This is a genomic window from Microlunatus panaciterrae (assembly GCF_016907535.1).
GTDB lineage: Bacteria > Actinomycetota > Actinomycetes > Propionibacteriales > Propionibacteriaceae > Microlunatus > Microlunatus panaciterrae.
The window spans coordinates 2,117,112-2,173,259 of record NZ_JAFBCF010000001.1 but is presented as its reverse complement, the minus strand read 5'-3'; the positions used below and the strand labels follow the sequence as shown (position 1 = coordinate 2,173,259).

Genomic DNA, 56,148 nt, shown 5'->3' with positions numbered 1-56,148 from the left:
CCGGCCGACCCGACTGGACCAGCATCGTCTCGTCCGGCTCCAGTGTGGTCAATGTGCGCACCATGGCATCGAACGAACGCCAGTCCCGGGCGGCCCTGCCGGTGCCGCCGTAGACGACGAGGTCGTCGGGGCGCTCGGCGTTCTCCGGGTCCAGGTTGTTCATCAGCATCCGCAGCGGGGCCTCCGTGGTCCATGACTTGGCGGTCAGGCTGCTGCCGCGAGCCGCGCGGACGGGACGGGCACCTTCCATGATCTCCTCCTTCAGTTGAGAGGTCCGACGACCGACTCCGCCGCCTCGACGACCTGGCCGCTGGAGACCAGCCGCACGGCCGTTTCGATCTCGGGGGCGAGCCAGCGGTCGGCGCCAGGACCGCCGACGCCGCCCTGCCGGAGTGTGGTGATCACTGCGGCAGCGGCCGGTCCGGGCTGCAGCGGGGCCCGCTGCTCGAGGCCGCGGGCGGCGGTGATCAGCTCGATGGCCAGCACCCGGGTCAGCCCGTCGATGGCTCGCCGCAGCTTGCGGGCAGCCGACCACCCCATCGACACATGGTCCTCCTGCAGTGCCGAGCTGGGGATGGAGTCGACCGAGGCGGGTACGGCGAGGCGCTTGAGCTCGGACACGATCGCGGCCTGGGTGTACTGGGCGATCATGTGACCCGAGTCGACGCCGGGGTCCTCGGCCAGGAACGCTTTCAGGCCATGGTTGCGGGCGACGTCGAGGAAGCGGTCGGTGCGCCGTTCGGAGATGCTGGCCAGATCTGCTGTGACGATCGCGAGAAAGTCGAGCACATACGCCAGCGGTGCGCCGTGGAAGTTCCCGTTGGACTCCACCCGGCCGTCGTGGGTCACGACCGGGTTGTCGATCGCCGCGGCCAGCTCGTAGCCGGCGACCGTTGCGGCGTGTTCCACCGTGTCGCGGGCGCCGCCGGCCACCTGCGGCGAGCATCGCAACGAGTAGGCGTCCTGCACCCGCGGGCAGTCCTCCCGCTGGTGGCTTAGCCGGATAGCGCTGTCCCGCATCAGGGTGCGCAGGTTGGCCGCAGACAAGGCCTGCCCCGGCTGTGGCCGCAGCTGGTGCAGGTCCGCCGCGAACACGTTGTCGGTCCCCAACAGCCCTTCAACGCTCATCGCCGCGGCGATGTCGGCGACCTTGAGCAGCCGGCGCAGGTCGGTGATCGCCAGCACCAGCATCCCCAACATCCCGTCGGTGCCGTTGATCAGTGCCAGTCCTTCCTTCTCTGCCAGGGCTACCGGGGTGAGGCCCACGGCGGCGTACGCCTCAGCGGTCGGCTTCCGGGTGCCCGCGGCATCGCGTACCTCCCCCTCCCCCATCAGGGCCAGCGCGCAGTGGGCGAGCGGGGCGAGATCACCCGAGCAGCCGAGGCTGCCGTACTCGTACACCAGCGGAGTGAGGCCGGCGTTCAGCATGGCGACGTAGGCCTGCAGGGTCTCCTCCCGGATGCCGGTCCGTCCGGTCGCCAGAGTGGAGATGCGCAGCAGCATCAGCGCCCGGACCACCTCCCGCTCGACCTCCGGGCCGGAGCCGGCGGCATGCGAGCGGATCAGGCTGCGCTGCAGCTGCCGGCGGCGCTCGACAGGGATGTGCCGGGTGGCGAGGGCCCCGAAACCGGTGGACACGCCGTAGTGCGGCTCACTGTCGACGGCCAGACGCTCGACCACCTGGCGGGACCGTCGCACCTCCGCCAGCGATCCGGGCGAGATGATCACCGGGACGTCGTGTCGGGCCACGGCGACGACGTCCTCGAACGACAGCGGGCCGACCCCCACGGTGACAGTCGTGCTGCGGGTGCGCATAGATCCATTGCAGCCCCTCCGCGGCGCCCGGCGGATGACTCAGCCAGCCAATGCGTCTCGTATCTGAGACAATGGCGAGATGGCGAACGCCCCCGCTGCCGGGCAGGCGCTGGCAGTGCTGAGCCTGCTGGCGCGACAGACCGAGCCACTGCCGGCCGGGGCGATCAGTCGAGCCCTCGACCTGCCGCGTTCCAGCACCTACCACCTGCTGGCCGTCCTCCGTGAGCACGGTTTCGTCAGTCACCTGGCGGAGGAGCGGCGCTATGGCCTCGGTGTCGCCGCTTTCGAGCTGGGCTCGGCCTACCAACGGCAGGCGCCGTTGCAGCGGATCGCCCGGCCGATCCTGGATCGGCTGGTGTCCGTCACCACGCACAATGCCCACCTGGCGGTGCTGCACGGCCGGGACGTCTTCTACGTGATCGAGGAGCGGGCGCCCGGACGTCCACTGCTGGTGACCGATGTCGGGGTGCGGCTGCCGGCCACGGTGACCGCGAGCGGATTGGCCATGCTCGCCGAGCTGCCCGCTGCCCAGGTCCGCGCCCTCTTTCCCCACCGCGAGGCACTGGTGCAGCGCAGCGGCAAGGGTCCGGCCACAGTGGTGCAGCTGCGGCAGCTGCTGACCGACGTCCGCAACCGTGGCTACGCCCTCGAGGAGGGCACGGTCTCCGAGGGTCTGTCGTCGGTGGCGCAGGCGGCGACCGATCACGGCGGTCACCCGACAGCAGCAATCGCCTTGACGTTCGCCACTGCCGAGGTCGACGAGCCCGAACGGGATCGGCTGGTCGAGGCGCTCGGCCGGGCGACGGCGGCGCTCACCCGCAGGCTGGGCGGCTCCCCGCGCTGATCGACGAGCAGCAGACAATTCGGCGCGTCAACGACTCCACCCCTCGCAGGCTGAGCCTGCGCCGACCCGTCGCCGTTCAATGGCGCGCCGATTCGTCTGTGACCCGATCGCCGGGTTATTGCGTTGCCTCCACCGACTCATGTGTACGACACTCTGCCGGTGACCCAGCGCGACGGCGAGGAACGACCGACCATCGACGAGCACCTGGCCCGGCGGCTGGTGGACGAGCAGTTCCCGCACTGGCGGCACCTCCCGGTCACCCCGGTCGAGGTCAGCGGATGGGACAACCGGACCTTCCGCCTCGGTGACGAGCTGACCATCCGGCTGCCCAGTGCCGCCGGGTACTCACTACAGGTGGACAAGGAGCAGCAGTGGCTGCCCATTCTTGCCCCCCAGCTCCCGCTGCCCATTCCGACACCGGTGTCGCAGGGCAACCCGGGTCTGGGTTACCCCTTCTCCTGGTCGGTCTACCGCTGGCTGGACGGCGAGACCGCCGGTCCCGGCACGATCGCCGACCTGACCCAGTTCGCCACCTCCCTGGCCGAGTTCCTGGTCGCACTGCAGGGCATCGACGCCAACGGCGGGCCGGAAGCCGGCCCGCACAACTTCTTCCGTGGTGGCCCGTTGGCGACGTACGAGGAGGAGGCGCTGCGTTCGATCGACGTACTGGGAGACGAGATCCCCCGCGACGCAGCCCTTGCAGTCTGGGACGACGCGACCAGTTCCAGTTGGCAGGGTGAGCCGGTCTGGTTCCACGGCGATGTCGCGGTCGGCAACCTGTTGGTGCGGGACGGCCGGCTGAGCGCGGTGATCGACTTCGGGACCTCAGGTGTGGGTGACCCCGCCTGTGACGTCGTGATCGCCTGGACGCTGCTGGCAGGACGGAGCCGAGACGCCTTCCGCGGCTCCCTCGGAGTCGACGCCGCCACCTGGTCCCGCGGTCGAGGATGGGCGTTGTGGAAGGCCCTCATCACCCTGGTCGGTCTGCTCGAGAGTGACCCCGCCGCGGCGGCCGAACCGAGGCGCGTCATCGCCGAGGTCCTCGCCGACCATGCGCAGCAGCTCTGATCCTTGGCCGAATCGTGATCTTCCGTTGAAGCGAAAACCGCCCGGCGGACCGCCGGCGCTCTAGCATTCCTCTCACCGCCCGCCAGGTGATGCGCCGGGCGCGGAAGGGAACCCCGATGACCATGCCTGTAGGCCAGCCGGCCGGCTCTGTCCCGGCCACGCCGGCGCCGCGACGCCGGCAGCTGACCCAGACCTTCCATCTGGTCGGTTGCGGGCTGATGATCTTCGGTGCGGTCGGGCTGTTCATCCGAGCGGACAGTGCGTTCGCGGTCTGCGTAGCGGTCCTCGGGCTCGCGGCTGCGGCGCTGCTGACGACCCGCAGGATGACGTCACGGTGGTGGCTGCCGGCCGCCGGCGTAGCGACCGCCACCTCACTGATGACGTGGGGCGAGTCCTGGGCCGGGTTCGGTTTCATCGGCGCTGTGCTGTTCGTGATCGCCAATCTGCGCAAGTCCAGCTGGGCCCGAGTGGCAGGGGTACGCGCCTGGCTGGCGGTCCTCGTCCTCTTCTTCATCGCGGTGGCGGCAGGTCAGAGCTTCGCCACCTACGACGGCGGCTACCTGGGCTACAGCTACCCCGAAGATCACCCGTGGCAGCGCACGGGCGACGGCGCTTACCTTTCCGGCGACTCCCTCGACCCGAACGACCTGCTCGGCGTCTCCGTTGCGGTGATGACCGCGACCTGCTGTCTCTGGATCGTGCTGCGCCGCAGACCTGCCCCGGTGAAGGCCGTGCTCGGTGCGGCAGCCCTCGGAGTCGTCGGGCTGCTGTTCGACACCTTCCGACTGGCCGTTGCCCAGGGCGGCACGACGTACTCCTCCAGCGGCTCCGTCTCCGGCAGCTTGAGCTGGAGCTTCGACTCCTCGGTCGGACTGACCATGGCCGTCCTGCTCGCCTGGGGCCTCGCCCTGGCGGACACGCTGGTGCGTCGCCGGCGAACCACCGACGCCACGGCGTCAGCGCCCGCGCCGCACTGGCGGCCGCAGTGGCAGCAGCCGGTTCCTCCGCAGCAGTGGCAGCCTCAACCCCCGCCGCAGTGGCAGCCCCAACCCCCACCGCAGTGGCAGCCACCACCCCCAACGCAGTGGCAGCAACCCCCGCCTCAGCGGTGACGGGCCGGCGGAACCGTCGGCCGGGGCGTGTCCTAATCCGGAAGTGACCGGAACAGGACACCGCTGAGCCTGGCTATAGGGACCATCTGTCCCGTAACGTTCTCGGTGAAGCGCTTATGGCAACCCCCGAGGTCATAAGCGCTTCACCATTTCCCGGCAAGGTCGGGTCACCGCCGGCCGAGACGCTCCATCTCTCTGCGGATCGCCTCTTCCGTCACCGGCCGGCTCGCCGGGCCGTACGTGGCCGCTGCGTGGAAGCCGAGGCCGATGCCCCAGCCCATCATCGGGATCAGCGGCCACGGAAACCACGCCCCGGAGGGGATGGCTGTGATCAGCCAGATGGTGACCAGCAGGGCGTTCACCAGCACATAAGCCAACAGGTGGCTGATGAACTCGCGCTTCTTCTTCAGGCTGCGAATCGCCGCAGCGCGTGCATCGCTCGTGGTCGTGCCCAGAGCCGGTTCCGGTTCGACTGTGGAGTAGTCGTCTCTCTCTGTCATGACGTTCCCTTCCACCTCCATGCTGCGACGGGAGGTGGCTCGCTGACAGGGACGAAGGTCATCAGCCAGCCCGGACCTTCGGCGGACAGGGCCTAACCAGCGGCGGGACACGACAAAGGGGTGTGCCCAGCCTCTCAGCTGGACACACCCCTCATCTCTCGTGCGCGAGGGGGGACTTGAACCCCCACGTCCTTTCGGACACTGGCACCTGAAGCCAGCGCGTCTGCCATTCCGCCACTCGCGCCTGCCCACACTCTTGGTGCGAACCGGCCGAGACAGGCTAGCACGAACGCCGGGCAATCCTCGATTCGGTCGGGATGCGGCCCACCGCTACGGTGAACACCGGGGTCCGGGGGCGGCGGAAACTGCGATCCCCGCTCAACGCCGGATACCCTTTACGTTGGCATCCACGCGAGAGAGGAGGGACATGGGAGTCTTCGAACGTTTCGAGAAGCGCATCGAGGGTGCGGTCAACGGTGTGTTCGCACGCGCCTTCAAGGGTGACGTGCAGCCGGTCGAGATCGCCGCCCGCCTGCAGCGCGAGCTCGACGCCGAAGCCAAGCTCATGTCCCGAGACCGCCGGTTGGTGCCCAACGAGTTCGTCGTCGGGTTGTCGCAGCACGACCACGACAAGCTCGCTCCCTACAGCAAGACCCTCTCCGAAGAGCTGGCCGGCGAGCTCAAGTCGCACGCCTCCGAGATGGGCTACGTCTTCAACGGCCCCATCATGATCCACCTGCAGCTCGACGAGTCCCTCCCGATCGGCCGGTTCACGGTGGAGTCCGACGCCGTGGCCGGGGTCGAGGCGGACCGGAGCCAGCTCGACACGGCCGCCATCCACCGCTCCCAGCTCGTCCTTGAGGTCAACGGGATGCGGCATGCGCTGCAGCCGCCCGGCCTGGTGATCGGCCGCGGCACTGACGCCGACCTCCGGATCAACGACCCGGGCATCTCGCGGCTTCATGCCGAGATCCGGGTCAGCGGGTCAGGTTCGACCCTGCACATCGACATCGTCGACCTCGGCTCCACCAACGGGATCATCGTCAACGGCCAGCGCGTCCGGCAAGCCACTCTGACCGAGGGGTCACGGATCGAGATCGGGTCCACCCGGATGCTCGTCCATGCCCCTGCCGGGCGCTGAGGTCAGATGTCTGAGATCACCCTCACCATCATCAAGGTGCTCTTCCTGGCCCTGCTGTGGCTGTTCATCCTCTCCGCCGTCTCCGTGATCCGCAGCGACCTGTTCGGCAAGCCGGTCGCGACCGCCGACCAGAACCCTGCCCAGAGACTGGAGAACCCGCCTCCTCCGGGCAAGGCGAAGCGGTCGAAGCGACCCAAGGGCCAGCCCCGGGTGCTGACGATCACCGGCGGCACCCAGAGCGGCGAGTCCGCCGAGCTGGCCGGGGGCATGGTGATGATCGGGCGCGGAGCTGACTGCCAGCTCATCCTCGAGGACGACTACGTCTCAACCCGGCATGCGCGGGTGCTGACCTCCGACGGCGGCTACTACATCGAGGACCTCGGCTCCACCAACGGCACCTACGTGAACGGGCAGCGGATCACCTCCCCGACCACCATCACGATGTCCGACACCGTACGCATCGGCAAGACCGTGATGAGACTGGAGCCGTGAGCCCACCATGACGCCAGACCCCGCCCTCACTCCGGAGCCAGCCCTCACTCCGGATCCAGCCCTGACGCCCGACTCCGCTGGCGAGCAGCAGCGGCCCCCGCTGGCGTTGCACTTCGTCACCCACTCCGAGATCGGGCTGGTTCGCAAGAACAACCAGGACTCCGGCTACGCGACCTCCTATCTGCTGGTGGTCGCCGACGGCATGGGCGGCGCGGCTGCCGGTGACCTCGCCTCAGCAGTGGCCATCGACTCGATCCGCCGGATCGACGGGCCGGTCGACGGCGAGCAGATGCTCACCCGGCTGACCCAGGCCATCGAACTGGCCAACGACCGGATCGCTGACCTGGTCGAGGACGACTACGCCCTCGAGGGGATGGGGACCACGGTCACCGGCGCCCTGTTCGACGGCAACAGCCTGGGCCTGGCCCACATCGGCGACAGCCGGGCCTACCTGCTCCGCGACGGGCAGCTGGAGCGTCTCACCCACGATCACAGTTGGGTCCAGTCGCTGGTCGACGAGGGCAAGATCTCCGAGGAGGAGGCAGCGGTGCACCCACACCGCTCGCTGCTGCTGAAGGTCCTCAACGGCCAGCCCGCCAACGACCCGGACACGACGATGCTCACCGTCCAGCCCGGCGACCGACTGCTGTTCTGCAGTGACGGACTCTGCGGCCTGGTCGAGGACCCGGAGATCGCCCAGGCTCTGCAGCTGCCGGATCTGGAGTCGGCGATGAACCGGCTGGTCGAGGATGCCCTGACCGAGGGCGGCATCGACAACATCACCGTGATCGTCGCCGAGGTGGTCGAGGCCGGCCCCACCGAGGGGGAGTTCGTCCTCGGCGCCGCGGCCGACCGGGACATACCGGCTGTCGAACCACGCAGCCGCGCGGCCGCCGCGGGCGCGGTGAGCGACGAGGTCGAGGACACCATGACCGGCCTCGAGCGGACCCCGGGTGCCGCTGCGGCGGACGACATCGAGGATGAGGCCCGATATGACCCGCAGCCGCCGAGCAAGCGGCGCTGGGCCCGGCCGCTGGTCGGTCTGCTGGTGCTGCTGCTGATCGCCGCCGCCGGGTTGAGCGCCGGTTACGCCTGGACGCGCACCCAGTTCTACGTCGGCGAGTCCACCGGCCGGGTCGCCATCTTCCGCGGCCTCACCGGCGTCCCGCTGTCGCAGCTGTACGAGGTCCAGGATCTGACCGTGGCCAGCCTCCCCCAGTACTACCGGGAGAAGGTGCAGGCGGGGATCGAGGTCGCCGATCTCGAGGGAGCCCGACAGACCGTGGCTGAGCTCCAGGATGCGGCCCGTGCCTGCGGCCAGCCGAAGGGCCCGTCGGCCAGCGCGACACCGTCGGCGCCTAACCCGTCAAAGAAGCCGACCCCGTCGAGGAAGCCATCGGCGAAGGCAACCACCGCAAAGCCGTCCGCCGGCGCCAAGACCGGCACCGTCAAGACGCCACGGACGCCGACGCCGACGCCGAGCAGCACGTCGCCCACGGGTCCGAACTGCTGATGATGAGTGCCTCGACTCCTGTCATCGTCGTCCCCCGCAAGCGCCGCAATGTCGAGCTCGCCTTGATCCTGTTCGCCTTGGCGCTCACCCTGGGCGCGGCCGCGATGGTCGATCTCAATGTGACCGGCTCGATCTCCTCGACCTTCCCCTACCTGGCCGGTGTCGGTGCCGGGCTCGCCCTGGTCGCCCATATCGCCATCCGCTGGAAGCTGCCGTACGCGGATCCGGTGATCCTGCCCTGCGTGGTGCTGCTGAACGGCCTGGGGCTGGCGATGATCCACCGCATCGACCTGATCAACGACCCGCCGACCTCCGGCGCCCGGCAGCAGCTGATCTGGACCGCTCTCGGCGTGGTGCTGTTCGTGCTGGTGGCGTTCGTGATCCGCGACCACCGCCCGTTGCAGCGGTTCACCTACACCCTGGGACTGTCCGGGATCGTGCTGCTCCTGCTGCCGCTCGTCCCCGTCATCGGTACGGCCAAGTTCGGCGCCCAGATCTGGATCCATGTCGGTCCGTACAGCTTCCAACCGTCCGAGGTCGCCAAGATCTTCCTCTGCATCGCGTTCGCGTCCTACCTGGTCGAGAAGCGCGACGTACTCGCCCTCGCCGGCTGGCGGGTCCTGGGGCTGGACCTGCCCCGAGCCCGCGATCTCGGCCCGATCCTGCTGATGTGGCTCGCGAGCCTGGCGGTGCTGGTCTTCCAGAATGACCTGGGCACCTCGCTGCTGTTCTTCGGGCTGTTCGTGATGATGCTGTACGTCTCCACCGAGCGGCCCGGTTGGGCCGTGCTCGGCACCCTGCTGTTCGCCGCCGGCGCCTATCTGGGCTACCTGCTGTTCGCACACGTGAAGATCCGGGTCGGCGCCTGGCTGCACCCGTTCTCCAACTACGACCTCTACTACCAGGTGGTCAACGCGCAGTTCGGGATGGCCTGGGGCGGCCTGTTGGGCACCGGCCTCGGCCTGGGCCGACCTGGCCTGACGCCGTTGGCCCGCAGCGACTTCATCGCCGCGGCTCTCGGTGAGGAGCTCGGCATGACGGGATTGATGGCGATCGTGATGCTGTACGCCCTGATCGTGTCCCGCGGCCTGCGAACCGCACTGGCCTGCCGGGAGCCGTTCGGCAAGCTGCTCGCCTGCGGCCTGTCGTTCGCGTTCGCACTGCAGGTGTTCACCATCATCGGCGGGGTCACCCGGCTGCTGCCGCTGACCGGGCTGACCACACCGTTCATGTCCCAGGGGGGATCGTCGCTGGTCGCCAACTGGACCATCATGGCCCTGCTGCTGCTCATCTCCCACCATGTCCGCAAGCCGGTCGCCACCGTCTCAGAGAACGTCGCCGCGCAGGACGAGACCCAGCTGCTGAAGAGGCCGGCATGAACCGCCCGATCCGGCGCGTCGCTGTCGTCGTCATGTTGATGTTCGGGCTGCTGTTCGCGAACGTCACCTTCAACGTGGTCTTCCGGACCGAGTCGTTGAACGCCCAGCCCCAGAACCGGCGGGTGCGTGACGCCGAGTTCGCCCAGGACCGCGGCTCGATCCTGGCCGGGACCACCGAGATCGCCACCACCACCCCGGTCCGCGACCGGTTCAAATACCTGCGCACCTACCCGCAGGGCGAGCTGTACGCCCCGGTGACCGGCTTCTACTCCTACGACCACGCCCGGTCGGGTCTGGAGAGCTCCTACAACACCCAGCTGGCCGGCACCGACGACTCGCTGTTCGTCCGCCGGATGATCGACCTGGTCACCAACCGGACACCGAAGGGCGCCAGCGTCGAGACCACCATCAATCCGGACGCCCAGCGGGCCGCGGCCAAGGCGCTCGGCGACCAGAAGGGTGCGGTGGTCGCCATCGACCCGCAGACGGGCGCCATCCTGGCCATGGTCACCAGTCCCAGCTATGACCCCAACAAGATCGCCAGCCACGACATCGAGGCGGCCGGCAAGGCGTATCAGCGGCTCGCCACCGCCAAGAACCACCCGATGGCCAACCGGGCAGCCCGGGAGATCTACCCACCTGGCTCAACCTTCAAGCTGGTCACCGCGGCCGCCGCCCTCGAGGCCGGCAAGACCCCGGACAGCAAGGTCAAGTCGCCGACCAGGCTGAAGCTGCCGGGTACCCAGACGTACCTCGGCAACGAGAGCAACTGCGGCGGCCAGCAGATCACTTTGCAGCACGCACTCGAGGTCTCCTGCAACACCGCGTTCGCCAACCTCGGACTCGAGCTGGGGGCCGACAAGCTCCGTGACCAGGCGAACAAGTTCGGCTTCGACGCCCGCCACCTCAGCGACCTCGGCGGCGCGGCGAGCAAGTTCCCGGAGAACCCGGACCGGTCCCAGACGGCCCTGAGTGCGATCGGCCAGTTCGACGTCGCCGCCAGCCCGCTGCAGATGGCGATGGTGACCGCAGCGATCGCCAACGACGGCGTCCTGATGGACCCCTACATCGTCAGCGTCGTCCGGGCACCCGACCTGAAGCCGCTGCAGACCACCAAGCCCAAGGAGCTGTCCCAGCCGATGACGGCGGACAACGCCAAGGCGCTGCAGAAGATGATGGTCGGCGTCGTCAACAACGGCACCGGCACGACCGCGAGGATCCCGGGGGTCGAGGTCGGCGGCAAGACGGGCACCGCCCAGTCCGACCTGAAACGCAAGCCGTTCGCCTGGTTCACCTCCTACGCCACCTCCGGGGACCGGCAGGTGGCAGTGGCCGTCGTGGTCGAGGACGCCGACATCCCCCGGCAGGACATCGCCGGTGGCCGGGTGGCGGCGCCGATCGCCAAGGCCGTGATGAAGGCGGTGCTGTGAGAGCGCATGAGTGGGGTCAACGGCGACGCGACGGGGACGGGGCGCGGTTCGTCGTCCGACGACACGGTGGCACACAATGGCCTGACACCGGAGAGCCGTTAGCCGATGGGGCCGTCAGGCCCAGGAGAGGATTGCACCGATGACAGGCGAGTCTGTGAAGGTGGGTGGCCGATACGAGCTCGGCGACCTGCTGGGTCGCGGTGGCATGGCGGAGGTCAGACACGCCATCGACACCCGACTCGGACGACCGGTCGCGGTGAAGCAGCTGCGAACCGACCTGGCCACCGATCCGACGTTCCAGGCGCGCTTCCGCCGCGAGGCGCAGTCCGCGGCCGGCCTGAACCACCCGACCATCGTGGCCGTCTACGACACCGGTGAGGAGACCGACCCGAAGACCGGCGTCTCCATCCCCTACATCGTGATGGAGCTGGTGGAGGGGCCGACCCTGCGCGACGTGCTCCGCGACGGCCGCAAGATCCTGCCCGAGCGGGCACTGGAGCTGACCCAGGGCGTGCTCGACGCGTTGAGCTACAGCCACAAGGCCGGCATCGTGCACCGGGACATCAAGCCCGCCAACGTCATGCTCACCCCCACCGGCGGGGTCAAGGTGATGGATTTCGGCATCGCCCGGGCGGTGGCGGACACGTCGGCCACCATGACCCAGACCGCGGCCGTCATCGGCACCGCGCAGTATCTCTCCCCCGAGCAGGCGCGCGGCGAGACCGTCGACGCCCGCAGTGACATCTACTCCGCCGGTTGCCTGCTCTATGAGCTGCTGGTGGGCCGGCCACCCTTCGTCGGAGACTCGCCGGTCAGCGTCGCCTACCAGCACGTCCGCGAGACTCCGGTGCCGCCGAGCGAGCTGGACCCGGTGATCACCTCCGACATCGACGCGGTCACCCTGAAGGCGCTGGAGAAGGACCCGGCGGCCCGGTACCAGTCAGCCCGCGAGATGAAGGCGGACATCAGCAGGCTGCTCGCGGGACAGCAGGTGACGGCCGTCGTTCCGGCCGTCGTGGGAGCCGACCCGAACCCCACCCGGGTGGTGTCGCGATCCGCGGTGCCGCCGGTGGTCCCGCCGACCGGCGCTGAGCCGTTGGTCGACCTCAACGACGAGGAGGAGGAGCCGAAGCGCCGCGTCGGTCTCGCCATTCTCGTGACCGCCCTCATCCTCGCCGTCCTGGCCGGTGGCGCCTACGGCCTCTACCGCTTCCTGCAGCCACCGCAGACACCAGCGGTGCAGATGGTCGAGGTGCCGGCAGTGATCGGTTTCACCCAGCAGCAGGCCGACAGCCAGATGCGCAACTACAAGCTCAACCCCCAATTCAAGAAGGTCAACGGCAAGGACGACGAAACGGTCGGCACGGTGGTCAAGCAGGATCCGCTCGGAGGCAAGTCGGTCGAGGTGAACAGCACCGTCGTGATGGAGATCAACGCCGGACCGCAGAAGGGGAAGATTCCCGGCAACCTGATCGGCGAGGACGTCGACAAGGTGAAGAAGAAGCTCAAGGACGCCGGCTTCAGTGTGAAGACCGAGAAGGCCACCGACGAGCCGACCACAGCCAAGAAGGATGAGGTCCTCGACGTCCAGCCGGGCGAGGGGTCGGTCGCACCGCTGGACAGCGAGGTGGTCGTCACCTATGCCACGGGCGAGTCCCAGATGCCGTCCGTGCTCGAGTTCAACCGGGTGTCGGCGCTGCAGACGCTGACCCAGGCCGGGTTCCGCGAGCAGAACGTCACCTTCAAGGAGAAGGCCAGCGACCAGGCGGAGGGCACGGTGATCAGCCAGGACCCGGCGGCCGGCAAGCGGGTCTCCCGCAGCACCGACATCACTCTGGTGCTGGCCAAGCCGAAGCCCACGGCTCCGCCGACCACCCCGACTCCGACACCGACCACCCCGACCACTCCTCCGCCCAACTCGACGCCGACCCCGGGCGGGTGAACGGCGAGGTTTTGATTCGAACGTATGGGCGAATAAGGGTGTAGCCTGGGCTCATGGCGGTCAATCTGCAGGGATCGTTGCTGGACCTCGATGACGAGGTCAGTCTCGGTGATCTCGGCTCGGGGGTGCACCGGCTCCCGCTGTCCCGGGGGGCCTGGATCGACCTCTGCCCCGGATGGCTGCGCGGGGCCAGCACCCTGTTCGAGCAGCTGGTGGACGAGGTTCCGTGGTACGCCGAGCGTCGGCAGATGTACGAGCGGGTGGTCGACGTGCCACGACTGCTCTGCTTCTACGGCGAGCGCGACCCGTTGCCCCAGGACATCCTGGCCGAGGCGAGGGACCGGCTGAGCGCACACTATGCCGAGGAGCTGGGGGAGCGGTTCCGGACGGCCGGGCTGTGCCTCTACCGGGACGGCCGCGACTCGGTCGCCTGGCACGGCGACACCATCGGGCGCGGGCGGTCCGCCGACACCATGGTCGCCATCGTCTCGCTGGGTTCGCCGCGGACACTGATGCTGCGGCCGCGCGGCGGCGGACCATCCATCAAGAACCTGCTCGGGCCCGGCGACCTGATCGTGATGGGCGGCTCCTGCCAACGGACCTGGGAGCACGCCATCCCGAAGACGAACCGTCCCGTCGGCCCACGGATCAGCATCCAGTTCCGGCCGCGCGGCGTTCGCTGACCGGGTGTGAGGCTAGCTCGCGGCGCGCGACATCAGCGGTGCCATTCCGGCGGCACGCCTGGGGGCGTCGGTGTCACCGCAGATGGCGAGCCAGTTGGCCAGCATCTGGTAGCCGCCCTCGGTGAGCACCGACTCCGGGTGGAACTGGACCGCCTCGACCGGCAGCGAGCGGTGCCGGACGGCCATGATGACGCCACTGCCGGTGGTGGCCGTGACCTCCAGCACCTCGGGCAGGGTGCCAGGCTCGATGGCGAGAGAGTGGTAGCGGGTGGCCGTGAAGGGGGACGGCAACCCCGCCAGCACGCCCAGCCCCTGATGATCGATCCGGGAGGTCTTGCCGTGCAGCAGCTCTGGCGCCCGGTCCACCACGGCTCCGTAGGCCACCCCGATCGACTGCAGACCGAGGCAGACACCGAACAGCGGGACCCGGCCGGCCTGGGTGCGGACGACCTCGATGCAGACCCCCGCCTCCTCGGGCGTGCCCGGCCCAGGCGACAACAGCACACCGTCGAAACCGTCGACGAAGGACGGGTCGGCGAACCTGGCGTCGTCGTTGCGCCATACCTCGACCTCGGCGCCGATCTGGGCGAGATACTGCACCAGGTTGTAGACGAACGAGTCGTAGTTGTCGATCACAAGGATCCGAGGCTGGCTGGACACGCCTCCATTGTCGCTCACGGTCCGAACTCGCGGCTCGGCCGTCTTAGCGGGTGGGTGCGACGGACGGTGAACCGGAGGCGCCGCTGCTGCCGAGCGGTCGGGCGTACTGCAGCTCCAGCGAACCCTGGTAGGCCGGGAAAGTCACCTTTCCGGCCGTCTGCACCTGGTAGCCGAGGCCGAAGGCGTCTACGTACTGCTGGTAGATCTGGATGAAGCGCGACCTCGCCAGGGCGGCCTGCAACCGCGCGGGATCACCGATCGCCCTGATCACATAGGGCGGGGCGTAGGGGATCCCGTGCAGCACCACGGTGTTGCCGACGCACTTGATGCCGGTGGTCGCAATCACCCGTTGCCCCTGGATGGTCATCGCCTCCGCACCCCCGGACCACAAGATGTTGGCGACCGCCTGGATGTCCTGCTGGTGGACCACCAGCAGGTCCCCGTCGATGCCGTCGGCCGCCACTGTCTCGGGAGCATCGTCCAAGGTGACGGTGAGAGCGGGCCCGGTGACCGAGCGGACACCCGCAGCAGCCGACAGCTGTTCGACCTTCGGGCTCAGGTCGCTCTGCTCGTTCTGGCCCGACGACAGCCGGTCCACCTCCTGCCGCAGCTGGGAGACCTGGGCAGCCAGGGCGGAGTTCCGTTGCGACTGGGACTGGACCAGGCTGACCAGATCGGTGTTGCGACCGGGCCGCAGGTCGGTGCCACGGGCGTTCAGGGCACTGACCATGATCATCAGACCGGCCACGATGCAGACCACCAGAGTGAGCAGCCGCCCGCCCGCACTGCGGGTGCGGTCGCGCTGCCACTGCCGCTCCCGGGCACGACTGAGCGCGCGGCGGCCTCGCGAGAGCGCCTCCGGCAGACTCCATCTCGGCACCCGGCGAACCTCCTGACTTCCTGTCCACGACCCTCCGGGCACCTTCGCGAAATGCCAAGGCCCGGCGTTATTGACTACGCTACCTACTAACCAGCAAGGAGAGAGTGTTGCCTGAGTCCAGAACCCGCAAGTCCGCAGACGCCAAGAAGAAGCAGACCGCGGCGGTGGCCAAGCCGAAGAAGGTCAAGACCCCGGCCAGCCGGCGCTGGGTCCCGCCCACCTTCATCACGGTGGGTCTCCTGGGTGTCGCCTGGCTGATCACCTACTACATCGCCGGCGCCGACATCGGCTTCATGACCGCGCTGGGCGACTGGAACATCCTGATCGGCATGGGTGGCATGGCCGCCGCCTTCGCCATCGCCACGCTGTGGAAATGAGACCCCGCGGCTGACCAGCCCCCTGGCCTCTTGTCCTTGAGCGCGCTTGGGCGCCGCCGAATGACAGCCGTGTCATTCCTCCACAGTGGGGATAACCCCTGTGGATAACCCCTGCTTGGGAGAAACCGACCGGTCGTCGCGCGCAGAGGCCAGCAGGGACGCTCAGCTGCGGTCGGCTGGGCGCAACGAGTGGTCGAAACCTTGCAACTCGGCGGTGTGATTTCCTAGTCAGCGTGTCCGAACCGGTGGCGAGCCCGACGACGCGCCGTGCTCTGGACCGCGAGATCCTGGCGCTGGCGCTTCCCGCCTTCGCCACGCTGGTCTCCGAGCCGCTGCTGCTGATGGCCGACTCGGCCTTCATCGGCCACCTCGGCACCAGCCAGCTGGCCGGTTTCGGCATCGCCAGCAACGTCCTGGGCATCCTGATCGGTCTGTGCATCTTCCTCGCCTACGGCACCACCGGCACCGTCGCCCGTCGGCTGGGGGCCGGTGATCGGGCAGCCGCGCTGGCAGGAGGCTTCAACGGGTTGGTGCTAGCCGTGGGCCTGGGGGCGCTGCTGTGCCTCGGCCTCCAGCTGGTGTTGCCGCAGGTCATCGGCGCCTACGGCGTGACCCCCGACGTGGCCCGGGCCGCCAGCAGCTATCTGCGGATCGCCGCTTTCGGCCTACCCTCCATCCTGCTGCTGCTGGCCAGCACCGGGGTCCTTCGTGGCCTGCAGGACACCAGAACCCCGCTGTACGTCGCGGTGGCCACCAACGTCGTCAACATCGGCCTCAACTTCACCCTCGTCTACGGCCTGCGGCTGGGCATCATCGGGTCCGCTCTCGGAACGCTCGCGGCACAGTCGGCGGCAGCGCTCTTCCTGGCGTCGGTGGTGGTCCGCCGGGCCAGGTCTGCGGGGGCCCATCTGCGGTTTCACCCGGCCGGGGTGCTGTCGGCGGCACGGTCCGGCGTCTGGCTGGTGGCCCGGACAGCGACACTGCAGGTGGCGATCACCCTGACCACGGTGGTCGCCGCCACCGGCGGGGCGGTGGCTCTGGGCGCCCACCAGGTGATCAACAGCCTCTGGTCCCTGCTGGCCTTCGCGCTGGACGCGATCGCCATCGCCGGCCAGGCCATCGTCGGACGTTACCTGGGGGCCGGCGAGGTCACGGTCGGCCGTGCCATCACCCGCCGGATGGTCGGCTGGGGTCTGGTCTGCGGCGCCGTCTTCGGTCTGGTCGTGGCCGCCACCGCCCCGCTCTACGTGGGTGTGTTCACCGCCGACGCCGACGTGCAGAGGCTGGTCCGCACCATCATGTGGGTCACCGCGGTGATCACTCCGGTCTCCGGCATCGTCTTCGTCCTCGACGGCGTGCTGATCGGCGCCGGGGACGGTCGCTATCTGGCCCTGGCCGGGCTGATCGCCCTGCTCGCGTACGCCCCGTTGGCTCTCACCGTTGACGTCCTGCACGCCGGACTCGTCTGGCTGTGGGCCGCGTACGGCGCCTTCATGATCGCCCGGATGCTGACTCTGCTGTTGCGTGCCCGCGGGCGGCGCTGGATGCGGGTGGGGGCCGAGGTCTGACTCCGCCGTCGCGTCAGGGAACGATGATCTCCAACCGGGGCCGACCCACCACCCCGGCCGACAGCACCCGGCTGTGCAGGTCGCCGATGCTGATCGCGACCCCGGCTGCCCGGTAGGGGTTGTGCAACGGCGTCGTCGGCAGCTCCTCGCCCTCCAGCAACACCCGCGTCGGACCGAAGCCACGGGCACCGACCGAGAAGGTGATCTCCAGGTCAAGATCAGCATCGATGCTGATCACAGTGCCGACCCCGTCAAGCCCGGGCGGCAGCACCGGGTCCAGCTCGAGCTGCGACGGGGTGGCGCGAACCCCGAGCAGGCATTCACGGACCAGCCTCACCAGGATGCCCGCCCCACTGGAGTAGACCCGCCAGCCGGCCTCGACGTCGACCTCACCGGCCATCACCTCGGCGTACCGGGCGGCGAAGTCGGCCCGGTCGTTCACCACCGCATCGGAGGAGGAGGTGTAGCAGTTGGCCTGGCGTGGTCGCGCCCGCGGCACCGTCTGGGCGATCTCGATGTTGATCACCTGCTGCAGCGCGGTCCAGAGCGCCGCCGGCTCGCCGAGATGGGCCAGCGCCTCGGCGTAGCGCAGGTGGGCGTGGGTGTACATCAGGCCGATCTCGCGGCCCACGAAGGTGGCGCTCTCCGCCCGCTGAAAATGCACCATCGGCCCTCCGCGGTACGCCGGCGGGCGGTCGAACAGCCGGGCGCCGTCCGGAGCGAGCAGCTGGTCCCTGATCAGCTGCAGGTGCCGGGTGGCCTGGGCCGGATCGAGCAGGTCCGCCAGGATCGCGTGGATCATCGGCAGGATGCTGTAGCGCAGTCCGGTCTCGTGATCATCGGGGTGGACCAGCAGCCTCGTCCGGATCCCATTCTCGAACAGGGCGTAGCCAGCAATGGTGTCGTCGACGATCAGGTGCCGCTGGAAGTCGGCCCGGACCTGGTCCGCCATGGCCAGCAGGCCCGGCACGTGATCCGTCCGGTTGGCCGCCCTCAGCCCTGCCGCCAGTGTGGTCAGGGTCTGGTGGTGCAGCGTGACCGTCCAGGAGCTCGTCATCTGCTCCGACATCCGCGGGTCGGCCGGCTGCAGCGAGTCGTTCCAGTCCCCGTGCCCGTACGCCGACAGCTTGGTCCCCGGCAGCACCGCCGCATTGAACGTCCGGACGGCGTGCAGGGCATGCTCGAGCACCGTGTCCGTCCGCTCGTCGCCGTAGTAGCCGACCGTCTCGTGCAGCAGGGACGAGTCCCCGGTGGCCTGAAGGTAGCGTCCCAGGGCCAGCACCGGCCAGAAGATCACGTCACCGTGCGGCGGCTCCTGCCGAAACTGGCGGTCCTCCTCGAGGAACCCGAACGCCTGCGGCCAACCACCGGCCGCCGACTGGGCCGACATGATCAACATCAACAGCTCCCTGAGCTGCCGGTGCCGACCCAGGCCCAGCAGCAGCTCGACCGGACCCTGGCTGACGTCACGGGTCCCCCAGGCTCCGCCGGTGTACTGCTCCAGACCGCGGGGCGACAGGTAGTGCACCAGTGCGTCGCGGACCAGCCACGGCAGGGCGTGTTCCAGTCGGCTGAGCTCACGGGCGACGGCCGGCTCCCGAGGCGGCGTCATGGTGAGTCGGCTGAGCAGATCGTCCCAGAAGTCCTGCCCGGCGGGCTCGGGAAGCATCTCGCCCGAGTCCTCGGTCTCGACGGCTGCAGCGAGCCGGCCGACGGCCAGCAGGCTGAATGCGCCGGCCGGCCGGGTCACAGCAGTGACGTAGCGGAGTCCACGGCTGTGCCCGTCGGCAAAGAGCACCGAGTCGTCCCCGACGCTCGCGTCGGCCGCATCCCCGCCGAGCGAGATGACGAACGAGCCTCCCGGGTGGCGTGCGGCCAGGACCGACCCCTCCTCCAGCCCGATCACCAGGTCGGTCGCGGTCTCCGACACCCGGACCTCGAGATTGACTGGGCCCACGTCCAGCCCGTCGTCTCCACCGACGGCGATGTGCTGAACCAGCAGGAACCTCCGCGGGGGCCCGTCGGTGACCGCGCAGTCCAGCCGGATCGCGTGGCTCGCGGTCTCGGCCCGGGTGGCGACGGTGATGGCGCCGGAGTCGAAGACGTAGTTCCAGCTGCACGAGTCCGGTCGCATCTCGTACGCCGACGGCAGGTCCAGCAGCTGCCACTGGTCGTCGACCTCCGCGAACATGCGCAGGCCGTAGGCCCGCAGCTGTCCGAGATAGCCCCGGTTGGTGGACAGCAGCCGGTTGGCGCTGGCGTGTCCCTGGGTGAGGTAGGACAGCTGGGAGCCGGCCATCCAGCTGGTGGCGGTCAGGCCCTGCGCATCCGGGACCAGGTGCGCGCCGGTGCGGAGCAGGTGCCCGTGAGGTCTGAGGACCATTCCCTCCTTGGCCTGGAGCACCACATGCCGATCGGCTGCGGTGAAGAACGACAGCGGCACGCCCCGCTCGTCCTGCTCCAGATGGCGGGGCTGGTCCCCGTATGCCTCGGCGATCTCAGGCCCCGTCAGCGCCCGCGCCCGCAGCAACAAGGCAGGCTCGAAGATCGACGCGACGGCGCCGACCCCCTCACCGGTGTCGTCGACGTCGTCCTGCGGCAGCGCCGCCATGGCATCCTCGATGATCGACAGGTCGCTGGCGCCGGAGGCGGCTGGGTGGTCTTCGTGAAAGACGGCGAAGAATGCGGTCCGGTGTCGCTGACCGGATCTCAGGGTGACCGCCTCGTCCTGCAGTGCCGCGACGGTGTGCTCGTGCTGCAGCCGGACCGATGGCAGGTCCTCCGACAGCAGCGCGCCGGCGGCGCCCGACCGGCTGCGCAGCCCGTGGATCTGGAGCCCATCCGTGGCGAAGCCGACCGCTCGGCGGGCCGATCCGAACAGCAGCCAGGGATTCCTGCCGTCCTTCGGCTGGTTCTGCCGTACCGCGAGGAGGTGGCCATGCTGGTCGTGGAACAACGGCGTCACGTCCAGGTACTGGCTGACGTAGAGCTCGTTGGACCGGACCTCCGCGGCTCTGGCCAGGGCCACATCGTGAATGCAGACGGCATCCAGCGACTGCACCTCGACCCCGTCGTTGGACAGCTCCAGCATCCAGCTCCAGGCGGTGGTCGTCGGGGACAGGCGCAATGTCAGCCGGTAGCCGACCGAGCGGATCGAACCGGTCACCACCATCCAGTCGCTGCCCGCCGCGACCCGTGAGCCGCTCGCAGGTCCGAGCAGCGGGTAGGTGATGATCGTTCCACCGCTGCGGAACCGCAGCCAGACGTTGATCTCACCGGCCTCCAGCGCCGTTCCCGGGAAGAGGTTGAGCCTGAGCTCGCCAGCCGTCAGCCACCGAGGGGAGCCGTTCCGCTGCACCTCGACCGACAGCCCGGCTCCGGCGTCCAACAGCCACGGGTCGTACTCGTCTGACATGACCTGCTCGTTCCTCTGTCCTTGGCTGTGCCAAACACCGGCATCCGGCAGCGCGCTTTCGCATCGACCGGGCGGTGGCTGGCTGAAGTCTACGGTTCAGCACCCTTCTCCGAGGGTGGTTCACCGCATTTGATGAACACGCATCAGTCAGCGCCGTCTTGATCAACTCAGCTCACGAGCAGGACGGCTGCGGACGCCGCGCCGGTGGCGCTGAGATCCATGATCAACTAGGGTTCCGTACCGAAAGGGTGCCGTGGCGTGCGTTCTCGCCGCCCGGGAGCACCAGTCGCCGCCCCGCTGGGGCCGTCCGACCTGAGGAGTCCGAGTGGCCGACCTGACGCCGTTCTCCGAGTCCTTGCGACGTGAGACCGCACGGGAGCAGGCCGAGGCCGACTCTTCCAGGTTTCTCGACCAGCTGCGCCCCGGTCAGCTGTCCGGCGTCAGCGCGCTGACCGCCCAGCACTACTTCATCTACTCGGCGCTGGAGGCCGTGGCCGAGGAACGACGAACCGATACCGCGGTGGCGCCGTTCCTGGTGCCCGGCCTGACCCGCGTGCCGGCCCTGCAGGTGGACCTCGAACACCTGCTGGGGTCCGACTGGCGGGATCGGATCCGACCCCGACCCACCACCATCACCTACTGCACGCGCCTGGCCGAGCTGGACTCGGGGCACACGTTCATCGCCCATCACTACACGCGTTATCTCGGTGACGTCGTGAACGGACAGCTGGTGAAGTCGCAGCTGGAGCGCCGGCACGGCTTGGTCGGCCCAGGCGCCACCTTCTACGACCTGTCCGATCTCGGTCCGGCCGAACAGTTCCGGACGCGCTACCACGCCTTGCTCGACTCAGCGCCGTGGAGCTCTGGCGAGCAGCAGGAGCTCATTGCCGAGGCACGACTGGCATTGGCCCACACCGCGGCCATCCTTGACGATCTTGCTCAGGACCTCGACAGCGCCGGCTCAGGAGGGCCCGGCTGAGCCGAACCACGGCTCCGTCCTCAATGAGGCTGAGACAGAAAGATGCCGCGCCCCGAGGGGACGCGGCATCTTCCACAGTTCAACCGATCGGCAGGTGTCGGAGCTCTCAGCCCTGCGAGACCACGGCAAGCGCCACGTGTGCGGTGACCGCTTCGTGGAGCTTCACGCCGACGGTGTGGGTGCCCAGGTTCTTGATCGGCTTGGAGATCTCGACCGAACGCTTGTCGATCGACGGACCGCCGGACTTCTTGATCGCACCGGCGACGTCCGCCGCGGTGACCGCACCGAACAGCTTCCCGGTGTCCCCGGCCCGGACGGGCAGCTCCACAGTGAGGTTCTCGATCTGCTCGCGCACCTCCTGAGCATGGTCGAGGCCGCGGATCTCGCGAGCGTCACGGCTGCGCTTGATCCCGTCGATCTGCTTCTCGCCGCCGCGGGTCCAGCGGATGGCGAATCCCCGTGGCACGAGGTAGTTGCGGCCGTAGCCGTCCTTGACCTCGACCACGTCCCCGGCGACGCCGAGGTTGTCGACTGCTGCAGTCAGAATGAGCTTCATGTCGCGTCCCTCTCTCAGCGAGCCGTCGACGCGTACGGCAGCAGAGCCACCTCACGCGCGTTCTTGATGGCGATGGCGACCCGGCGCTGCTCCTGCACGGAGAGCCCGGTCACTCGGCGTGCGCGGATCTTGCCCCGCTCCGAGATGAACTTCCGCAGCGTGGCGGTGTCCTTGTAGTCGATCTCCTGCACCTTTGCTGCCTTCAGCGGGTTGGACTTCTTCTTGAAGGGCTTGCGTGGTGCGCTTGATTGGTTGGCCATTGTGGTGCTCTCCTTTCGAGCCCGGCTCGATCCCTTGATCGGGCCGGAATGTGCCTGTCTGGTTAGGAAGTGTTCTGACCGTCAGATCAGAACGGTGGTTCGTCGTTCTGCGGCGTGGCCCACGGGTCTGCGCCCTGGTTGCCGCCTTGGTTGCCGCCGCCCTGCGGACTGGAAGCCCAGGGGTCGTTGCCCCCGCCGCCTCCGCCGCCGTAGCCGCCACCCTGGCGACCCCCACCGCCACCGCCCCCGCCGCTGCTGGTGCGGTTGACCTTGGCTGTCGCATACCTGAGCGCGGGACCGATCTCGTCCACGTCGATCTCGAAGACGGTGCGCCGCTCGCCCTCACGGGTCTCGTAGCTCCGCGACTTCAGCCGACCCTGGACGATCACGCGCATCCCCTTCTGCAGGGACTCGGCGACGTTTTCCGCCGCCTGCCGCCACACCGCACAGTTGATGAACATCGCCTCGCCGTCTTTCCACTCATTGGTCTGACGGTCGAAGTTGCGCGGCGTCGAGGCGACGGTGAAGTTCGCCACAGCGGCCCCGGACGGGGTGAAGCGCAGCTCGGGATCGGCAGTGAGGTTGCCGACGAGTGTGATCTGAGTTTCGCCTGCCATGTTTGGTCTCCGTATCGGCGTGGGTTTGTCGGTGGGCTGACGTGACCTACGGTGCTGAGCAGTCAGCGTTCCTACAGTGCCAGGAATCGCCGACCTCCGGGAGTCATCCGGACTCAACTGTGGATCAGTGCAGCTCCGGACGGATGACCTTGGTCCGCATGATCGACTCGTTGATGGAGAACTGGCGATCCAGCTCCCGCACGTCGTCGGGGTTTGCGGTCAGGTTGATGACGGCGTAGATGCCCTCGGACTTCTTCTGGATCTCGTACGCCAGCCGGCGACGGCCCCAGATGTCCAGGTTGTCCACGGTCCCGCCACCCTTGGTGATGACGGTCAGATACTGCTCGAGGGTCGGCTGCACCGAACGCTCTTCGGTGTCGGGGTCCATGATGACCATGACTTCGTACTTACGCATACGCGAACTCCACCTCCTGTGGTCTCAGCGGCCATGGGACCTCCCCATGGCAGGGGTTTTGAGTCAGTCGGTCAGCCTACCGGCTCTGAGCCGGTTTATCCGAATCGCCGAGTGAGTCAGTCGCCAACCGGTCAGTCAAGAGTGCGGGAGGTCAACCAGGCGAAGGCGCCGGTGCTGAGCGCTGTCGCGCCGGCGATCGCTGCCAGCACCATCGCCACCGCGACCGGCTGCCACAACCCGGCTCCCGGTCCGACACCCCAGAGCACTGCGGCACCGGCGGCGAGCAGCGCACCGAGAACCGCCGGGACGAAGCCACCGCCGTGGTCGGAGCCCGTCCGGGTGGTGGTGGCCGCCAGCACCGCTGTCACCGCCGCCGCCCAGGCGAGTGTGACCAGCAGCGCGGCCACGACATCGGAGGTGCGGTGCCAGCCGGCGACCAGGGTCGCCAGGCCGGTGAGGGTGCCGACGGCCGACCCGGCCAGCACTACCAGCGGCCGCACGGGGCGCGGGGACACGAGTACCGCGGCCAGCACCAGGGAGAAGACCACTGTGGTGTGCCCACTGGGCAGGCTGTTCAGCGTCCCGTAGCCCAGATCCGGCCGGGTCAGCAGCAGATGCTTGAGGACCTGTGTCGTCACGTTCGCGCCCGCCATCAGCACCGCAGCGCCGACCGCCAGCCGGAGTCGCCCCCGGACCAACGCCAGCCCCATCAGCACGGCCAGCGCCAGCGCGGCCGACGAGACCGAGACGAGTTCCAGCAGGCGGGACAGGTCGTCGGCAACCGCAATGCTTCCGGCACTCAGCACGTGCGCGGCCAGGTCATCCAGCTGCTGGCCACGAACGGTGGTGAGCGCCACCCAGCCGATCGCCGCCGCCGCCAACAGGGCCAACAACGACATCACCAGGGCGACCGCGGTCGAGGCAGCCCGCTGCCGCTCGGGGTCCTGCAGCGCGGAGCCCGGGCCAGCGGGGGCATTCGTCAGCACAACCATCACTCTAGAGTGGCTGGACAGACCAAACGGCTGCTGTCAGAACACCCTGACGCGGCTGTGAACTGCCGTCCGGGAACGGTCCCGGCCTGAGAGGAGCACCATGAGCAGCCCGTACGACGTCATCGCCGATGTGCCCACCTTCACCTTGACCAGCACCGACGTGGCCGACGGCGCCGAGCTGCCGATGCCCCAGGTGAGCGGGATCATGGACGCCGGCGGCCAGGACGTGTCGCCTCAGCTGAGCTGGTCGGGATTCCCGCCCGAAACCAGGAGCTACGTGGTCTCGGTGTTCGACCCGGATGCCCCGACAGCCAGCGGCTTCTGGCACTGGGCCGTTGCCGACATCCCCGCCTCGGTCACCTCGCTTCCGACGGGCGCCGGCGACGCTGAAGGTTCGGGTCTCCCCGACGGGGCCTGGCAGCTCCGCAACGACGGCGGCTCCAAGCGCTACCTCGGCGCCGCCCCGCCGGCGGGTCATGGCCGGCACCGCTACTTCATCGCCGTGCACGCCGTCGACGTGGAGCAGATCGGTATCGACCCCGACTCCACCCCCGCCTTCCTCATGTTCAACCTGTTCAGCCACACCGTGGGACGGGCAGTCATCGCTCCCTGGTGGGAGCTGCGCTAGCTGCTCGGATTCTTCACTCGTAGACGAACATCTGCTCGCCAGGGAACACCCAGGACAGCCCGTCGCGCAGCCGGTCCCGCCAGCTCTCCCAGTTGTGCCCGTCCCGCGACTCGACGTAGTTGACCGTCATCCCGGTCTCGGCGAAGACCGACAGCATCGACCGGTTCTGCACGATCAGCGGCTCGTAGACGCCGCAGGAGACGAACAGCCGCTCGGCCACCCTGGTCGGTCTGGCCCGGTAGCGGTTGACGAACTTCACCACCGGGTCGAACGCCGGGCCGCCGCCGTGAGCATCACCGATGTCGGTGAAGAGGAACGACCCGGACTGCAAGATCAGCGACCCGTAGAAGCCGGGGTTGCGGACCGCGGTCGACAGGGACGCGACGGCACCGAAGCTCGAGCCCATCAGGCAGCGACCTGACGGCTGTCCGATCAGCGGGTAGTCGTGCTCCAGCCGAGGCACCAGCTCATGGCTGATGAACCGGGCATGGGCGGAGTTGTTCGGATATTCGACCAACCGGTCGCCCGGGTAGGTGAACGCCACCACCGTCTCGGCCATATCGAGGCGGTGGATGAGGTTGTCCAGCACCGTCTTCATCGAGGCGTACTCCAGAAAGTCCCCGCCGTCATGGACCACCAGGAGCGGGTAGCGCCTGCGGGGGGCGTGGCCCGCGGGGGACTGCTGCATCCGGAACCGGGCCGGCAGGTAGAGGGTGACACGGTTGGTGCGGCGCTGCGCCTGGCTGCGTACCTCCAGCTCGACGAGCTCGCCTGGCCTGGCCTCCTCGTCCGGCAGCGTCCAGTCCGGCACGGTGTAGTCGATGCTGTAGCAGACCGAGGAGTTGCCCACCGGGCTGCGGGCGACCCTCGGGTTGCTCGGATCGTTGAACCGCTCCCAGTGGTCACCGCGCCGCACCTCGAACTGGTACTCGACCCGCGACTCGGCGGGGATCTCGACCACCGCGTACCACAGGTCGGTGCCCTCGATCCGGCGCAGCGGCAGGTCATCCGGCAGGCCCACCACCCGGTGCCGCAGATAGACGGCATCGGCGTTGACCCAGACAGCGAACGTGCACCTGCTGCCCTCGACGATCGGGAACTCGTGGCGGCGGAAGAAGCGTTCGACCGCCGCATCGTCGAGGTTGCGACTCTCCCGCAACCGGTTGATCGCCAGCTTGGCCGGCCGCTTCTTGGTCCCGGCGACGCTCATCAGGCCTCCCCCGCAGTCGGAACCTGCACCACGCCGTGATCGGCGCTCAGGTAGCGGGCACCGGGCGGCAGCGGCTGATGATCATGGAGGTCGATCCGGATCCCGTCGGCCAACAGCAGGCAGCTGCGCGGCGCGAACCGTCGAGCCATCAGGCCCAGATGGTGAGCGTCGTCCAGCCGCAGCCGGCGACGCGCGTGCGGGAACGGCAGGATCGAGGAGAAGACCCCGAAGCCCTCCGCGTACAACTCACTGTGGCGGCGGCCCTGCGGCGCGTGATCATGAAAGAGGACCACCCGCTCCGCGAGCGCCATCGCACCCGCGGACCACGCGACCAGTGGAGGTCGGATCAGCCGACCGAGGTCGAAAACGTGCAGGACGTGCAGCAGCACGCCGACGTGTCCGCCGGCAAACACCATTCCCGCTGCGTCCGCCACCATCCGGTCCACGTCGGCACGATGCGCCAGCACCTGATCGCGTTCGCCCAGCCGGACGGCCGCGTAGAACTCAGCCCGGGCCTCGGCCACGCTCTGCAGATGCCAGTCGTCGAGGGCCTGGACGGCCCGCACCGCGTCGGCGAGCGCAGCCTGCTGAACGGTGGGGACCTCGTTGCGGCGGGTCAGCGACTCCACCGCCTCCATCGCGTGCCCCAGCCGGATGGCGTACAGCGCCTGCATCTCGGCCAGTACGTCGGTGAGGCGGCGCTCGGCGGCGGCGTATTCGGGGTCGGCCTGCTGCAGCTCCTGCCAACGTCGCCACAGCTCCAGGTTGCACATCCGACCGCCGAGCACCTCGTCCAGCTCTGTCGACTCGCTCTCACGCTCCTGCCAGCCCGCGTTGACGGTCGCGATCGGCCCGGAGGGCATCAGCTCGGCCACTGCGGCCCTGGCCGCCGCTGTCTTGCGCTGCGGCCCGAGCAGGGTCACGTTCATCCGGCGTGGACCGAGACGCGCTCTCCAACATCGGTCAGCATGTCGCGTAGCCGGTCGAAGTCGGGGTGTTTCATCCGCAGGTACGCGTTGGCCATGTAGCCGGCCTCCACCGGTTGGGTGGCCGTCCCTGGTGACGGAACGTGCCGGTCGATGATCCACTCGCGGTAGCGGTCCTCGACCTCGTCCAGACCCGAGTAGCCCAGGATCATTCCGTCCGCGTCCGGCCGCAGGGCGACCATGCCGGCCGCGAACGCCCGGGTGGCCCGCTGGTCGGCACGCCCGTGCACGATCGCGTTGGCCCACTCACGGTAGATGTCCATCTCGTTGCCGACGGCATAGAGGTCCCAGGCGCCGACCCCGGCCGGGCGGCAGCCGATCTCGGAGAACCTCAGGCCCTTCGGACCGAAGAACCACTCCATATGGGTGGCGGAGGTACCGATGCCGAGCACCTCGTTGACCCGGCGGCCCATCTCCTTCAGCTGGTCATAGTCCGACACCGAGTCCACCCGGTTGGTGGAGACGAACTGCGGTGAGATCCAGCGGCTGCGCATCGCCTCGAGCACGTTGGGAAAGTAGTGCGAGACGAAGTCGTGCACCGGCCGCCCGTCGATGGAGAGGGTGTCGTAGAAGCCCTCGTGGCCCTCGACGAACTCCTCGACGGCGATGGATGCTCTCTGGTAGTGCTCCAGGGCGCCGCTCAGCTCGGTGTCCGAGTCGACCCGGAAAGTGCCGGCCGCTCCCGCACCCGCCCGTGGCTTCAGGATCAACGGATAGCCGACCCGGCCGGCGAAGGCGCGGACCTGGTCGGGGGTGTCGGCCCCGATCGACTCGGCCGTGGGGACCCCCGCGGTGCGCAGCGCCTCCTTCATCGACGGCTTGTCCCGGCACAGCCAGGCGGTCCGGATCGAGGTGCCTGGGATGCGGCAGGCCTCGCGCACCTGAGCGGTCGGCAGGATGTGCGCCTCCACGGTCGCCTCGAGGCGGTCCACCCACAGCTTGCTCTGCACCCACTGGACGGCCGCCTTCAGCGCCGCCACCTCCGTGACGTTCGCAATCTGGTGGTAGTGGGCCATCCAGCCTCGGAGCTCGTCGTCGAGCCAGTCCTCCGGTCGCTCACCGATCCCGATGACCTTCGCGCCGACCTCGGCGAGTCCCCGAACGAACTGGCGCTGGTTGTTCGGGAACGCCGGCTCCACGAAGATCACGTTCATGCTGCCGATGCTATGCCCGTGAGCGTGCCCTGACTCCTGTCGAAGGGGACGGGCACGAACGACAGCGTGTGGCTGTGATTTCGGCGAAGGAGCAGCCACACCCTGCCATTGGGCAATGGTGTGGCCCTTCGACGAGTTCAGGGCGCATCCGTGACGTCAGTCCCCCGGACTAGAGTCGGCGCTATGACTTCGCTCGTGATCGGTGCGCATGTCGACCAGGAGGACCCGGTTGCGGAGGCGGCAGCCAGGCAGGCGACGCTGTCGCAGTTCTTCCTGGGCGACCCGCAGGGCTGGAAGGGCCCGGTGGTGGCCTACCCGGGCGGCGCCGCGGCCCTCAAGGCGGCGGCCGAAGCGGCCGGTGTCACGCTCTACGTGCACTCGCCGTACGTCATCAACGTGGCCACCACCAACAACCGGATCCGGATCCCCAGCCGCAAGCTGCTGCAGCAGACCGTGACGGCAGCCGCAGAGGTCGGCGCAGCCGGGGTGATCGTGCACGGCGGACACGTACTGAAGGACGACGACCCCGCCAAGGGCTTCGACAACTGGCGCAAGTGCATCGACGGCCTGGAGATGCCGGTGCCGCTGCTGATCGAGAACACCGCCGGCGGCACCAACGCGATGGCCCGGCGGCTGGAACGGATCGAGCAGCTCTGGGAGGCGGTCACCGCTGCCTCCGGCGGCGACACCGTCGGGTTCTGCCTGGACACCTGCCACGCGTTCGCCGGTGGTGAGGAGCTGGTCGGTCTGGTGGAGCGGGTGAAGGCCATCACCGGCCGGATCGACCTGATCCACGCCAACGACAGCCGGGACGCGTTCGACTCCGGCGCCGACCGGCACGCGAACCTCGGCGAAGGCAGCCTGGAGCCGGAGGGGCTGGTGGAGGTGGTGCGCACCGCGGCCGTACCGGTCGTGGTCGAGACCCCCGGCGGCGCCGAAGGCCAGGGTGCCGACATCGCCTGGCTACGCGAGCGCATCGACCGCTGAGGCAGCGCCGCCGGGCGCCTTGCTGCCGGGGGGAGTATTTGTCATAGTTCCGACCATGGCCATTGAGGGCCTGCCCCTGCGGGCATGCCCTCACCAGGTCGCCCCGCCGCTCAGCAAAAGGACCAGCCCATGACGACAGCCGTCGCCGCAGCATTCTCGGTCGAGATGCTGCTGATGATCGCCCTTCCGATCATCGCCGCCGTCGTCATCTGCCGACGTCACAGCCTCCCCCTGACGGTGCCGCTGGCCGCGGCGAGCTTCTTCATCATCAACATGATCATCACGGCGCCGCTGACCCGGGGGCTGATCCCGGCCAACTTCGGTCGCAGCACCGTCATCCTGCTGCTGGGCACGGTCGCCTACTCCATCTGTCAGGAACTGGCCCGGTATGCCAGCTTCAGGTTCGCGCCGGCGCTGCAGTTCCGCCGCAACGACTGGGCCGGCGTCGCGGCCGGCGTCGGCTTCGGTGGTGCCGAGGCGATCGTGATCGGGGTGCAGTTCGCCTGGGGGATGGGCGTCATCCTGCTGGCGCCGCAGCGGCTCGGCCCTGGGGTGGCAGAGCAGACCCTTTCGGCCAGCCCCTGGCTGTTCCTGCTGACCGGTCTGGACCGGGTGCCGGCGATCATCTGTTCGGTGGCGTTCTCGCTGCTCGTCGTAATGGCGTTTCGCAAAGGCACCTACTTCCTCTGGGTCGCCATCGGCCTGCATGCCGCCCTCGATGTGGTGCTGCTGACGGCCCAGCGCTTCCTGCCCGGCATCTGGCATGAGGTCGTCTTCGTCACCTTGGCCGTGATCGCAGTGGTCTTCATCCGCCGCACCATCCGCGGCGGGACGCTGTCGGCCACCCCCGAGGGCTATCAGACATCCTCACCTGCAACAGTCGGGCCATGACCCTGACGCTCACCAGCGACTTCGATCTGCCGCTGTTGGTGGCCCACGCCGACGCGCTCGATCACAACATCACCACGATGGCCGACTACTGCGCCGCCGCCGGGGTGCTGCTCGCGCCACACGCCAAGACCACGATGTGCCGGCCGCTGATCGAGCAGCAGCTGCAGGCGGGAGCGTGGGGGATGACCGTCGCCACCCCGCGTCAGGCCCGAGCACTGGTCGGCTTCGGCGTGCAGCGGATCCTGCTGGCGAACGTGCTCGTCGACGAGCGAGCCATCCGCTGGGTGAGTGACCAGTTCCTCAGCGGAACCGCCGGAGAGTTCCTCTGCTATGTCGAGAGTCTCGACGGCGTCGACCTGCTCGAGCGCACCCTGGATCTGCTCTCTCCGCCGCGGACCCTGCCGGTGCTGCTCGAGCTGGGGGTGGACGGTGGACGTACCGGCGTACGGAGCCGCGAGCAGGCCCGCGCGGTCGCCGAACGGGTGGCGCACTCGGCCCAGCTGAGCCTGGTCGGGACGGCCGCCTTCGAAGGCGTGCTGCGGCTCGGCGAGGGCGAGTCGATCCCTGCGGACCTGCCCGACTTCCTCACCTTCGTCCACGATGCCACCGTCGAGCTGACCGAGGCAGGTCTGTTCGACACCGAGGTGCCGATCGTCAGCGCGGGCGGCAGCTCCTACTTCGACGTCGTGGTCGAACAGTTGGGCCCGGACTCGTTCGACTTCAACGTGAGCACCGTGCTGCGCAGCGGCTGCTACGTCAGCCACGACCACGGCCTCTACCACCGCACCTCCCCGCTGGACGGGCGGCAGACCCCCGATGGGCCGCACCTCCGGCCGGCGCTGGAGCTGCTCGCCTCGGTCTGGTCCCGCCCTGAACCGGGGCTCGTGATCGCCGGCTTCGGCCGCCGCGACGTCCCGTTCGACGATCGGCTGCCGATCGTGCTCGGACACTACGACGAGCAGGACCGGCTACGGCCGCTGCCCGGCTGGCAGGTGCAGAAGCTCTGGGACCAGCATGCCTGGATCGCCGTCCCCCCAGACACCGTCATCTCGCCGGGTGACGTCCTCAGCCTGGGCATCTCGCATCCCTGCGGCGCGTTCGACCGTTGGCGCAGCATCGTCCTGCTGAACGCCGAGAGTCAGGTCATCGGGTCCCTGGAGCCGGCACTCTGACCCTGAAAACGTGGATCTCGTCGACCGCCGGCACCGCCCGCGGAGCGTGAGCTGGGGCGTTGGGGCCAATCGACATCCGGGAATTCAGGGCCGGGAACGGCTAACCTCCTGATGTGACCCGCAGTGTCTACGTAGCGTCCCCCGAGGGACAGACCGGGAAGTCCGCTGTCGCGCTCGGGCTGCTCGACGCGCTGCTGCGCGAGGTGGGCTCGGTCGGTGTCTTTCGGCCGATCACCAACTCGACCCAGGAGGTCGACTGGATCGTCGACCTGCTGGTCAGCCAGCCCGGCATTGAGCAGACCTACGAGGAGGCGCTCGGGGTCAGTTATGACGCCGCCCATGCCGATGCCGAGGAGGCGATGACCGAGATCGTTCGCCGGTTCGGCGCCATCAGCGACCGGTTCGACGTGGTCGTGGTGGTGGGATCGGACTACACCGACGTCTCGACCGGCACCGAGCTCTCCATGAACGCGCAGATCGCGGCCAACCTCGGCTCCCCGGTGGTCTTGGTGGTGCACGGCCGCAACCGGACGCCCGAGGACGTCCGGGTCGCCGTCGAGACCGCCTGGACCGAGCTCCAGGCGCACCATGCCCAGACGGTCGCGGTGATCGCCAACCGCGTCGACCACGAGTCGATGGCAGCGGTCAGCCAGACCCTGCAGTGCTTCGGGGTCGTGGTGGCGGCGATCCCGGAGAGCCGGGTGCTGTCGGCGGCCACCTTCCGGCAGCAGGCGGCTGCGGTCGGCGGCATCCTGGTGCAGGGCAGCGAACGGTGGATGGACCGGGAGTCCCTGGGCATCGTGGTGGCGGCGATGAGCCTGCCCAATGTGCTCGACCGGCTGACCCCCGAGGCGACGGTCATCTCGCCGAGCGACCGCACCGACCTGATCCCGGGTCTGGTGCTGGCCCATCAGTCCGGCACCTTCCCCTCGCTGGCCGGCCTCGTCCTCACCGGCGGCTACCCGATTCCGGACTCCATCCGCCGGCTGTCGGAGGGCATCGACCAGAACCTTCCGGTGGTGTCGACCACGCTGGACACCTTCGCCACCGCCGAGCGGTTGTCCCGGCTGCGGGGCCCGCTGACCAAGCACTCCCCCAACAAGATCGAGACGGCCCGCCGGCTCTTCAGCGAGCAGGTCGACCAGGAGGCGCTGCTCGCCGCCATCGACGTGTCCGCCTCAGAGGTCCGCACGCCGCTGATGTTCGAGTATCAGCTGATGGAGCGGGCCCGCGCCGACCGCAAGCACATCGTGCTGCCGGAGAGCCACGACGACCGGATCCTGCAAGCGGCCTCGATCCTGCTCCGTCGCGGCGTTGCCGACCTCACCCTGATCGGCGACGAGAACAAGGTTCGGGCTCGGGCCTCGGCTCTCGGGCTCGACCTCGACGAGGCCGACATCGTCTCCAACAACGATCCGGAGCTGGTCGAGCGGTTCGCCGCGGAGTACGCGAGGTTGCGCGCCCACAAGGGCATGACCATCGAGAAGGCGCGCCAGACGGTCCGCGACATCTCCTACTTCGGCACCATGATGGTCCACCTGGGGATGGCCGACGGGATGGTCTCCGGCGCCGCCAATACCACCGCCCACACCATCCGGCCGGCGCTGGAGTTCATCAAGACCGCCGAGGGTGTCGACACCGTCTCCAGCGTGTTCCTGATGTGCCTGGCCGACCGGGTCCTCGTGTACGGCGACTGCGCCGTGATCCCGGACCCGACCGCCGAGCAGCTGGCCGACATCGCCATCTCGTCGGCCGCCACCGCCCGGCAGTTCACCATCGAGCCTCGCGTAGCGATGCTGTCCTACTCCACCGGGGCGTCCGGCTCAGGGGCCGATGTGGAGAAGGTCAGGGAGGCGACCAAGCTGGTGGCCGAGCGGGAGCCGGACCTGCTGCTGGAGGGACCGATCCAGTACGACGCCGCCGTGGATCCCGGCGTGGCCAAGGCGAAGCTGCCGGACTCACCGGTCGCCGGCCGGGCGACGGTGTTCATCTTCCCGGACCTGAACACCGGCAACAACACCTACAAGGCGGTCCAGCGGAGCGCCGGGGCGGTGGCTGTCGGCCCGATCCTGCAGGGCCTGCGCAAACCGGTCAACGACCTGTCCCGAGGAGCCCTGGTGGAGGACATCGTCAACACGGTCGCGATCACCGCTATCCAGGCCCAGGGTCTCGAGTGATGGTGGAGCGGGCCGGCACCGTACTGGTCATCAACTCCGGTTCGTCGTCGCTCAAATATCAGCTGACCACGCCGACCACCGGCGCGGTGCTCGCCTGGGGCCTGGTGGAGCGGATCGGTGAGTCGTCGGGGCGTCTCACCCACCATGCCGGAGACGAGGAGTTCAGCGTCGAGCGGACCGTCGAAAACCACGACCAGGCGTTGACCGACGCCCGGCAGATGTTCGACGAGCACGGGCCCCAGCTGGAAGACGCCGGCATCATCGCGGTCGGTCACCGGGTCGTCCACGGCGGCGCCACCTTCGCCGAGCCGGTGGTCATCGACGACCGGGTGATCGCGAAGATCGAAGAGCTGGTGCCGCTCGCACCACTGCACAACCCTCCCGCCCTGGCCGGCATCGCCGCCGCCCGCCGACTGCTGCCGGACGTCCCCCACGTCGCCGTCTTCGACACCGCCTTCTTCGCCGGTTTGCCGGCCGCAGCTGCGACGTATGCCATCCCACCCGAGCTGGCGGCCAAGCACCACATCCGCAGGTATGGCTTCCACGGCACCTCGCACCGCTTCGTCTCCGAATCCGCTGCCCGCCTTCTCGGCAGGGACCCGGCGGCCGCCGACCTGACCCAGATCGTGCTGCATCTGGGCAACGGCTGCTCGGCCTCAGCGATCAGGGCCGGCCGGGCGGTGGAGACCTCTATGGGCCTGACCCCGCTGCAGGGGCTGGTGATGGGCACCCGGTCGGGAGACGTCGACCCGGGCCTGCACGCCTACCTGTACGCGAAGGGCATGTCGATGGCCGAGATCGACCAGCTGCTCAACAAGGAGTCCGGGCTGAAGGGCCTGGCCGGGGTGAACGACTTCCGCGAGCTGCAGGAGCTCTGCACCGCCGGTGATGAGGCGGCCCGACTCGCCTTCGACATCTACGTACATCGGATCAAGCTCTACGTCGGCGGCTACCTGGCGGTCCTCGGCTCGGTGGAGATGCTGGCCTTCACCGCAGGCGTCGGCCAGAACTCCCCCGAGGTCCGGGCAGCGGCGATCGACGGGCTGGACCGCCTCGGCATCACCATCGACCCGGAGCTCAACCAGCAGCGCGCCTCCGGGCCCCGGACCATCTCCCCCGCAGGCGCCAGCACCTCCGTGCTGGTGATCCCCACCAACGAAGAACTGGCCATCGCCCGCGATGCCGCCGCCTTCGCCCCGCGCCCTGAGCCTGACTCCGCGCCCTGAGCCCAACTCCGCGCCCTGAGCCCAACTCCGCGCCCTGAGCCTGTCGAAGGGCACGCACGGCACCACCCCTCGGCATGGCACCCTGAACCCATGGCAACTGCTCTGGTGACCGGCGGCACGTCCGGGATCGGCGCCGCGTTCGCGCGTGCGCTCGCTGCTCGGGGGACCAACCTCGTACTCGTCGCCCGCAACACCGAACGCCTCGCGGCCATGGCGGCCGAGCTCTCGGAGCGGTACGCGGTGCAGGTAGAGACCCTCGCCGCCGACCTGGCGAACCGGGAGGACGTCGACCGGGTGGTCGCTCGCCTGACCGACGCGGCCCGCCCGGTCGACCTGCTGGTCAACAACGCGGGCTTCGGGGTGCACAGCAGGCTGACCGACGAGGACACGTCGGCCCACGAGCACGCCATGGATGTGATGTGCCGGGCGGTCCTGATCCTGGGTGCGGCGGCCGGAAGGACGATGCGGGAGCGCGGCAAGGGCACCATCATCAACGTGTCCAGCACCGCCGGGTTCGTCGCGATGGGCAGCTACTCGGCCATCAAGGCCTGGGTGACGGCCTACTCCGAGAGCCTCGCGGTCGAGCTCGCCGGTACGGGTGTCACGGTGACCGCGCTCTGCCCGGGCTGGGTGGAGACCGAGTTTCACCAGCGGGCCGGCATTAACGCCGGCTCGATCCCCCGCCAGCTGTGGCTGGACGCCGACCAGCTGGTCGCCGACTGCCTGCGCGACGCCGCCCGCGGCAAGGTGATCTCCATCCCGAGCAATCGCTACAAGGTGCTGATGACCTTGGCCAGGCATGCTCCGCGCGGGGCGATCCGAGCCGTGTCGCGCAGGCTGACCTCCAGCCGCCGCTGAGCTGACGACACCCTTCTCCCACCGCCGCTGGAGCGCCGACAGGCGTGAACCGGCCGGCTCGGAATAGTCTGTGGCAATGGAACGAAGAAGCCGCTACACGTCTCCAGTGCACGCCGGGGTGCGATTCGTGGCTCAGCGGATGATGCTCAAGCCACTGGTCTGGTCGCTGGCCAGCATCACCGTGCTGGGCCGGGAGCGGCTGGCGACACTGTCGGCGCCGTTCGTCCTCGTGTCCAACCACTCCAGCCATCTCGACGCCCCCATCATCCTCGGCGGGCTGCCACGGCGTCTGGCGCGTTACGTCGCCGCGGGCGCCGCGGCCGACTACTTCTTCGACGTCTGGTGGCGCAAGGGCCTGACTGCGCTGTTCTTCAACGCCTTCCCGGTGGACCGGACCGGTCTGCGCGGCAAGACCGGAGTGGCGACCGGGCTGCTGGACGAGGGCGTACCGCTGCTCCTCTTCCCGGAGGGCACCCGGTCCCGCGACGGCCAGATCGCTCCCTTCAAGCCGGGCGCCGCCGCCCTCTGCATCAGCCGGGGCGTGCCGTGCCTGCCGACCGCCATCGTCGGGGCGACCGAGGCGATGCCGCGTGACAGCCGCTGGCCGCGTCGGGGACGCCCGCCGATCTACCTGGTGTTCGGTGACCCGCTGGTCGCGGAGGCCGACGAGACGGCCGCGGAGTTCTCCGACCGGATCGCCAAAGAGGTCAACGGCCTGGTCGACTACGGCATGGCCTACCGTGAGCAGCAGCAGACGGCGCTGTGACACCACGCGACCACCGGGCCAGGCCGGCACGACCAATGCAGGAGATGAGGGGCAGATGACGAGCGTCAAGCACATGAAGTGGTGGGGCTGGGGTGTCGAGGGGGTCAGCTTCCACCACGAGGACAAGCCCAACCTGGCTCCGTTCGTGCTGAAGGCCGTCGACCTCGATCTTCATCAGCCGCCGAAGCCGCCGCTGGCGTTTGACGACCTGTCCATCCCGGACAGCCGGGCCGATGAGGACCTGCTGTCCCAGCTGAGCGAGGTGGTGGGCGCCGAGCACACCCACACCGACCCGATGGAACGGATCATCCACACCTACGGCAAGAGCCTGCGCGACCTGGTCCGGCTGCGCAACGGCGACATTCCCCGCATCCCCGACGTGGTGGTCTACCCGCTGGACGAGGACGAGGTGCAGGCGATCGTCAACCGGGTGGTCGCGGCGGACGCCGTGCTGATCCCGTTCGGAGGCGGCAGCAACATCTCCGGCAGCCTCGAGCCACGGCCCGCCGAGAGCCGGGTCGTCGTCTCGGTCGACCTTGGCCGGCTGAACCGGCTGATCGAGATCGATGAGGAGTCGGGCCTGGCCCGGATCCAGGCCGGGACGCTCGGCCCGGACATCGAGGAGCAGCTCGGCAGCCGTGGCTGGACCCTGGGCCACTTCCCGGACAGCTTCACCCACAGCACTCTGGGCGGCTGGGTCGCCACCCGCTCATCGGGCATGCAGTCCGACAAGTACGGGGACATTGCCGACATCGTCAAGGGCCTGCGGGTGGCCATGCCGGGCGAGACCCTGGTCATCCGCCCACTGCCCAGCACGTCGACCGGGCCCAGCGTCCGGGAGATGATCCTGGGCAGCGAGGGCCGACTGGGTGTGATCACCGAGGTGACCGTCCAGGTGCACCGCATCCCCGAGCAGCGGCTGGTGCTCGGCTACTTCTTCCCGAACTGGGAAGCCGGGCTGAAGGCGATGCACGAGATCTCGGTGAGCGATGCGACGCCGTCGATCACCCGGGTGTCGGACGCCCGCGAGACGGCGTTCTCGTTCGCCACCCGGAAGAAGAGCAAGGGGCTTTCGTCGCTGGTCTCCAAGGGTTTGATGAAGGTCCTCGAGCGCAAGGGCTGGGACCTCGAACAGGTCTGCCTGTCGTTCATCGGCTTCGAGGGCGGCAAGTCCCACGTGAGCAGGCAGAAGAGCCTGGTCAAGGAGATCGTCACCCGCAACGGCGGCATCGTGGTGGGCAAGGGTCCTGGCCAGCTCTATGACCAGAAGAAGTTCGACACCCCTTACATCCGTGACTTCCTGCTGGACCGCGGCGCGATGGCCGATGTCTCCGAGACGGCGGCACCGTGGTCGAAGCTGCAGCAGGTGTATGACAACGCCGTCACGGCGGCGAACAAGGCTTACGACAAGATCGGCGTCAAGGGCTGGGTGATGTGCCACCTTTCGCACTCCTACCACTCGGGTGCCTGCCTGTACTTCACCTTCGCCTTCCGGCACGAGGGGATCGATCCGCTGGCCGACTACGACGTGGTGAAGAGTGCGATCCAGCAGGCGTTCGTGGACAACGGCGGCACTCTGTCGCACCACCATGCCGTCGGCACCGAGCACGCGGCCTGGCTGGAACAGGACATCTCCGCTCCCGGCGTGCACCTGATCAAGGGCGTGCTGAACGCGATCGACCCGGGCCAGAACCTCAACCCCGGCAAGATCCTGCCGCCCTCGGCGGAGCCCGCCCCCGCTCCGCGCCATGAGCCTGCCGAAGGGCTATCCGCGCACTGAGCCGTACGTCGCACAGTTTGATGGGCCTCGCATAGGGTCGACCCTGGGTGAGGTTCGACCAAGGTGCGCGAAGATGCGAATCACTCGGGTGCGCCGTCGTACACCGACGCCAGCAGCCGCAGCGTCTGATCCCGAGAGAGACCGAGCACGCGCATCTGGGTGACGAAGTCGACGGCCGCGTCGCGGGCGGCGGCGGTGACCTCCCCGAGACCAGCCACCACCGTGCCCCGCCGGCCGCGGGTGATCACCAGGCCGTCGGCTTCGAGCTGCTTGTAGCTGCGGGCGACGGTGTTGGGCGCGAGCCCGAGGTCGGCTGCCAGCTGTCGTACGGTCGGCAACAGGGACCCCGCCGTCAGCTCCCCGCTGCCGATCTGCCGCGCCACCTGCTGCCGCAACTGCTCGTACGGGGGGACCGTCGAGGTCGGATCCAGGCTGAACAGGGCGAACCTCCTTGTGCTCGGCACCTCGAGACCGCGAGGCGCGGGCCGCGCCGCCACCGTACGCGGGCAGTTGCTCAACATGAAACCAGACCGGGAAGCCGATAGATTCGGCGCGTGGCCCTATCCATCCGCACGATCACCGCAGCCGAGCACCTCGACTTCATCAAGGGACGGGATTGGGTGAGCTTCCTGCAGACGCCTGCCTGGGGACGGGTCAAGAGCGAGTGGCGCAACGAGTCGGTCGGCTGGTTCGACAGCGACGGCACCCTCGTCGGGGCGGGGCTGGTGCTCTACCGCCAGCTGCCCCGGATCAAGCGCTTCCTCGCCTACCTGCCGGAGGGCCCGGTCATCGACTGGGAGGCCGAGGACCTCGGCGCCTGGCTGAACCCGCTGGCGAGACACCTGAAGTCGGCCGGCGCCTTCGGCGTCCGGATCGGCCCGCCGGTCGTGCTCCGTCGCTGGCAGGCAGACACCATCAAGGCCGCCATCGCCGACCCGGACGTGACAAGGCTGACCGATGCCACTCCCGACACGTTCAACAGCAGGGCCAGTTGGGCCCGCAACCAGATGCGCACGCTGGGTTGGCGGCCGCCGCAGCAGGACGACGGGCTGGGCAACGGGCAGCCTCGCTTCGTCTTTCAGCTCCCGGTGGCCGGCCGCACCGAGGACGACCTGCTCAAGGGCATGAACCAGCTCTGGCGGCGCAACATCAAGAAGGCGGCCAAGCTGGGCGTGACCGTCAGCAAGGGCACCACCGACGACCTGGCCGCCTTCCATCGGCTCTATCTCGAGACGGCCGAGCGGGACCACTTCTCACCGCGCCCGCTGAGCTATTTCCAGGCGATGTTCGCGGCGCTGCTGGCCGAGGACGACGACCGGATCCGGCTCTACCTGGCCCACCACGAGGGCGCTCTGGTGGCGGCGACCACCTGGGTCAAGGTCGGCGACCACACCTGGTATTTCCACGGAGCCAGCTCCAGCCATAAGCGCGAGGTGCGCGGATCGAACGCCGTGCAATGGCAGATGATCAAGGACACGCTGGCCGCTGGCGGCGCCGTCTACGACCTGCGCGGCATCACCGAGGGTCTGGCGGAGAACGACCCGCACCTCGGTCTGATCCAGTTCAAGGTCGGCACCGGCGGCGAGGCGGTCGAATATCTGGGCGAGTGGGACCTGGCCCTGAACCGCCCGCTGTACAAGGCGTTCGACCTGTACATGCGGCGCCGCGGGTAACCTAACGCTCGTGACTGGGGTATCTCTTCGACTCGACCAGACCCGTTGGCGTGAGCATCTGCAGACGGTGCTCGGCGCAACCCCGGGCCTGGTGCCGGTGGCCAAGGGCAACGGCTACGGCTATGGGCTGCGCCGGCTGGCCGAGGAGTCGGCCGCCCTCGGGGTCGACACGATCGCGGTCGGTACCGCCGACGAGGTCGCCGCCGTACGCGACGTCTTCCCAGGCGACATCGTCGTCCTGACACCGTGGCGACCCGACAACGTGCTGGCGACCGAGCTGGCCAGCGACCCACGGATCATCACCACGGTCTCGCGGCTGGAAGACCTCGCCGCGTTGGCCACGGACGCCAACCCGCCCCGGGTGCTGGTCGAGGTGCTGACGTCGATGCGGCGGCACGGCATCCCGGCCGAGGACCTGGCTCAGGTCGTCTCGCTGCTGGGGAAGGTTCAGTTCGAGGGTTGGACGATCCATCTCCCGCTGCTCGCCGCCGGTCGCTATGTCGAGGCCGAACGGCTCGCCCGGACTGCGTTGCAGGCCTCGGCGGGACCGTTGTGGCTGTCCCACCTGCCGCCCGAGGAGGCGATGGCGTTGGCTCGCCAGCTCGGCGGTGCCAACGGGGACCCGGTCCCGTTCCGGTTGCGGGTCGGCACCCGGCTCTGGCTGGGCGACGAGCGGACCCGCTCGACCACCGCCACTGTGCTGGACGTGCACCGGATTAAGCGAGGGGAGCGTGCCGGCTACCGGCAGCGGGTCGTCCCTGCGGATGGATGGATCATCGTCGTGGCCGGGGGCACGTCTCACGGCATCGGCCTGGAGGCTCCCACCTCCGCCAGCAATGTCAGGCAGCGCGTGATCGCGTTCGCCACCGGCTCGCTGGAGGCAGCCGGCCTCGCCCTCTCCCCGTACACGGTGAACGGCTCCAAACGGTGGTTCCTCGAGCCGCCACACATGCAGTCCAGCCTGCTGTTCCTGCCGCGCAAGGAGACGCCGCCGCTGGTGGGAGACGAGCTACCGGTGGAGTTGCGGCTCACCACGGCGACGGTCGACCACATCGTCACCGAGTGACGGTCAGCAGGGCGTGAAGAAGTCGGCCGCGCCGGCGTGCTTGTTGGCGCCGTTGATCAGCAGCCGCCCGTTGCTGCTGGTCAACGTGTAGTCGAGCGACCAGCGGGCACACGTCGTGGTGCCCTTGGGTCCGCGTCCCTGGGCGAAGATCGAGTCGAAGGTGACCCATGCCCTACCGCTGGAGCTCGACCGGACGACGATATTGAAGTCATAGCTGGACACCCAGCCCGGTTCGAAGTCTTTCAGCGACCCGGTGCGGGTGATCTTCGGCCCGAGCTGGTTGTACGCCTGCTGGTAGTCGGCGTCGTTGAGACCGCCGAAGTAGGCCTGCAGCAGCCGGGTCAGCCGACCGGACCCGCCGGTGATCACCGTCTGTCGCGGATCGCCCTTCGGGTGCCTGCAGTGCCCCGTCTTGGCCTTGGCTCCGCTCGGCGCGGTGATCGACTTGCGGATCGCCCCGCCGGGCATCAGCACCCTGCCCTTCACCTCGGGATGGGCGAAGATCATGCCGATCACGGCACCGTCACCGTCCACCACGGGTGCGCCGCCGAGCCCGGGGTCGGCCGAACCGGTGACCCGAGCCAGCCCGCTGTAGCGCCGGCTGCTCGTCGCCGCGGACTCGTCCACGCTCGACACCGTGGTGACCGACAGGTCGGCGGCCCGCCTTCTGCTCGGCAGCCCTACGACGCCGACGGCCTCACCCACCTTCGGCTGGGCCGCCTTGACCGTGAAGTGGTAGCCGCTGACGCTGTCATCCAGCGTCAGCACCGCCACCCCGTGCGTCTGGTCGGTCGACGTGACCCGGGCGACGACCGGGCCGGACGAAGTGACCACTACCGTTGCGACCGCCTGGCTGACCGACTGCAGCGAGGTGACGACGGTACGGTCGCCGACCAGGAAGCCGGTCCCGACACCAGTGCCGTCGCAGGTGGAGGCCAGGACCCGCACCACCCCGCTGCGCACCAGCGCGAACACGGCGGGGAAGTCCGGCGGCGCCGGGGTGAGTGAGGACGCGGGGGCTGCGGGACTCGACTTGTCGGCGGTCGGGCTGGCCGAGCCGTCGGCAGAGGCCGTTGGGTTCTGGGATGGACCAGGGAGGGAGGGGGCCGAGGTGGAGACCCCGGGTTGAGGGTGCACGCGCGGCAGACCCACCAGGCCGGTTGCGTTCAGGATCAGGGCGACGCCCACTCCCAGCACCAGAGCCGCTCCGCACACCGACAACGCGATGGCAAGGGTCCGCCTGCCCCGGTTCGGCTGCGGCCCATACTCCAACACCTCGCCCGGCCCGTACCCTGAGCCTGTCGAAGGGCCGTACGGCCCGTACCCTGAGCCTGTCGAAGGGCCTTGCGGCCCATACCCAGGTCCGTAGCCTGAGCCCGTCGAAGGCCCCTGCGGCCCATATCCCGGCTCGTACCCTGCGCTTGTCGAAGGGCCCTGCTGCCCATAACCCGGCTCGTACCCTGAGCCTGTCGAAGGGCCCTGCGGTCCGTACCCTGAGCCCGTCGAAGGGCCCTGCGGCCCATACCCAGGCTGGCCGCCGAGAGGGTAACCACACCGCGGGCAGCTCACGAACCCTGCGCCCAGCGGCAGCTGGCAGTTGGGGCAGCTGCTCGGCCCACCCCAGTTGGGCATCCCCCCGGTCGTCATCTCAGCCTCGGAGCTTCGTGTGCAGCTGCTCGGTGTCCTCGTCGGTCCAGCCGAGCCGCTCGAGCAACGCGATCACACCGCCGTACTCGGTGTCCACGTACTCGAGGAAAGCGGCCATGGTCTCCGGATGGGTGATGTGCGACGAGAGCGGTCGGTCCCGCAGGTTGTCGGCATAGGTTCTGGTGGCCATCAGCCGGTCGACGATCGCCTCGATGCGCTCCGAGCTGGCCGCATAGTCGGCGACCACGGCCTCCGGGTCGGCACCGGCGACGCTGAGGGCCAAGGCGACCACCGTCCCGGTTCGGTCCTTTCCCGCGGCACAGTGGACCAGGGCGGCACCGGTGGCACCGCTGATGCTGCGGAGCGCGGCCACGATCGAGTCCGGCCGGTCGACCAGATAGGACAGGTAGTGCGAGGCGAAGACGTTGTCGACCTGCACGCTCGGTCTCAGGTCGACCCACGGCAGCGCCTCCGCCGGCAGCACCTCGGGTGCGGTGTCGGGCTTGGGTTCGCCGATGCCGGCGGCCTTCTCCCTGAACAGCGAGTGGTGGTGGATCCGTACGTCGTCCTGCTGGGTCATCGGACCCGGTCCTTCGGAGATGACCTCATAGTTGCTGCGCAGGTCGATGACATCGGTGAGGCCGATCGAGCGCAGCTGCTCGATGTCGGCCTCGGTCAGAGCCTGCAGGTTGTCCGACCGCAGCAGCCGACCGGAGGCGATCCGGTCACCGTCGGTGGTCGGCATGCCGCCGACGTCGCGGAGGTTGACGAGGCCCTCGAGCTGGATCCAGGTGGCGCGCACACCGCCATTCTAGGGAGACCGCCGACGGACCAGCTCGGGCCCGGGTGGCATCCGCAACGGTCAGCTGGCCCAACGTTGGGTGAAGAACAGCCAGCACCACACCAGCATCAGGCCGATACTGGCGGCGAACAGCAGCACGACCACGACCCGGTGGGTGACCCGGAGCCACCGCCAGCGCGGCTGCCAGGTCCCCCACTGCGCCAGCATCATCCAGAGCGGGAACCACAGCAGGATCGCCCGGTTGACCGAGAAGAACCAGTAGGACAGCGAGAACGCGAGCACCTGGACCCCGACCCAGCTCGCCTCGGCCCACATCCGTCGGGTCAGGCACCAGAGGGTCACCACCAGCCCGAGAGCCATCGAGACCATCTCGCCGCGGAAGACCCAGTGCACCTCGGGCCGGTCAGGGTACATGTCGATCTGCATGGCCGGAATGGTGTGGGCGAACGAGTCCCACGGCCAGGTGAACCCCCGGACCCAGCCGGTGGACTGGGCGGTGAACCAGGCGGTCCAGCTGCCGGTGAGGCTGTACAGGTAGCCGATGTAGCCGAACAGCACCGCCGCCGGGATCAGCAGCAGCGCGGACCGTCGGAGCCGGGCCGACCAGCTGGTTCGCGGCGTCGTGAGGATCATCACGAACAGCGCCCCGATCAGGAACAGGCCGGAGACGCGGAGGGTGCAGGCCAGTGCCGTCAGCACCACGGCGGGCAGCCAGCGACCCGCGTGGGCCCGTTCCCAGGCCCAGAACGCTGCGGCGCAGAACAGCGACTCGGTGTACGGGACGGTGGTGAACACCGCGGTGGGAGCGAACAGCCAGGCGATCGCGCCCCACGGTCCGGCCAGCCGGTTCAGCGCGGCGGCGGCCAACGCCGACCCGACCAGGGCCAGCATCACCCCGGTCACGACGTAGGGGACCTTCAGCCAGAGGCCCAGCGCGAGCAGCGCCGGCAGGCCGGGGAAGAAGGCCATCCGCTTCGGGTCGTCGAGGTAGCCCTTCTCGGCCAGGGCGCCGTAGTGCAGGGCGTCCCAGTGATTGGCCAGCTCGAACGGGTCCGCGTGCCTGAGCAGCGCCAGGAGCAGCGCCATCAGCACGATCAGCCCACGGCTGGCCAGCCAGGCCTGGGCCACCATCCGGCCGGACCGGGGATCGGAGGTACGCCGCCGCACCCGGGCGCTCATACTGTCACTCGAGCGCGCAACCGCAGCAGCCAGGCAGCGTCCTCGGTGCGGTCGAGTACGCCGCCGGTCGGGTCGTCGATGCCCGGGGCGCGGACGATGTCGTGCTCGGGCCGGAGGATGTCGCGGACCACGATGGCCGCGACCCAGCCCTGGGTAGCCAGCCGAACCAGCACACTGAACCAATAGAGCTTGTCCGGTCCGCTGTCCCCCGGCGTCAGCTGACCGCCCAGGTGCCACCAGATGGCGCCGAAGTAGATCAGCTCTCCGGCGGAGAAGATCAGCCATTCCCGCCACTTGGGTCGTGCCAGGATCAGCAGCGGCAGCAGCCACAGCACGTACTGCGGCGAGTAGACCTTGTTGGTCATCAGGAAGACAGCGACCACCAGGAACGCGACCGGACCGAACCGGGGGCGGCGCGGGGCGAACATGATCAACAGGCCGATCGCTAGGCAGCCGCCGATGAGGATCAGCGCGTTGACCAGGTTGAGCTGAGGCACCTGGTGGCCGGCCAGCGACAGGACGTACCAGATCGAGCCGAGATCGCCACTGCGGTCGGAGTTGAAGGTCCAGAAGCTCATCCATTCCCGCGGCGCGAGCAGCAGGACGGGGAGGTTGGTGACGCCCCAGGTGATCACGAAGGCGCCGAGCAGCGAGGCGAAGGCGGTCATCCGGCGACTGCGCAGGCAGAGCAGCAGCAGAGGGCCGAGCAGCAGCGCCGGGTACAGCTTGGCGGCCATCCCCAGCCCGAGCAGGATGCCTGCTGCTGCCGGCTGTCGGCGGGCCCAGAACATGCAGCCGAGGGCGGTCAGGGCCACCGGCAGCAGGTCCCAGTTGATCAGGGCCGTGGCCGCGACACACGGTGACGCGGCCAGCATCATCGCGTCCCAGGGGCGGTGCGGGACCGTACGGACCTGGGCCCAGACGGTGATCAGGAGCAGCGCCGCCAGCAGCACGGCATTGACGTAGAAGAAGGTGAGGGCGGCGGCGTTCTGCGATGCCTCACTCAGGCCGATCCCGGTGGGCGCACCCAGGGCGACGGTGATCAGCCGTTCGAACTCCAGGAAGTACCCCGTCAGCACCGGGTATTCCAGTACCGGGTAGTTGCCGGTGTCCAGGTAGGGGGTGTTGCCCTGCGCCAGTCCCCTGCCGACGTAGAGCAACGGGATGTCGGTGTAGCACATCCACTTGAACTGGTCGACGCCGGCGACCCGGCACGGCAGCTTCTGCAGGAAGCCCAGCAGGTAGACCAGCAGCGCGACCAGCAGCGCGACCCTGCCCGGGTTCCACCAGGACCGACCCTCGGCTGCGTGTCGTCCGATGGGCCCCCCCAGCAACGGGCTCACCGTCCGGACGAAGCCGTCCGACACCGACGGGGCATCGGTGCCGGACTGCATCAGCCGCTGCCCTGCGCGTTGGAGGTCGTCTGTTTCGTCTTCGGCTTCGTGGTTGTGGTCGGGGCACTCGTGGTCTGCGGCGCCGTCGTCTTCGTTGTCGGTGCCTTGGTGGGAGCCTGGGTGGTGGGCGCCTGGGTGGTCGGCGCCTGGGTGGTCGGCTGGCTCGTCTTGGTCTGGGTCGGCGTGCTGGTCGCAGTCTTGGTCGGCGCTTGGGTGGTCGGCTGGGTCTGCTGAGTACGGGTGGGCTGCGGCTTGGGCACGACCACCTTGTCGCGGTTCACGTACGCCGGCGGGTCGAACTGCTTGACCGGCATCCCCTCAGTCGCCTTGGCCATGAAGTCGACCCAGGTGAGGGCGGGATAGGTACCGCCGAAGAACGTGCTGTCGCCGGGGCGGGCGTACTTGTCCAGGTCCTCGTTGCCGGAGTCGCCGGCGACGTACATCACCGCCGTCGAGATCTGCTTGGTGTAGGCGACGAACCAGGCCGAGGTGATGTCGTTGTTGACGCCGTTGGTGCCGGTCTTGCCGGCCACCGGGCGGTTCAGCGTCTGGACGCTGCGGCCGGTGCCCTGCTCGACGACATTGGACAGGGCAAAGGTGACGTCGCGGGAGATGTCCTTGCTGACGGCGCGCTTCTCGACCACCTTCGGCTTGTAGATCACCCGGCCCTTGGCGTCGCGGACCTCGCGGACCACGTGCGCCGGGACGGTGACGCCGTCGTTGGCGAGGCTGGCGTAGGCGTTGGCCTGGTTGAGCGGGCTGACCTCGGCCGAGCCGAGCGCGATGCGGGAGTTCTCGTCCCAGCCCGGACCGCCCTTGGGCCGGACCGCGCCCAACGCCTGAGCCATCTTGACGATCTTCTTCGGGCCGTTGTCCATCTGGGTGGTCATGTCCACGAAGGCGGTGTTGATCGAGTCATAGGTGGCCTTGATCAGGTTGACCGGGCCGTACTGGTAGGAGAACTCGTTGCGGATCGGCACCCCGTCACCCTGGGGCGTGAAGGTGTTGCCGTTGAACCTGGACAGCAGGCTGAAGCCGCTCTTGAGTCCCGCGGCCAGGGCGAACGCCTTGAACGTCGAGGCGGCCGGTCGCGGGGTAGTGGCCCAGTTGCGGGAGTTCTTGATGTAGTCGGGGCCACCGTAGAGGGCCAGCACCTCGCCGGTGCCGACCTCGACCGAGGCGATCGCCGCGTGCAGGTTGGAGGACTTCTTGCCGGCCGCCTTGGCCGCCTGCTTGGTGTATTTCTTCGCCGACTTCTCGGCCGCCTTCTGCGACGACTTGTCGAAGGTGGTGATCACCTTCAGGCCGCCGCCGCTGATCTCGCCCTGGTCGAGCCCGGCGTTGATCAGCTCCCGCTCGACCATCTTGAGCAGGAAGCCCTTGGAGCCGCCGTAGCGCTCGTTGATCGAGACCTTGGGAAACTTGGGCAGTTTCTCGGCGTACTTCTGCGCCTCGGCCGGGGTGATGGCCTTGGTCTCGGCCATCGAGTTGATCACGTAGCGGTAGCGCTCGAGCAGGCGAGGGGTGTTCGCATCGTCCACGGCCGGGTCGAAATAGCTCGGGTTGTTGAGCACACTGGTCAGTACGGCGGCCTGCGGGACGGTCAGGTCCTTGGCGTCGATGTCGAAGTAGGCCTGGCTGGCCGCCTGGACACCGTAGGCACCACGACCGAAGTAAATGGTGTTGAGGTAGTCCTCGAGGATCTTCTCCTTCGGGACCGTGCGACCGACCTTGGCCGCGATCAGCAGCTCCTTGAACTTGCGGGTGATCGTCTGGTCCTGGCTCAGGTACATGATCTTGATGTACTGCTGGGTGATCGTCGATCCGCCCTGCAGGGTGCCACCGCGGGCGATCCGCCAGGCGGCCCGGATCATCCCGCTGATGGAGAAGCCGGGATCGGTCCAGAAGGTCCGGTTCTCGGCCGAGACGACCGCCTGCTTAATGCTGTCCGGCATCTCCTTCAGCGGGATGCTCTGCCGGTTCTGGATCGCGAAGCTGCCCAACTGGGATTTGCCGTCGCCGTAGTAGACGAAGGTGGTGTTGGTCGTGAAGTCCTTGTTGGCATCGGGAGTGCTGGTGGTGCGGTAGCCGATCACGACGACGGCGGCGCCGGCCACCAGGCAGAGCGCGGCCAGGATCGCGACGGACTTGAAGATCCGCCCGGCCCACTTTCGGCCGCGCGTCACCGGTTTTTTGCGCTTCTTGCCCGACTGTCTGGAACCCTTCGCTGACACGCCTCGTGACGTGGTGCTGTCGGGCTTAGCCATAAATGTCCTCAACTGTCTGTTGCCTGCGCGGAGGCTTCCGCTTGACGCCGTCACCCAGCAGGTACGACATGATCATGTGGTTCCAACCGCACGGTGGGCAGACCTCGACGACGACCACCTTGAACTCGCCGAACTCGTGCGCCATCTGCTCCAGCTCGGCGACCCGCTTGATCCGGCCGGAGTATTGCCCGAGCTGGTCGCCGAAGGTGTAATGCAGCAGGGTCAGCTCAGTCGAGTCACAGACCGGGCAAACGGCGTCCGTCGGCTCGCCGTGATGCTTGGCTGCGCGGATCAGCATCGGGTCCGCGTCGCAGGCGTCCAGCCGTGCGAGATTGCGACCAGGACGCCGCAGCGCCTCCAGGGTGGACCGACGCTGCAGCGCGTAATCGATGACTTCCCGCTGCGACCACATGAGGACTAGGTTACGTGGCGAGGCCAGGGTGATGCCATTTCAGCCCCTCCCCCGCCTTTCAAACGCGCCCTGAGCCCCCCTCTCTCCGCGCCCTGAGCTTGTCGAAGGGCCGCACCCGCGCCCTGAGCCCGTCGAAGGGTGGACCGGTACGCGCCCTGAGCTTGTCGAAGGGTGCACCCTGAGCCCCTCTCCGTGCCCTGAGCTTGTCGAAGGGCCACCCCAACCACCGACCTTTTGTGCCGGAGCCAACCAATGACGTATTGTGTGACGTCGGCTCACGCCGATGGGGGCATGGCGCAATTGGTAGCGCACCTGCTTTGCAAGCAGGGGGTTAGGGGTTCGAGTCCCCTTGCCTCCACCCAGACCCAATCCACGCTCAACGTCTGACAGTGGGATTGCGGTGGCCCACGTTCACGATCCAATGGTTTCGAATTGCCCCGCGTGTGGCCGCAAGAACTGCGTTGCCAACGCGTCGCCATCTGGCTGTGGAAACCAAACCGCGACCGTGGTGCCGATGCCTCACGGCTGCCCTGCCGGACGCCGCTGCGGTCACTGCCCTGGCCGCGGCATGCCCCACGATCCCAGAATTCAATAACCCAAGTGCTTAGCCGAGAATCAATCTGCGCAAAGCGGACCTCGTTTGAGCATCCGTGGAATACACGACGGTTCCGACCATTCCGCGGGTGAGCAGCACTTTGTAGACATTCCGGACCAAGGCGTCGAAGTGGTCGTCGCTAACGGCGGCCTTATTGCGGAAATCAGGGTCGCGGTTCTCCGACCGGACACTAACGAAGCGGCCATCACGCCAGACCAGGTCTGGGCCAAGTATGACCCCGTTCCAGTCGTATTCGAACCCCTGCGCGGTGTACACACAGCCGACCTGGTTGATGCCATTCGGGTCCATGGACCAGAGCGCAGCCGGCGGAGCCCCTCCAACCGGTCGGTCCCCCTTGAGATTCCAGGGCCTAGCCCAACGTCCGACGTGAACATCCGGGACGAGGGTTCCATCCGGTCGAGGGTCGCTCCATGGCCAGCAATACCCGGCCGTCATGCGAGCCGTGTAAACACCGTCGGCCGCCTGCAATCGGATCGTGTGCTCGAGCTCCTCGGCTGAGTCAGCGACAAGGAGGTTGAAACGGTCATTCTGCTGCCATGGCTGCGGCGCACCTGCAGTCAAACCGAGGAGGCGCTCGACCCACTCGACGTATGCCAGGCTGCCACCACACCGATATTGCTCACCGAGCGAGACCTCGTGGACTCGCAATCCTTCACTCTTGGCGTATGCCCTGATTGACGCTGTTGAGCCCATTTCCCCAGGTCGCACGATCTGGTTGTCGTCAAGAAGGAAGACAGGAACACGGGCGGCGGCGATCAATTCGTCGACTTGCGGTCGCCCGGTGCGAAATTGTGCTTTTGTATATCGGTTGACGGAGGTCTCACGAATTCGATGTGCCTCATCGAGGATGAGGACGTCGAGTCCATTCCGGTCCGCCTCCATGAATGAGTTGAAGTACTTGAAGAGTTTCTGCACCCGCGGAGTGCGATGGCCAGCCACTTTGCGTAACGTCTGAGTGAAGGACCGGGATCCGGTTGCGTGGAGGACTGAGCGCCCCTCTCTTGCCAACTCACCCAATAGGGACAAGGCAATCACGCTCTTGCCGCTGCCTGGGCCACCCTTCACTATGACCACAGACTTGTTGTCCGCTTTGTGAGCCTGGGCCACTTCGTGCCTGACGATGTCCACCGCAAGCTGTTGATCGCTCTGAAGTACGAAATGCTCTCGCCTCTGGACTTCGTCTGCAGCCACGGCCAGCAACTGGCGGGACGGGCCAACTGCTGAATTCAAGAGTTGGTCGGCAGCAGGAGCACCCGAGTAGCGTGGATCAAGCCGGCTTCGCAGGAAGCTGTGAAGCCTCGCGCGGTCCGCCGCCGTGAACAATCGGCCATATTGATCGGGGGGGACCAAGTAGAGGTCGCTGATTTGATCGTCGCTCACAACATTGTGAAGATAAGCGCAACCTGCGACATCTTCCCCGTCGCCAGAGAGACACCGTGTGAAGTCGACCAAGTACTCACAGTAGCCTCGCACTTGGCGCACCGGATGAAGCCTCGGGCCACCCGGCATTCCGTTGACACTGACGAGGCCCTGCTCACCTTCCCACAAGTGCGCCGAAGTCCACTGCTTAAGTTCGATGATGACGTACGAAGACCGCCCCGTGACCGGATGGCGCCCCGCGAGGAGTACGTCGGCCCGCTGCGAAGTCAGTGGAAGCTGAAACTCAAGGATGACCTCGACACTGCCGAGGCCCGCGTCCATCAACTCGCGTGCGATCACCGGGATACTCCGCTCCCACGATCGCACTTCTGAAGGCGCTGTCCGACGCCCCGTCTGAAAGAGCATCTGCTCAAACAGACGTGTCGCGACCGAGTCTAAAGAACCCGCGAGCGAGTTCGCGGAATAACGCAACGTCAACAGAGGGACCCCAGCACAGCACGAAACTCGTGCGGGTGGGGGCGTATTGAGCACCAGTATCGGACGGGTGCGCCCGTCGGGCCGCAACCAAATGCTATACGGCATGCTGGACGCATGTCCGACTTCCACTCGCTTCAGGATGAGATTCGTGACTTCATCGCGGAGCGGGACTGGTCCCGATTCCATGATCCGAAGTCGGTCATCCTCGCTCTGGTTGGTGAAGTGGGAGAACTCAGCGAACTGTTCCAATGGCTTCCAGCCCATGAGGCCGCCCGCCGGGCGCGAGACGAGCCCCTTCGTGGCCATGTCGCTGAAGAGCTGGCGGATGTGTTCACGTATCTCCTGGTCCTAGCCGATGCACTGGACGTCGACCTGATTGAGGCTGCCGACCAGAAGCTGCACAAGACCCGACAGCGTTACCCGACGGACACATCCCGAGGAATCGCCCCGAGCAGGGTGGATTCTGGAGGACATCGAGACTGAGGTCGTGGTCAGCGGTCGCTCAGCGCATGGCCTTTCCGACCTTCGGTGATCCGGTCCCCAGCAATAACCTGACGCCGGGCACCTTCCCCGACAGATGCCCGATGCCGAACGCCAGGACGATGCCCAGCACCGTCACCACCCCGAACTTGACGAACGCGGGCAACTCAAGCCCCTCGATCGCGACCTGCAGTCCGATGACGATCCACAGATGCAGGATGTACGCCGCATAGCTGGCCGTCGCCAACGCGGCCAGCAGCCGACTGGGTTTATGGAACACCTGGCGGAACAGCACGACCAGTCCGACGCTGAGGCCCGCGCAGATGAACGCCTCCAGCGTGCTCCGCAGTAGGGAGCGAGCGTCGACGCCGCCCGTGGCCAGGACATCGTCCCAGCGACCGAATGCCTGCACGGCCACCATGACCAACGTCGCCAGCAAGCCGACGGCCAACCAGATCGCGCCGACCATGGTCGGTATCCGGCGAAACCAATCGCCTCGGTACGCGGCGATGCCCAGCACGAACAGGCTCACGTACTGCGGGAGTTTCGCGACTTCCGCGGCCAGCACCCCGAACAGCGGCACCCATTCGTCCACCGAATACCACCAGCGGACCACCCAGGTGACCGCCGCCAGTCCGACCGCGAATACCAGGATGGCCGGATGCCCGGGCGGTCGCCACCTCCGAGGAACTCGGTCGACCCGGTCGGACACTCGCCGCCACGCCACGTACACAGCCGAGTACAGCAGGAGATGCCCGAGAAACCACAGGTGGAGATAGACGCCGAACCAGCCGCCGGCATACAGCGAACGGACGAACTCACCCAGCGGAGGTTGCGACTCGATCAGATAGAAGACGGGCACGTGCACCACCAGGGCGAAGAAGGCCAGCGGCACCCCGATACGCATCCAGCGGTCCCGGAGGAACCGCCCAGGCCCCTTCCGGTCGTACGAACGGGGGACGAAGTACCCGGCGACCAGGAACAGCAGACCGAGACCGACCGCGGCGTTGACGGTGTAGAAGGGACGGAACCAGTCACTGGTGGATCGGTCGGTCAGCGGCCAAGTACCACCGGTCGGACCGTACGCCTGGGCGGCGTGATGAGCGATCACCATGGCAATGATCGCGACCCGCAACACGTCCAGGAACACCAGCCGGCCCAGGGACGGCGCCGGCTCCCTCTCTCGTATCTGCTGCCCGGCCATCCGGCTCCTGTTGATGTCGAGTGAGAAAGGATCCTTTGATGTATGAGGCCCTGCTGGTCGCCGGCCTGCTGGTCGCGGCGGTCGGCATCTATATCGTCATTGACGCCACCCGCAAACAGCCGAGGTTCCTGACGTACTACGTCAAGATCAGGGCCAACCGAGGGCTGGCCAGCTTCTACGGCGGACTAGTAGCCACCATCGGGCTCACGATGGCGTTCTTCGCCGTTCTCAACCTGGTCCTCGGCTGACCCGCCGACAACACGACCTGTCGCCGACCAGCGTCAGCCCGTGCTGGCCACGCGGTCGGTGGCCTCCGACCACAGGTCGGCTTCCGCCAGGGCCTTGCGGTTTCGGCGCCGTACGATGACGGCCAGCCCGCCGGCGACGGCGGCAACGGTGACGAACGTCTTGAGTTTCACCTGTCCACTCTATGTGGGTAGGTTCGGCCTCATGTACCGGCGACTGGCCTTCGTCCTCAGTTGTCTGCTGCTCTGCGCGCCGGCCGCGTGTTCGGGCAGGGACAGCGCCGGACAGCGGAGCCAGAGCCCGGCTCCAACCGCGACCAGCTCCGCCTCATCGCCAGCCGGCACATCGGCGCCGAGCGCCACGCCCACCCCGACGCCGACCCCCACCTCCCGGCAGAGCCGGCAGACCGAGGCACCCGAGGAGTTCGGCTTCGACGACGTGGCCCAGTTCGACGACGGGATGTCGATCGAGATCGCCTTCACCCTGGTCGACAAGGCCAAGCCCACCGACAAAGGCACCGAGGCGACCAACGGCCAGATCGTCGTCGTGGTGGTGCAGCTCAACAACCAGACCAAGGACTCCTACGACCCGTCCGACTCCCGCATCACCTGCAGCTATGGCGCCGACGGCACACCCGCCAGGGTCGTCGTCGACAAGACCGGCGAGCTGCAGACCGGCTTCCACCGCCCGATCAAGGCGGGCGAGCAGGCCACCGCCCAGTTGGGGTTCGCCATCCCGGCAGCGGACGCGGGACACATCATGGTCGACGTCGACCTCAACGACGCCGTGCATGACCCCGTCCGCTTCACCGGCGAAGCCCAGCAGAGCACGGGCTGAGCCGGACCCTCGTCCGTCTCAGTGGAAGGTGCCCTGGACTCCGCTTTCCTCGTCGCCACAGGGACCACCCCAGGCGGTGCTCTCCCGCGTCACCGGGTTGCCGTCGAAGTCGTACATGTGCGGCAGGTACCAGCCACCGATGTGGGTTGCACTGACCGGCAGATAGTGGCTGATGAAGGAGCGGCGCCAGTCGGAGTCGGTGCTGTTGGGCGCCGAGCCGTGGATCACGCTGCCGGTGAAGAACAGTACGTCACCCGGGGCGAGGTCGAGGCCGACCGGTTCGTGCCCGGCCGGCGGGGCGACGAACTCGTCCACGAAGCTCTGGCTCAGATCGGCATGATCGGGGCACTCGAGGTCCATGTTCTGGGTCCCGGGGCAGACCTGTAGCCCGCCGTTGTCCGGGTAGGACCGGTCCACGGCCAGCCAGGCGGCGACACAGGTGGTCGGCTGCACCAACAGGTAGTAGTTGTCCTGGTGGAACGCCTGGCCGCGGGCGCCCGGCGGCTTGAAATAGAACATCGTCTGACAGCCGATCACGTCCTCGCCCATCAGCTGCTGCAGGACCGCGCGGACCCGCGGATCGAGCAGCAGATCCATGCTGGCCGGGTCGAACTCGTGCGGATGCATCACCCGCGGAAAGCGGCCGAGCACGTCGGAGCTGTCCAGCGACGGCTGCCAGTGGCCCGGGATCGGTTCTGCGGCGGCGGCCAAGGCGTCGAAACGCTCGGCACACGCCCGCACCTCCGTGGGGCCGAACAGGCCGCGGACGACGTGGTAGCCGTCACGCTCCCAGCCGGCCAGCTCGGCCTCGGTCAGCGCCGTTGTCTCTGCAGCGAGGTTGGTCACGGGCCCCATTATTGTTTCGCCTCCATCATCGTCCGGCTCTCAGCGACAGCGCCTCGGCCACCGAGCTCCAACCGTTCAGCTCACTTCGGATCCGCTCGTCCTGCGGGGCCTGCCTCGCCTCCGCGTACGCCCCCTCCAGGACCTCGGTGATCATCACCCGCCGGCCGGTGTCGGCCGACCGGACAGCCGCCTCGACCATTGCCAGGCTGAGCACGTTCGCGCGCACGACCCCCTGCGGGGTGGCTCCGGTCCGCAATGCACCGACGAACTCCGCCAGCGAACCGGCGATCTGCTCCGGACCGGTCGGGCTGGGCTGCACCTGGACCGACGGGTCGTCCGGTGCCTCGACCACGGGTGGGGTGTCTCCGTCCCAGAGGGCGGACCCGGCCGCCGTGCTGACCCGCCAGCTGCCATTCCACGACGTCTCCAGGCCGGGGCTGCACCAGCTGCCGTGGTAGTTGAACCGGGCGCCACCCTCGAACTCGAAGACCGCCGTCGCCGCGGCGTCTCCGCCGAACCAGCTCCAGGACGGGTTGTACGTCTCGCAGTACACGGCGACCGGTTCGGCGCCGAGGAGCAGCCGCGCCAGGTCGAACTGGTGGATCGCCATATCAACCAGCAGCGGCTGCGGCATGGTCTCGCGGAAACCGCCGAAGTGCGGGCCCTTGAAGAACTCGCAGCTCAGGGACCCGACCGGGCCGAGCCGGTCGGCCAGCCGCTTGAACTCCAGCAGATGGTTGAAGTAGCGACGTGACTGGCTGATCATCAACAGCCGGCCCGACGCCTCGGCGGCCGCCACCATCACCAGTGCGTCCGCGACGGTCGGCGCAGCCGGCTTTTCACAGAGGACCGGCAGACCGGCGAAGAGTGCCTCCACGTTGACCGGCAGGTGCGCCTGCGGGACGGTGACGTTGATCACCGCCTGGGCGCGGGTGCTGTCCATCAGCTCGGTCAGCGAGGTCGCGACCGGCACCGGGGTGAACCCGGCCGCGTCGGCGGCCGCCCGGGCGACTGCCAGGTCGAGATCAACGAGCCCGACCAGGTCCACATCATCGGAGGCCGCGATCGTGGCCAGCCAGGCCCGACCCATGCCGCCGGCGCCGACCTGGATCACCCGCAGTGGGGCCACCGCCTCCGGCTGGCTCACGT

At 68.3% G+C, this 56,148-nt stretch carries 53 protein-coding genes and 2 tRNA genes (2 of these 55 running past the window's edge); 28 read left to right on the top strand and 27 right to left on the bottom strand.

Annotated elements, in window-relative coordinates; translation table 11 throughout:
* Window positions 1–250, bottom strand: partial view of a urocanate hydratase gene (locus tag JOE57_RS09805; protein WP_204917537.1) — the beginning only. It extends 1,418 nt beyond the left edge of the window; the window shows 250 of its 1,668 coding nt (coding positions 1–250); the start codon lies at window positions 248–250; its stop codon lies beyond the left edge, outside the window.
* 11 nt (window positions 251–261) lie between these two features.
* Window positions 262–1,815, bottom strand: coding sequence for a histidine ammonia-lyase (gene hutH, locus JOE57_RS09800; protein WP_204917535.1), 1,554 nt, complete (start codon window positions 1,813–1,815; stop codon window positions 262–264).
* Between the two features lie 79 nt (window positions 1,816–1,894).
* On the opposite strand from hutH, the gene JOE57_RS09795 reads away from it, so the two are divergent.
* The 3 genes from JOE57_RS09795 to JOE57_RS09785 all read left to right on the top strand — a co-directional run bounded on the left by JOE57_RS09795 (window position 1,895) and on the right by JOE57_RS09785 (window position 4,839).
* Window positions 1,895–2,659: an IclR family transcriptional regulator gene (locus JOE57_RS09795; RefSeq protein WP_204917533.1), complete on the top strand. Its 765-nt coding sequence runs from the start codon at window positions 1,895–1,897 to the stop codon at window positions 2,657–2,659.
* A 159-nt stretch (window positions 2,660–2,818) separates the two neighbouring features.
* Complete coding sequence (locus tag JOE57_RS09790; RefSeq protein ID WP_338041245.1) at window positions 2,819–3,727, top strand: aminoglycoside phosphotransferase family protein; 909 nt, start codon at window positions 2,819–2,821, stop codon at window positions 3,725–3,727.
* 116 nt (window positions 3,728–3,843) lie between these two features.
* A complete protein-coding gene (locus JOE57_RS09785) occupies window positions 3,844–4,839 on the top strand; it encodes a hypothetical protein (protein ID WP_204917531.1) in 996 nt (331 codons plus the stop codon).
* 167 nt (window positions 4,840–5,006) lie between these two features.
* Here JOE57_RS09785 and JOE57_RS09780 read toward each other — a convergent pair whose 3' ends face one another.
* Together JOE57_RS09780 and JOE57_RS09775 are read right to left on the bottom strand one after the other, a co-directional pair.
* Window positions 5,007–5,339, bottom strand: coding sequence for a 2TM domain-containing protein (locus JOE57_RS09780; RefSeq protein ID WP_204917529.1), 333 nt, complete (start codon window positions 5,337–5,339; stop codon window positions 5,007–5,009).
* 161 nt (window positions 5,340–5,500) lie between these two features.
* Window positions 5,501–5,583, bottom strand: a tRNA-Leu gene (locus JOE57_RS09775).
* Between the two features lie 183 nt (window positions 5,584–5,766).
* On the opposite strand from JOE57_RS09775, the gene JOE57_RS09770 reads away from it, so the two are divergent.
* The 7 genes from JOE57_RS09770 to JOE57_RS09740 all read left to right on the top strand — a co-directional run bounded on the left by JOE57_RS09770 (window position 5,767) and on the right by JOE57_RS09740 (window position 13,919).
* On the top strand, window positions 5,767–6,480 hold the full coding sequence (locus JOE57_RS09770) for an FhaA domain-containing protein (protein WP_204917528.1): 714 nt from the start codon (window positions 5,767–5,769) through the stop codon (window positions 6,478–6,480).
* A 6-nt stretch (window positions 6,481–6,486) separates the two neighbouring features.
* Window positions 6,487–6,972, top strand: coding sequence for an FHA domain-containing protein FhaB/FipA (locus JOE57_RS09765; RefSeq protein WP_204917527.1), 486 nt, complete (start codon window positions 6,487–6,489; stop codon window positions 6,970–6,972).
* A 7-nt stretch (window positions 6,973–6,979) separates the two neighbouring features.
* Window positions 6,980–8,485 carry a PP2C family protein-serine/threonine phosphatase gene (locus JOE57_RS09760; RefSeq protein WP_204917525.1) on the top strand — a complete coding sequence of 502 codons (1,506 nt, stop codon included), beginning with the start codon at window positions 6,980–6,982 and terminating at the stop codon, window positions 8,483–8,485.
* Window positions 8,485–9,864 carry an FtsW/RodA/SpoVE family cell cycle protein gene (locus JOE57_RS09755; protein WP_204917523.1) on the top strand — a complete coding sequence of 460 codons (1,380 nt, stop codon included), beginning with the start codon at window positions 8,485–8,487 and terminating at the stop codon, window positions 9,862–9,864. The genes JOE57_RS09760 and JOE57_RS09755 overlap by 1 nt, the downstream gene beginning before the upstream one ends.
* Window positions 9,861–11,294, top strand: coding sequence for a peptidoglycan D,D-transpeptidase FtsI family protein (locus tag JOE57_RS09750; RefSeq protein WP_204917521.1), 1,434 nt, complete (start codon window positions 9,861–9,863; stop codon window positions 11,292–11,294). Before JOE57_RS09755 ends, JOE57_RS09750 begins: the two co-directional genes overlap by 4 nt.
* Before the next feature lie 139 nt (window positions 11,295–11,433).
* Entirely contained in the window at window positions 11,434–13,236 is a 1,803-nt protein-coding gene (gene pknB / locus JOE57_RS09745; RefSeq protein WP_204917519.1) for a Stk1 family PASTA domain-containing Ser/Thr kinase, read from the top strand.
* A 53-nt stretch (window positions 13,237–13,289) separates the two neighbouring features.
* Window positions 13,290–13,919 carry an alpha-ketoglutarate-dependent dioxygenase AlkB gene (locus JOE57_RS09740; RefSeq protein WP_204917517.1) on the top strand — a complete coding sequence of 210 codons (630 nt, stop codon included), beginning with the start codon at window positions 13,290–13,292 and terminating at the stop codon, window positions 13,917–13,919.
* Window positions 13,920–13,931: 12 nt separating this feature from the next.
* Here the strand turns inward: JOE57_RS09740 and JOE57_RS09735 are convergent, their stop codons facing one another.
* Window positions 13,932–14,579, bottom strand: a complete 648-nt coding sequence (locus JOE57_RS09735; protein WP_204917516.1) for an aminodeoxychorismate/anthranilate synthase component II — start codon at window positions 14,577–14,579, stop codon at window positions 13,932–13,934.
* A gap of 43 nt (window positions 14,580–14,622) precedes the next feature.
* A complete protein-coding gene (locus tag JOE57_RS09730; RefSeq protein WP_338041244.1) occupies window positions 14,623–15,459 on the bottom strand; it encodes a DUF881 domain-containing protein in 837 nt (278 codons plus the stop codon).
* A gap of 107 nt (window positions 15,460–15,566) precedes the next feature.
* Between JOE57_RS09730 and JOE57_RS09725 the strand changes: the two genes are divergently transcribed.
* Window positions 15,567–15,836, top strand: a complete 270-nt coding sequence (locus JOE57_RS09725) for a cell division protein CrgA (protein WP_204917515.1) — start codon at window positions 15,567–15,569, stop codon at window positions 15,834–15,836.
* Window positions 15,837–16,069: 233 nt separating this feature from the next.
* A complete protein-coding gene (locus JOE57_RS09720; protein WP_338041243.1) occupies window positions 16,070–17,404 on the top strand; it encodes an MATE family efflux transporter in 1,335 nt (444 codons plus the stop codon).
* A 13-nt stretch (window positions 17,405–17,417) separates the two neighbouring features.
* On the opposite strand, the gene JOE57_RS09715 is transcribed toward JOE57_RS09720, so the two are convergent.
* Window positions 17,418–20,819, bottom strand: a complete 3,402-nt coding sequence (locus JOE57_RS09715) for a GH36-type glycosyl hydrolase domain-containing protein (RefSeq protein ID WP_204917513.1) — start codon at window positions 20,817–20,819, stop codon at window positions 17,418–17,420.
* Window positions 20,820–21,144: 325 nt separating this feature from the next.
* On the opposite strand from JOE57_RS09715, the gene JOE57_RS09710 reads away from it, so the two are divergent.
* Window positions 21,145–21,798 carry a biliverdin-producing heme oxygenase gene (locus tag JOE57_RS09710; RefSeq protein ID WP_204917511.1) on the top strand — a complete coding sequence of 218 codons (654 nt, stop codon included), beginning with the start codon at window positions 21,145–21,147 and terminating at the stop codon, window positions 21,796–21,798.
* A gap of 106 nt (window positions 21,799–21,904) precedes the next feature.
* Here JOE57_RS09710 and rplI read toward each other — a convergent pair whose 3' ends face one another.
* The 5 genes from rplI to JOE57_RS09685 form a co-directional block, all read right to left on the bottom strand.
* On the bottom strand, window positions 21,905–22,354 hold the full coding sequence (gene rplI / locus JOE57_RS09705; protein ID WP_204917510.1) for a 50S ribosomal protein L9: 450 nt from the start codon (window positions 22,352–22,354) through the stop codon (window positions 21,905–21,907).
* Window positions 22,355–22,368: 14 nt separating this feature from the next.
* On the bottom strand, window positions 22,369–22,614 hold the full coding sequence (rpsR, locus tag JOE57_RS09700; RefSeq protein WP_204917508.1) for a 30S ribosomal protein S18: 246 nt from the start codon (window positions 22,612–22,614) through the stop codon (window positions 22,369–22,371).
* A gap of 86 nt (window positions 22,615–22,700) precedes the next feature.
* The gene (locus tag JOE57_RS09695; RefSeq protein ID WP_204917506.1) at window positions 22,701–23,231 is read right to left on the bottom strand and encodes a single-stranded DNA-binding protein; all 531 of its coding nucleotides are present in this window, start codon (window positions 23,229–23,231) and stop codon (window positions 22,701–22,703) included.
* Window positions 23,232–23,355: 124 nt separating this feature from the next.
* A complete protein-coding gene (rpsF, locus tag JOE57_RS09690; RefSeq protein WP_204917505.1) occupies window positions 23,356–23,646 on the bottom strand; it encodes a 30S ribosomal protein S6 in 291 nt (96 codons plus the stop codon).
* A gap of 131 nt (window positions 23,647–23,777) precedes the next feature.
* The gene (locus tag JOE57_RS09685) at window positions 23,778–24,632 is read right to left on the bottom strand and encodes a phosphatase PAP2 family protein (RefSeq protein ID WP_204917503.1); all 855 of its coding nucleotides are present in this window, start codon (window positions 24,630–24,632) and stop codon (window positions 23,778–23,780) included.
* 106 nt (window positions 24,633–24,738) lie between these two features.
* Between JOE57_RS09685 and JOE57_RS09680 the strand changes: the two genes are divergently transcribed.
* Window positions 24,739–25,266 (top strand): YbhB/YbcL family Raf kinase inhibitor-like protein, encoded by a 528-nt coding sequence (locus JOE57_RS09680; protein ID WP_204917501.1) that lies wholly within the window; start codon window positions 24,739–24,741, stop codon window positions 25,264–25,266.
* A 13-nt stretch (window positions 25,267–25,279) separates the two neighbouring features.
* Here the strand turns inward: JOE57_RS09680 and JOE57_RS09675 are convergent, their stop codons facing one another.
* The 3 genes from JOE57_RS09675 to JOE57_RS09665 are packed head-to-tail and all read right to left on the bottom strand — an operon-like array spanning window position 25,280 to window position 28,616.
* Window positions 25,280–26,476 (bottom strand): alpha/beta hydrolase-fold protein, encoded by a 1,197-nt coding sequence (locus tag JOE57_RS09675; RefSeq protein ID WP_204917499.1) that lies wholly within the window; start codon window positions 26,474–26,476, stop codon window positions 25,280–25,282.
* Window positions 26,476–27,405 (bottom strand): type 1 glutamine amidotransferase family protein, encoded by a 930-nt coding sequence (locus JOE57_RS09670; RefSeq protein WP_204917497.1) that lies wholly within the window; start codon window positions 27,403–27,405, stop codon window positions 26,476–26,478. The genes JOE57_RS09675 and JOE57_RS09670 overlap by 1 nt, the downstream gene beginning before the upstream one ends.
* On the bottom strand, window positions 27,402–28,616 hold the full coding sequence (locus JOE57_RS09665) for an ATP-grasp domain-containing protein (protein ID WP_204917495.1): 1,215 nt from the start codon (window positions 28,614–28,616) through the stop codon (window positions 27,402–27,404). Before JOE57_RS09665 ends, JOE57_RS09670 begins: the two co-directional genes overlap by 4 nt.
* Window positions 28,617–28,799: 183 nt before the next feature.
* Between JOE57_RS09665 and JOE57_RS09660 the strand changes: the two genes are divergently transcribed.
* The 8 genes from JOE57_RS09660 (at window position 28,800) to JOE57_RS09625 (ending at window position 38,473) form a co-directional block, all read left to right on the top strand.
* Window positions 28,800–29,603: a deoxyribonuclease IV gene (locus JOE57_RS09660; RefSeq protein ID WP_204917494.1), complete on the top strand. Its 804-nt coding sequence runs from the start codon at window positions 28,800–28,802 to the stop codon at window positions 29,601–29,603.
* Between the two features lie 129 nt (window positions 29,604–29,732).
* Window positions 29,733–30,494 carry a YhfC family glutamic-type intramembrane protease gene (locus JOE57_RS09655; protein ID WP_204917492.1) on the top strand — a complete coding sequence of 254 codons (762 nt, stop codon included), beginning with the start codon at window positions 29,733–29,735 and terminating at the stop codon, window positions 30,492–30,494.
* On the top strand, window positions 30,491–31,666 hold the full coding sequence (locus JOE57_RS09650) for an alanine racemase (RefSeq protein WP_204917491.1): 1,176 nt from the start codon (window positions 30,491–30,493) through the stop codon (window positions 31,664–31,666). The genes JOE57_RS09655 and JOE57_RS09650 overlap by 4 nt, the downstream gene beginning before the upstream one ends.
* Before the next feature lie 113 nt (window positions 31,667–31,779).
* Window positions 31,780–33,843 carry a phosphate acetyltransferase gene (gene pta, locus JOE57_RS09645; protein ID WP_204917490.1) on the top strand — a complete coding sequence of 688 codons (2,064 nt, stop codon included), beginning with the start codon at window positions 31,780–31,782 and terminating at the stop codon, window positions 33,841–33,843.
* A complete protein-coding gene (locus JOE57_RS09640; RefSeq protein WP_204917489.1) occupies window positions 33,843–35,069 on the top strand; it encodes an acetate/propionate family kinase in 1,227 nt (408 codons plus the stop codon). Before pta ends, JOE57_RS09640 begins: the two co-directional genes overlap by 1 nt.
* A 90-nt stretch (window positions 35,070–35,159) precedes the next feature.
* Window positions 35,160–35,927 carry an SDR family NAD(P)-dependent oxidoreductase gene (locus tag JOE57_RS09635; RefSeq protein ID WP_204917488.1) on the top strand — a complete coding sequence of 256 codons (768 nt, stop codon included), beginning with the start codon at window positions 35,160–35,162 and terminating at the stop codon, window positions 35,925–35,927.
* Between the two features lie 76 nt (window positions 35,928–36,003).
* Window positions 36,004–36,693, top strand: a complete 690-nt coding sequence (locus JOE57_RS09630; protein WP_204917487.1) for a lysophospholipid acyltransferase family protein — start codon at window positions 36,004–36,006, stop codon at window positions 36,691–36,693.
* Between the two features lie 55 nt (window positions 36,694–36,748).
* Complete coding sequence (locus JOE57_RS09625) at window positions 36,749–38,473, top strand: FAD-binding oxidoreductase (RefSeq protein ID WP_204917486.1); 1,725 nt, start codon at window positions 36,749–36,751, stop codon at window positions 38,471–38,473.
* Window positions 38,474–38,553: 80 nt separating this feature from the next.
* Here the strand turns inward: JOE57_RS09625 and JOE57_RS09620 are convergent, their stop codons facing one another.
* Window positions 38,554–38,994 carry a GntR family transcriptional regulator gene (locus tag JOE57_RS09620; protein WP_204917484.1) on the bottom strand — a complete coding sequence of 147 codons (441 nt, stop codon included), beginning with the start codon at window positions 38,992–38,994 and terminating at the stop codon, window positions 38,554–38,556.
* 33 nt (window positions 38,995–39,027) lie between these two features.
* Between JOE57_RS09620 and JOE57_RS09615 the strand changes: the two genes are divergently transcribed.
* Together JOE57_RS09615 and JOE57_RS09610 are read left to right on the top strand one after the other, a co-directional pair.
* Window positions 39,028–40,146 (top strand): peptidoglycan bridge formation glycyltransferase FemA/FemB family protein, encoded by a 1,119-nt coding sequence (locus JOE57_RS09615; RefSeq protein WP_204917483.1) that lies wholly within the window; start codon window positions 39,028–39,030, stop codon window positions 40,144–40,146.
* A gap of 10 nt (window positions 40,147–40,156) precedes the next feature.
* Complete coding sequence (locus JOE57_RS09610) at window positions 40,157–41,212, top strand: alanine racemase (RefSeq protein ID WP_204917482.1); 1,056 nt, start codon at window positions 40,157–40,159, stop codon at window positions 41,210–41,212.
* Between the two features lie 3 nt (window positions 41,213–41,215).
* Here JOE57_RS09610 and JOE57_RS09605 read toward each other — a convergent pair whose 3' ends face one another.
* The 6 genes from JOE57_RS09605 to JOE57_RS09580 form a co-directional block, all read right to left on the bottom strand.
* Window positions 41,216–42,487: a trypsin-like peptidase domain-containing protein gene (locus JOE57_RS09605; RefSeq protein ID WP_204917481.1), complete on the bottom strand. Its 1,272-nt coding sequence runs from the start codon at window positions 42,485–42,487 to the stop codon at window positions 41,216–41,218.
* Between the two features lie 373 nt (window positions 42,488–42,860).
* Window positions 42,861–43,661 (bottom strand): tyrosine-protein phosphatase, encoded by an 801-nt coding sequence (locus JOE57_RS09600; protein WP_204917480.1) that lies wholly within the window; start codon window positions 43,659–43,661, stop codon window positions 42,861–42,863.
* A 60-nt stretch (window positions 43,662–43,721) separates the two neighbouring features.
* On the bottom strand, window positions 43,722–44,840 hold the full coding sequence (locus JOE57_RS09595) for a hypothetical protein (RefSeq protein WP_204917479.1): 1,119 nt from the start codon (window positions 44,838–44,840) through the stop codon (window positions 43,722–43,724).
* Window positions 44,837–46,234 (bottom strand): glycosyltransferase family 87 protein, encoded by a 1,398-nt coding sequence (locus JOE57_RS09590; protein ID WP_204917478.1) that lies wholly within the window; start codon window positions 46,232–46,234, stop codon window positions 44,837–44,839. The genes JOE57_RS09595 and JOE57_RS09590 overlap by 4 nt, the downstream gene beginning before the upstream one ends.
* Complete coding sequence (locus tag JOE57_RS09585; RefSeq protein ID WP_204917477.1) at window positions 46,234–48,501, bottom strand: transglycosylase domain-containing protein; 2,268 nt, start codon at window positions 48,499–48,501, stop codon at window positions 46,234–46,236. Before JOE57_RS09585 ends, JOE57_RS09590 begins: the two co-directional genes overlap by 1 nt.
* Window positions 48,494–48,913 carry a DUF5318 family protein gene (locus JOE57_RS09580; protein WP_204917476.1) on the bottom strand — a complete coding sequence of 140 codons (420 nt, stop codon included), beginning with the start codon at window positions 48,911–48,913 and terminating at the stop codon, window positions 48,494–48,496. Before JOE57_RS09580 ends, JOE57_RS09585 begins: the two co-directional genes overlap by 8 nt.
* A 285-nt stretch (window positions 48,914–49,198) precedes the next feature.
* Here JOE57_RS09580 and JOE57_RS09575 point away from each other — a divergent pair.
* Window positions 49,199–49,271, top strand: a tRNA-Ala gene (locus tag JOE57_RS09575).
* Window positions 49,272–49,517: 246 nt separating this feature from the next.
* Here JOE57_RS09575 and JOE57_RS09570 read toward each other — a convergent pair.
* Entirely contained in the window at window positions 49,518–51,248 is a 1,731-nt protein-coding gene (locus JOE57_RS09570; RefSeq protein WP_338041241.1) for a DNA/RNA helicase domain-containing protein, read from the bottom strand.
* A 252-nt stretch (window positions 51,249–51,500) separates the two neighbouring features.
* Between JOE57_RS09570 and JOE57_RS09565 the strand changes: the two genes are divergently transcribed.
* Entirely contained in the window at window positions 51,501–51,869 is a 369-nt protein-coding gene (locus JOE57_RS09565) for a nucleotide pyrophosphohydrolase (RefSeq protein WP_239578907.1), read from the top strand.
* 19 nt (window positions 51,870–51,888) lie between these two features.
* On the opposite strand, the gene JOE57_RS09560 is transcribed toward JOE57_RS09565, so the two are convergent.
* Window positions 51,889–53,070, bottom strand: a complete 1,182-nt coding sequence (locus JOE57_RS09560) for an acyltransferase family protein (RefSeq protein WP_204917475.1) — start codon at window positions 53,068–53,070, stop codon at window positions 51,889–51,891.
* A gap of 38 nt (window positions 53,071–53,108) precedes the next feature.
* On the opposite strand from JOE57_RS09560, the gene JOE57_RS09555 reads away from it, so the two are divergent.
* A complete protein-coding gene (locus JOE57_RS09555; protein WP_204917474.1) occupies window positions 53,109–53,318 on the top strand; it encodes a hypothetical protein in 210 nt (69 codons plus the stop codon).
* A 33-nt stretch (window positions 53,319–53,351) separates the two neighbouring features.
* Here the strand turns inward: JOE57_RS09555 and JOE57_RS09550 are convergent, their stop codons facing one another.
* Window positions 53,352–53,489, bottom strand: a complete 138-nt coding sequence (locus JOE57_RS09550) for a DLW-39 family protein (RefSeq protein WP_204917473.1) — start codon at window positions 53,487–53,489, stop codon at window positions 53,352–53,354.
* Window positions 53,490–53,520: 31 nt separating this feature from the next.
* On the opposite strand from JOE57_RS09550, the gene JOE57_RS09545 reads away from it, so the two are divergent.
* Window positions 53,521–54,153 (top strand): hypothetical protein, encoded by a 633-nt coding sequence (locus tag JOE57_RS09545; RefSeq protein WP_204917472.1) that lies wholly within the window; start codon window positions 53,521–53,523, stop codon window positions 54,151–54,153.
* 18 nt (window positions 54,154–54,171) lie between these two features.
* Here JOE57_RS09545 and JOE57_RS09540 read toward each other — a convergent pair whose 3' ends face one another.
* Both JOE57_RS09540 and JOE57_RS09535 read right to left on the bottom strand, forming a co-directional pair.
* Window positions 54,172–54,999 carry a phytanoyl-CoA dioxygenase family protein gene (locus tag JOE57_RS09540; protein ID WP_204917471.1) on the bottom strand — a complete coding sequence of 276 codons (828 nt, stop codon included), beginning with the start codon at window positions 54,997–54,999 and terminating at the stop codon, window positions 54,172–54,174.
* Window positions 55,000–55,024: 25 nt separating this feature from the next.
* Window positions 55,025–56,148: the 3' portion of a Gfo/Idh/MocA family protein gene (locus tag JOE57_RS09535; protein ID WP_338041240.1), read on the bottom strand. It continues 13 nt past the right edge of the window; 1,124 of the gene's 1,137 nt are visible here — the last part of the coding sequence; its start codon lies off the right edge, out of view — the gene reads right to left on this strand; its stop codon occupies window positions 55,025–55,027.

What these genes read in the sequence shown, in the direction of transcription:
- hutH (WP_204917535.1), bottom strand. Translation starts at nt 1,815, where the DNA reads ATGCGCACCCGCAGCACGACTGTCACCGTGGGGGTCGGCCCGCTGTCG.
- JOE57_RS09795 (WP_204917533.1), top strand. Translation starts at nt 1,895, where the DNA reads ATGGCGAACGCCCCCGCTGCCGGGCAGGCGCTGGCAGTGCTGAGCCTG.
- JOE57_RS09785 (WP_204917531.1), top strand. Translation starts at nt 3,844, where the DNA reads ATGACCATGCCTGTAGGCCAGCCGGCCGGCTCTGTCCCGGCCACGCCG.
- JOE57_RS09780 (WP_204917529.1), bottom strand. Translation starts at nt 5,339, where the DNA reads ATGACAGAGAGAGACGACTACTCCACAGTCGAACCGGAACCGGCTCTG.
- JOE57_RS09770 (WP_204917528.1), top strand. Translation starts at nt 5,767, where the DNA reads ATGGGAGTCTTCGAACGTTTCGAGAAGCGCATCGAGGGTGCGGTCAAC.
- JOE57_RS09765 (WP_204917527.1), top strand. Translation starts at nt 6,487, where the DNA reads ATGTCTGAGATCACCCTCACCATCATCAAGGTGCTCTTCCTGGCCCTG.
- JOE57_RS09760 (WP_204917525.1), top strand. Translation starts at nt 6,980, where the DNA reads ATGACGCCAGACCCCGCCCTCACTCCGGAGCCAGCCCTCACTCCGGAT.
- JOE57_RS09755 (WP_204917523.1), top strand. Translation starts at nt 8,485, where the DNA reads ATGATGAGTGCCTCGACTCCTGTCATCGTCGTCCCCCGCAAGCGCCGC.
- JOE57_RS09750 (WP_204917521.1), top strand. Translation starts at nt 9,861, where the DNA reads ATGAACCGCCCGATCCGGCGCGTCGCTGTCGTCGTCATGTTGATGTTC.
- pknB (WP_204917519.1), top strand. Translation starts at nt 11,434, where the DNA reads ATGACAGGCGAGTCTGTGAAGGTGGGTGGCCGATACGAGCTCGGCGAC.
- JOE57_RS09740 (WP_204917517.1), top strand. Translation starts at nt 13,290, where the DNA reads ATGGCGGTCAATCTGCAGGGATCGTTGCTGGACCTCGATGACGAGGTC.
- JOE57_RS09715 (WP_204917513.1), bottom strand. Translation starts at nt 20,819, where the DNA reads ATGTCAGACGAGTACGACCCGTGGCTGTTGGACGCCGGAGCCGGGCTG.
- rplI (WP_204917510.1), bottom strand. Translation starts at nt 22,354, where the DNA reads ATGAAGCTCATTCTGACTGCAGCAGTCGACAACCTCGGCGTCGCCGGG.
- rpsR (WP_204917508.1), bottom strand. Translation starts at nt 22,614, where the DNA reads ATGGCCAACCAATCAAGCGCACCACGCAAGCCCTTCAAGAAGAAGTCC.
- JOE57_RS09695 (WP_204917506.1), bottom strand. Translation starts at nt 23,231, where the DNA reads ATGGCAGGCGAAACTCAGATCACACTCGTCGGCAACCTCACTGCCGAT.
- rpsF (WP_204917505.1), bottom strand. Translation starts at nt 23,646, where the DNA reads ATGCGTAAGTACGAAGTCATGGTCATCATGGACCCCGACACCGAAGAG.
- JOE57_RS09680 (WP_204917501.1), top strand. Translation starts at nt 24,739, where the DNA reads ATGAGCAGCCCGTACGACGTCATCGCCGATGTGCCCACCTTCACCTTG.
- JOE57_RS09675 (WP_204917499.1), bottom strand. Translation starts at nt 26,476, where the DNA reads ATGAGCGTCGCCGGGACCAAGAAGCGGCCGGCCAAGCTGGCGATCAAC.
- JOE57_RS09670 (WP_204917497.1), bottom strand. Translation starts at nt 27,405, where the DNA reads ATGAACGTGACCCTGCTCGGGCCGCAGCGCAAGACAGCGGCGGCCAGG.
- JOE57_RS09665 (WP_204917495.1), bottom strand. Translation starts at nt 28,616, where the DNA reads ATGAACGTGATCTTCGTGGAGCCGGCGTTCCCGAACAACCAGCGCCAG.
- JOE57_RS09660 (WP_204917494.1), top strand. Translation starts at nt 28,800, where the DNA reads ATGACTTCGCTCGTGATCGGTGCGCATGTCGACCAGGAGGACCCGGTT.
- JOE57_RS09655 (WP_204917492.1), top strand. Translation starts at nt 29,733, where the DNA reads ATGACGACAGCCGTCGCCGCAGCATTCTCGGTCGAGATGCTGCTGATG.
- JOE57_RS09650 (WP_204917491.1), top strand. Translation starts at nt 30,491, where the DNA reads ATGACCCTGACGCTCACCAGCGACTTCGATCTGCCGCTGTTGGTGGCC.
- JOE57_RS09640 (WP_204917489.1), top strand. Translation starts at nt 33,843, where the DNA reads ATGGTGGAGCGGGCCGGCACCGTACTGGTCATCAACTCCGGTTCGTCG.
- JOE57_RS09635 (WP_204917488.1), top strand. Translation starts at nt 35,160, where the DNA reads ATGGCAACTGCTCTGGTGACCGGCGGCACGTCCGGGATCGGCGCCGCG.
- JOE57_RS09630 (WP_204917487.1), top strand. Translation starts at nt 36,004, where the DNA reads ATGGAACGAAGAAGCCGCTACACGTCTCCAGTGCACGCCGGGGTGCGA.
- JOE57_RS09625 (WP_204917486.1), top strand. Translation starts at nt 36,749, where the DNA reads ATGACGAGCGTCAAGCACATGAAGTGGTGGGGCTGGGGTGTCGAGGGG.
- JOE57_RS09620 (WP_204917484.1), bottom strand. Translation starts at nt 38,994, where the DNA reads ATGTTGAGCAACTGCCCGCGTACGGTGGCGGCGCGGCCCGCGCCTCGC.
- JOE57_RS09595 (WP_204917479.1), bottom strand. Translation starts at nt 44,840, where the DNA reads ATGAGCGCCCGGGTGCGGCGGCGTACCTCCGATCCCCGGTCCGGCCGG.
- JOE57_RS09590 (WP_204917478.1), bottom strand. Translation starts at nt 46,234, where the DNA reads ATGCAGTCCGGCACCGATGCCCCGTCGGTGTCGGACGGCTTCGTCCGG.
- JOE57_RS09585 (WP_204917477.1), bottom strand. Translation starts at nt 48,501, where the DNA reads ATGGCTAAGCCCGACAGCACCACGTCACGAGGCGTGTCAGCGAAGGGT.
- JOE57_RS09580 (WP_204917476.1), bottom strand. Translation starts at nt 48,913, where the DNA reads ATGTGGTCGCAGCGGGAAGTCATCGATTACGCGCTGCAGCGTCGGTCC.
- JOE57_RS09565 (WP_239578907.1), top strand. Translation starts at nt 51,501, where the DNA reads ATGTCCGACTTCCACTCGCTTCAGGATGAGATTCGTGACTTCATCGCG.
- JOE57_RS09560 (WP_204917475.1), bottom strand. Translation starts at nt 53,070, where the DNA reads ATGGCCGGGCAGCAGATACGAGAGAGGGAGCCGGCGCCGTCCCTGGGC.
- JOE57_RS09555 (WP_204917474.1), top strand. Translation starts at nt 53,109, where the DNA reads ATGTATGAGGCCCTGCTGGTCGCCGGCCTGCTGGTCGCGGCGGTCGGC.
- JOE57_RS09545 (WP_204917472.1), top strand. Translation starts at nt 53,521, where the DNA reads ATGTACCGGCGACTGGCCTTCGTCCTCAGTTGTCTGCTGCTCTGCGCG.